The sequence below is a fragment of the Paraburkholderia sp. GAS82 genome (assembly GCF_050436285.1).
In the GTDB taxonomy this organism is placed as follows: Bacteria; Pseudomonadota; Gammaproteobacteria; order Burkholderiales; family Burkholderiaceae; genus Paraburkholderia; species Paraburkholderia phenazinium_B.
On record NZ_JBNDLX010000003.1, the window covers coordinates 572,630 to 629,046 of the forward strand.

The 56,417-nt window shown below is 62.0% G+C and carries 56 protein-coding genes and 1 tRNA gene (2 of these 57 running past the window's edge); 18 read left to right on the top strand and 39 right to left on the bottom strand.

The window, feature by feature from the left end:
* Positions 1 to 162, top strand: the 3' portion of a protein-coding gene (locus tag P3T17_RS12930; protein WP_429286764.1) for a YfhL family 4Fe-4S dicluster ferredoxin. The gene continues 93 nt to the left of window position 1, outside the view; only the last 162 of its 255 coding nucleotides appear in the window; its start codon lies beyond the left edge, outside the window; the stop codon is at positions 160 to 162.
* A 64-nt stretch (positions 163 to 226) separates the two neighbouring features.
* Here P3T17_RS12930 and hisC read toward each other — a convergent pair whose 3' ends face one another.
* From hisC to P3T17_RS12970, 8 genes are all read right to left on the bottom strand, one after another.
* Positions 227 to 1,306, bottom strand: a complete 1,080-nt coding sequence (hisC, locus tag P3T17_RS12935) for a histidinol-phosphate transaminase (protein WP_429407216.1) — start codon at positions 1,304 to 1,306, stop codon at positions 227 to 229.
* Between the two features lie 14 nt (positions 1,307 to 1,320).
* Positions 1,321 to 1,923 (bottom strand): aminoacyl-tRNA hydrolase, encoded by a 603-nt coding sequence (gene pth, locus P3T17_RS12940; protein WP_122153316.1) that lies wholly within the window; start codon positions 1,921 to 1,923, stop codon positions 1,321 to 1,323.
* Between the two features lie 142 nt (positions 1,924 to 2,065).
* A complete protein-coding gene (locus P3T17_RS12945) occupies positions 2,066 to 2,692 on the bottom strand; it encodes a 50S ribosomal protein L25/general stress protein Ctc (RefSeq protein WP_074263291.1) in 627 nt (208 codons plus the stop codon).
* Between the two features lie 165 nt (positions 2,693 to 2,857).
* Entirely contained in the window at positions 2,858 to 3,814 is a 957-nt protein-coding gene (locus P3T17_RS12950; RefSeq protein WP_074263292.1) for a ribose-phosphate pyrophosphokinase, read from the bottom strand.
* Positions 3,815 to 3,859: 45 nt separating this feature from the next.
* A tRNA-Gln gene (locus tag P3T17_RS12955) sits at positions 3,860 to 3,936 on the bottom strand.
* 53 nt (positions 3,937 to 3,989) lie between these two features.
* A complete protein-coding gene (ispE, locus tag P3T17_RS12960) occupies positions 3,990 to 4,871 on the bottom strand; it encodes a 4-(cytidine 5'-diphospho)-2-C-methyl-D-erythritol kinase (RefSeq protein ID WP_429407055.1) in 882 nt (293 codons plus the stop codon).
* Positions 4,872 to 4,924: 53 nt separating this feature from the next.
* The gene (gene lolB, locus P3T17_RS12965) at positions 4,925 to 5,599 is read right to left on the bottom strand and encodes a lipoprotein insertase outer membrane protein LolB (RefSeq protein ID WP_429407057.1); all 675 of its coding nucleotides are present in this window, start codon (positions 5,597 to 5,599) and stop codon (positions 4,925 to 4,927) included.
* Positions 5,599 to 7,440, bottom strand: coding sequence for a tetratricopeptide repeat protein (locus P3T17_RS12970; protein WP_429407058.1), 1,842 nt, complete (start codon positions 7,438 to 7,440; stop codon positions 5,599 to 5,601). The genes lolB and P3T17_RS12970 overlap by 1 nt, the downstream gene beginning before the upstream one ends.
* 87 nt (positions 7,441 to 7,527) lie before the next feature.
* On the opposite strand from P3T17_RS12970, the gene mutM reads away from it, so the two are divergent.
* On the top strand, positions 7,528 to 8,358 hold the full coding sequence (gene mutM, locus P3T17_RS12975) for a bifunctional DNA-formamidopyrimidine glycosylase/DNA-(apurinic or apyrimidinic site) lyase (RefSeq protein ID WP_429407060.1): 831 nt from the start codon (positions 7,528 to 7,530) through the stop codon (positions 8,356 to 8,358).
* A gap of 7 nt (positions 8,359 to 8,365) precedes the next feature.
* A complete protein-coding gene (gene mutY, locus P3T17_RS12980; protein WP_429407062.1) occupies positions 8,366 to 9,496 on the top strand; it encodes an A/G-specific adenine glycosylase in 1,131 nt (376 codons plus the stop codon).
* A 17-nt stretch (positions 9,497 to 9,513) separates the two neighbouring features.
* Here the strand turns inward: mutY and P3T17_RS12985 are convergent, their stop codons facing one another.
* The 11 genes from P3T17_RS12985 to kdsD form a co-directional block, all read right to left on the bottom strand.
* Positions 9,514 to 10,146 (bottom strand): LON peptidase substrate-binding domain-containing protein, encoded by a 633-nt coding sequence (locus tag P3T17_RS12985; RefSeq protein ID WP_429407064.1) that lies wholly within the window; start codon positions 10,144 to 10,146, stop codon positions 9,514 to 9,516.
* Positions 10,147 to 10,187: 41 nt separating this feature from the next.
* Positions 10,188 to 11,081: an RNase adapter RapZ gene (gene rapZ / locus P3T17_RS12990; protein WP_429407066.1), complete on the bottom strand. Its 894-nt coding sequence runs from the start codon at positions 11,079 to 11,081 to the stop codon at positions 10,188 to 10,190.
* A gap of 82 nt (positions 11,082 to 11,163) precedes the next feature.
* A complete protein-coding gene (hprK, locus tag P3T17_RS12995) occupies positions 11,164 to 12,132 on the bottom strand; it encodes an HPr(Ser) kinase/phosphatase (RefSeq protein WP_074263299.1) in 969 nt (322 codons plus the stop codon).
* 143 nt (positions 12,133 to 12,275) lie between these two features.
* A complete protein-coding gene (locus P3T17_RS13000; protein ID WP_429407067.1) occupies positions 12,276 to 12,791 on the bottom strand; it encodes a PTS sugar transporter subunit IIA in 516 nt (171 codons plus the stop codon).
* Between the two features lie 234 nt (positions 12,792 to 13,025).
* A complete protein-coding gene (gene hpf, locus P3T17_RS13005; protein WP_074263301.1) occupies positions 13,026 to 13,385 on the bottom strand; it encodes a ribosome hibernation-promoting factor, HPF/YfiA family in 360 nt (119 codons plus the stop codon).
* Positions 13,386 to 13,556: 171 nt separating this feature from the next.
* A complete protein-coding gene (locus P3T17_RS13010; protein ID WP_429407069.1) occupies positions 13,557 to 15,080 on the bottom strand; it encodes an RNA polymerase factor sigma-54 in 1,524 nt (507 codons plus the stop codon).
* Positions 15,081 to 15,264: 184 nt separating this feature from the next.
* Positions 15,265 to 16,065 (bottom strand): LPS export ABC transporter ATP-binding protein, encoded by an 801-nt coding sequence (gene lptB / locus P3T17_RS13015; RefSeq protein ID WP_074263303.1) that lies wholly within the window; start codon positions 16,063 to 16,065, stop codon positions 15,265 to 15,267.
* Positions 16,062 to 16,733: a lipopolysaccharide transport periplasmic protein LptA gene (gene lptA / locus P3T17_RS13020; protein WP_074263304.1), complete on the bottom strand. Its 672-nt coding sequence runs from the start codon at positions 16,731 to 16,733 to the stop codon at positions 16,062 to 16,064. The genes lptB and lptA overlap by 4 nt, the downstream gene beginning before the upstream one ends.
* A 19-nt stretch (positions 16,734 to 16,752) precedes the next feature.
* Positions 16,753 to 17,361, bottom strand: a complete 609-nt coding sequence (gene lptC, locus P3T17_RS13025) for an LPS export ABC transporter periplasmic protein LptC (RefSeq protein WP_074263305.1) — start codon at positions 17,359 to 17,361, stop codon at positions 16,753 to 16,755.
* Entirely contained in the window at positions 17,358 to 17,921 is a 564-nt protein-coding gene (locus P3T17_RS13030) for a KdsC family phosphatase (protein WP_074263306.1), read from the bottom strand. The genes lptC and P3T17_RS13030 overlap by 4 nt, the downstream gene beginning before the upstream one ends.
* A complete protein-coding gene (kdsD, locus tag P3T17_RS13035; RefSeq protein ID WP_074263307.1) occupies positions 17,921 to 18,904 on the bottom strand; it encodes an arabinose 5-phosphate isomerase KdsD in 984 nt (327 codons plus the stop codon). Before kdsD ends, P3T17_RS13030 begins: the two co-directional genes overlap by 1 nt.
* 135 nt (positions 18,905 to 19,039) lie before the next feature.
* Between kdsD and P3T17_RS13040 the strand changes: the two genes are divergently transcribed.
* The 5 genes from P3T17_RS13040 to purU all read left to right on the top strand — a co-directional run bounded on the left by P3T17_RS13040 (position 19,040) and on the right by purU (position 24,175).
* Positions 19,040 to 21,031, top strand: a complete 1,992-nt coding sequence (locus tag P3T17_RS13040; RefSeq protein WP_074263308.1) for a monovalent cation:proton antiporter family protein — start codon at positions 19,040 to 19,042, stop codon at positions 21,029 to 21,031.
* Positions 21,032 to 21,117: 86 nt separating this feature from the next.
* Positions 21,118 to 21,684, top strand: coding sequence for an adenine phosphoribosyltransferase (locus P3T17_RS13045; RefSeq protein ID WP_074263309.1), 567 nt, complete (start codon positions 21,118 to 21,120; stop codon positions 21,682 to 21,684).
* A gap of 20 nt (positions 21,685 to 21,704) precedes the next feature.
* Positions 21,705 to 22,319 carry a LysE family translocator gene (locus tag P3T17_RS13050; protein WP_074263310.1) on the top strand — a complete coding sequence of 205 codons (615 nt, stop codon included), beginning with the start codon at positions 21,705 to 21,707 and terminating at the stop codon, positions 22,317 to 22,319.
* Between the two features lie 68 nt (positions 22,320 to 22,387).
* The gene (locus P3T17_RS13055) at positions 22,388 to 23,236 is read left to right on the top strand and encodes an NUDIX hydrolase (protein WP_074263311.1); all 849 of its coding nucleotides are present in this window, start codon (positions 22,388 to 22,390) and stop codon (positions 23,234 to 23,236) included.
* 69 nt (positions 23,237 to 23,305) lie between these two features.
* Positions 23,306 to 24,175, top strand: coding sequence for a formyltetrahydrofolate deformylase (gene purU, locus P3T17_RS13060; RefSeq protein ID WP_074263312.1), 870 nt, complete (start codon positions 23,306 to 23,308; stop codon positions 24,173 to 24,175).
* A gap of 151 nt (positions 24,176 to 24,326) precedes the next feature.
* On the opposite strand, the gene P3T17_RS13065 is transcribed toward purU, so the two are convergent.
* Positions 24,327 to 25,412, bottom strand: coding sequence for an AI-2E family transporter (locus P3T17_RS13065; RefSeq protein WP_429286771.1), 1,086 nt, complete (start codon positions 25,410 to 25,412; stop codon positions 24,327 to 24,329).
* A 35-nt stretch (positions 25,413 to 25,447) separates the two neighbouring features.
* On the bottom strand, positions 25,448 to 28,321 hold the full coding sequence (uvrA, locus tag P3T17_RS13070) for an excinuclease ABC subunit UvrA (protein WP_429407073.1): 2,874 nt from the start codon (positions 28,319 to 28,321) through the stop codon (positions 25,448 to 25,450).
* Positions 28,322 to 28,627: 306 nt separating this feature from the next.
* Between uvrA and P3T17_RS13075 the strand changes: the two genes are divergently transcribed.
* Complete coding sequence (locus tag P3T17_RS13075) at positions 28,628 to 29,821, top strand: MFS transporter (RefSeq protein WP_429407075.1); 1,194 nt, start codon at positions 28,628 to 28,630, stop codon at positions 29,819 to 29,821.
* A 115-nt stretch (positions 29,822 to 29,936) separates the two neighbouring features.
* Positions 29,937 to 30,467, top strand: a complete 531-nt coding sequence (locus tag P3T17_RS13080; RefSeq protein ID WP_429286773.1) for a single-stranded DNA-binding protein — start codon at positions 29,937 to 29,939, stop codon at positions 30,465 to 30,467.
* A 60-nt stretch (positions 30,468 to 30,527) separates the two neighbouring features.
* On the opposite strand, the gene P3T17_RS13085 is transcribed toward P3T17_RS13080, so the two are convergent.
* Positions 30,528 to 31,649, bottom strand: a complete 1,122-nt coding sequence (locus P3T17_RS13085; RefSeq protein WP_429407077.1) for an NADH:flavin oxidoreductase — start codon at positions 31,647 to 31,649, stop codon at positions 30,528 to 30,530.
* Between the two features lie 97 nt (positions 31,650 to 31,746).
* Between P3T17_RS13085 and P3T17_RS13090 the strand changes: the two genes are divergently transcribed.
* The gene (locus P3T17_RS13090; RefSeq protein ID WP_429286775.1) at positions 31,747 to 32,124 is read left to right on the top strand and encodes a winged helix-turn-helix transcriptional regulator; all 378 of its coding nucleotides are present in this window, start codon (positions 31,747 to 31,749) and stop codon (positions 32,122 to 32,124) included.
* An 81-nt stretch (positions 32,125 to 32,205) separates the two neighbouring features.
* Here the strand turns inward: P3T17_RS13090 and P3T17_RS13095 are convergent, their stop codons facing one another.
* The 8 genes from P3T17_RS13095 to P3T17_RS13130 all read right to left on the bottom strand — a co-directional run bounded on the left by P3T17_RS13095 (position 32,206) and on the right by P3T17_RS13130 (position 40,684).
* Positions 32,206 to 32,757, bottom strand: a complete 552-nt coding sequence (locus P3T17_RS13095; protein ID WP_429407079.1) for a hypothetical protein — start codon at positions 32,755 to 32,757, stop codon at positions 32,206 to 32,208.
* A gap of 2 nt (positions 32,758 to 32,759) precedes the next feature.
* The gene (locus tag P3T17_RS13100; RefSeq protein WP_429407081.1) at positions 32,760 to 33,650 is read right to left on the bottom strand and encodes an SPFH domain-containing protein; all 891 of its coding nucleotides are present in this window, start codon (positions 33,648 to 33,650) and stop codon (positions 32,760 to 32,762) included.
* 214 nt (positions 33,651 to 33,864) lie between these two features.
* A complete protein-coding gene (locus P3T17_RS13105) occupies positions 33,865 to 34,950 on the bottom strand; it encodes an ABC transporter ATP-binding protein (RefSeq protein WP_429407082.1) in 1,086 nt (361 codons plus the stop codon).
* 29 nt (positions 34,951 to 34,979) lie between these two features.
* Positions 34,980 to 35,987, bottom strand: a complete 1,008-nt coding sequence (locus P3T17_RS13110) for an ABC transporter ATP-binding protein (RefSeq protein ID WP_429407084.1) — start codon at positions 35,985 to 35,987, stop codon at positions 34,980 to 34,982.
* 1 nt (position 35,988) lies between these two features.
* Positions 35,989 to 36,888, bottom strand: coding sequence for an ABC transporter permease (locus tag P3T17_RS13115; protein ID WP_074263325.1), 900 nt, complete (start codon positions 36,886 to 36,888; stop codon positions 35,989 to 35,991).
* 59 nt (positions 36,889 to 36,947) lie between these two features.
* Complete coding sequence (locus tag P3T17_RS13120) at positions 36,948 to 37,886, bottom strand: ABC transporter permease subunit (protein WP_429407086.1); 939 nt, start codon at positions 37,884 to 37,886, stop codon at positions 36,948 to 36,950.
* Positions 37,887 to 37,930: 44 nt separating this feature from the next.
* Positions 37,931 to 39,547, bottom strand: coding sequence for a peptide ABC transporter substrate-binding protein (locus tag P3T17_RS13125; protein WP_074263327.1), 1,617 nt, complete (start codon positions 39,545 to 39,547; stop codon positions 37,931 to 37,933).
* 678 nt (positions 39,548 to 40,225) lie between these two features.
* Positions 40,226 to 40,684, bottom strand: coding sequence for an Lrp/AsnC family transcriptional regulator (locus tag P3T17_RS13130; RefSeq protein WP_074263328.1), 459 nt, complete (start codon positions 40,682 to 40,684; stop codon positions 40,226 to 40,228).
* Between the two features lie 290 nt (positions 40,685 to 40,974).
* Here P3T17_RS13130 and P3T17_RS13135 point away from each other — a divergent pair, with 290 nt between their 5' ends.
* Positions 40,975 to 42,048 (top strand): Leu/Phe/Val dehydrogenase, encoded by a 1,074-nt coding sequence (locus P3T17_RS13135; RefSeq protein WP_074263329.1) that lies wholly within the window; start codon positions 40,975 to 40,977, stop codon positions 42,046 to 42,048.
* Between the two features lie 130 nt (positions 42,049 to 42,178).
* Here P3T17_RS13135 and P3T17_RS13140 read toward each other — a convergent pair whose 3' ends face one another.
* Together P3T17_RS13140 and P3T17_RS13145 are read right to left on the bottom strand one after the other, a co-directional pair.
* A complete protein-coding gene (locus P3T17_RS13140) occupies positions 42,179 to 42,919 on the bottom strand; it encodes an LrgB family protein (RefSeq protein WP_429407088.1) in 741 nt (246 codons plus the stop codon).
* Positions 42,916 to 43,287 (bottom strand): CidA/LrgA family protein, encoded by a 372-nt coding sequence (locus tag P3T17_RS13145; protein WP_429407089.1) that lies wholly within the window; start codon positions 43,285 to 43,287, stop codon positions 42,916 to 42,918. The genes P3T17_RS13140 and P3T17_RS13145 overlap by 4 nt, the downstream gene beginning before the upstream one ends.
* Before the next feature lie 269 nt (positions 43,288 to 43,556).
* On the opposite strand from P3T17_RS13145, the gene P3T17_RS13150 reads away from it, so the two are divergent.
* On the top strand, positions 43,557 to 45,197 hold the full coding sequence (locus P3T17_RS13150) for a methyl-accepting chemotaxis protein (RefSeq protein WP_429407091.1): 1,641 nt from the start codon (positions 43,557 to 43,559) through the stop codon (positions 45,195 to 45,197).
* A 97-nt stretch (positions 45,198 to 45,294) separates the two neighbouring features.
* On the opposite strand, the gene P3T17_RS13155 is transcribed toward P3T17_RS13150, so the two are convergent.
* From P3T17_RS13155 to P3T17_RS13185, 7 genes are all read right to left on the bottom strand, one after another.
* Entirely contained in the window at positions 45,295 to 46,107 is an 813-nt protein-coding gene (locus P3T17_RS13155; protein WP_429407093.1) for a c-type cytochrome, read from the bottom strand.
* Positions 46,104 to 47,729, bottom strand: coding sequence for a b(o/a)3-type cytochrome-c oxidase subunit 1 (locus P3T17_RS13160; RefSeq protein WP_429407094.1), 1,626 nt, complete (start codon positions 47,727 to 47,729; stop codon positions 46,104 to 46,106). Before P3T17_RS13160 ends, P3T17_RS13155 begins: the two co-directional genes overlap by 4 nt.
* Entirely contained in the window at positions 47,716 to 48,294 is a 579-nt protein-coding gene (locus P3T17_RS13165; RefSeq protein ID WP_429407096.1) for a cytochrome C oxidase subunit II, read from the bottom strand. Before P3T17_RS13165 ends, P3T17_RS13160 begins: the two co-directional genes overlap by 14 nt.
* A gap of 2 nt (positions 48,295 to 48,296) precedes the next feature.
* The gene (locus P3T17_RS13170) at positions 48,297 to 48,473 is read right to left on the bottom strand and encodes a hypothetical protein (RefSeq protein WP_167379371.1); all 177 of its coding nucleotides are present in this window, start codon (positions 48,471 to 48,473) and stop codon (positions 48,297 to 48,299) included.
* Between the two features lie 73 nt (positions 48,474 to 48,546).
* A complete protein-coding gene (locus tag P3T17_RS13175; protein ID WP_429407097.1) occupies positions 48,547 to 49,920 on the bottom strand; it encodes a c-type cytochrome in 1,374 nt (457 codons plus the stop codon).
* Positions 49,917 to 50,633, bottom strand: coding sequence for a c-type cytochrome (locus P3T17_RS13180; protein WP_429407099.1), 717 nt, complete (start codon positions 50,631 to 50,633; stop codon positions 49,917 to 49,919). Before P3T17_RS13180 ends, P3T17_RS13175 begins: the two co-directional genes overlap by 4 nt.
* A gap of 343 nt (positions 50,634 to 50,976) precedes the next feature.
* Entirely contained in the window at positions 50,977 to 51,867 is an 891-nt protein-coding gene (locus P3T17_RS13185) for a LysR family transcriptional regulator (protein WP_429407100.1), read from the bottom strand.
* Positions 51,868 to 51,964: 97 nt separating this feature from the next.
* Here P3T17_RS13185 and P3T17_RS13190 point away from each other — a divergent pair, with 97 nt between their 5' ends.
* The 5 genes from P3T17_RS13190 to aqpZ all read left to right on the top strand — a co-directional run.
* Positions 51,965 to 53,302 carry an MFS transporter gene (locus P3T17_RS13190; RefSeq protein ID WP_429407102.1) on the top strand — a complete coding sequence of 446 codons (1,338 nt, stop codon included), beginning with the start codon at positions 51,965 to 51,967 and terminating at the stop codon, positions 53,300 to 53,302.
* A gap of 291 nt (positions 53,303 to 53,593) precedes the next feature.
* Positions 53,594 to 54,244 (top strand): response regulator, encoded by a 651-nt coding sequence (locus P3T17_RS13195; protein ID WP_429407104.1) that lies wholly within the window; start codon positions 53,594 to 53,596, stop codon positions 54,242 to 54,244.
* Between the two features lie 163 nt (positions 54,245 to 54,407).
* Positions 54,408 to 55,100 (top strand): response regulator transcription factor, encoded by a 693-nt coding sequence (locus tag P3T17_RS13200; protein ID WP_074263340.1) that lies wholly within the window; start codon positions 54,408 to 54,410, stop codon positions 55,098 to 55,100.
* A gap of 110 nt (positions 55,101 to 55,210) precedes the next feature.
* A complete protein-coding gene (locus tag P3T17_RS13205) occupies positions 55,211 to 55,855 on the top strand; it encodes a response regulator transcription factor (RefSeq protein WP_074263341.1) in 645 nt (214 codons plus the stop codon).
* A 243-nt stretch (positions 55,856 to 56,098) separates the two neighbouring features.
* On the top strand, positions 56,099 to 56,417 hold the 5' portion of the coding sequence (gene aqpZ / locus P3T17_RS13210) for an aquaporin Z (protein ID WP_429407105.1). Its footprint extends 425 nt past the window's final position; only the first 319 of its 744 coding nucleotides appear in the window; its start codon is at positions 56,099 to 56,101; its stop codon lies off the right edge, out of view.

Sequence of the window (56,417 nt, forward strand, 5' to 3'; positions counted from 1 at the left end):
GTGATCGACCCGAAGAAATGCACCGAATGCGTCGGTCATTTCGACGAGCCGCAGTGTATCCAGGTGTGCCCGGTGGAGTGCATTCCGCGCGACCCGGAACACCTGGAAACGCCCGAAGGCCTGCTGGCGAAGTATCACGCGCTGCAGGCCGCCAAGGCCTGAGCAGTCTGCTTTGGCGAGGCGTGTGAGTCTCGCCTCACTCTTCATCCTTCACGTTCCCGCGTGCTTAGCCTGCGTGCGCGCGAAACACATCCTTCAGCGCTTCCAGCAAAATATCGCATTCCGCATCAGTGCCGATCGAGATACGTAAATGCTGATCGATGCGCGGCGCCTTGAAATGGCGCACAAAAATCTCCTTCTCCCTTAGCCGTAAGGCAAGTGTCGCCGCGTCATAGCCTTCGTGGCGGGCGAACACAAAATTCGCCCCCGACGGCACGACACTGAAACCAAGTCCTGTCAGGCCCGCAGACAGACGCTCGCGGCTCGCGATAACTTTCGCGCAACTGTCGCGGAACCACACATCGTCCTGATAGGCGGCGATTGCTGCGACCTGTGCAAGCCGGTCGAGCGGATAGGAGTTGAAGCTGTCCTTGACGCGCGTCAGCGCTTCGATCAGCGCCACATTGCCGAACGCAAAACCCACGCGCATGCCGGCCAGCGAGCGCGACTTCGAGACGGTCTGCGTCACCAGCAGATTCGGATAGCGGTCGATCAGCGAGATCGCCGACTGCGCGCCGAAGTCCACATATGCTTCGTCGATCACCACAACCGAGTCGGTATGCCGTGCCACCAGCCGCTCGATTTCGCCGAGCGGCAAAGGGTGGCCAGTCGGCGCGTTCGGATTCGGCAACAGAACACCGCCGTTGGGCAAATCGTAGTCGTCGACGCGGATGGCGAACGCGTCATCCACGGGAACGGTCCGGTAATCGACCTCGAACAGGCCGGCGTACGTCGGATAAAAGCTGTACGTGATGTCCGGGAACAGGATCGGCTTGTCGTGCTTGAGCAGCGCCTGGAAGGTCAGCGCGAGAACTTCGTCCGAACCGTTGCCGGCGAACACCTGTTCGGCGCGGATGCCGTGGTGCGCCGCGACCGTCTCGCGCAGCTTGCGTGCGGTCGGGTCGGGATAGCGTCGCAGCGATTCCGCGCTGTCACCGAGTTCATGACGGATCGCGTCCAGCACGCGCGGCGACGGAGGATACGGGTTCTCGTTGGTGTTCAGCTTGACCGGATGGGCGAGCGCGGGCTGTTCGCCCGGCACATACGGCGTCAGACGGTGGACGATGTCACTCCAGTAACGGCTCAAACTTGCCTCCATATTCAGCTGCTGCGATGCAACTGCATTACCGCCCGGTCGAGTTCGCCTTTGACAACGAGCGGCATCTGGACGAGCGCGCGTTCGATCGATGCGTCAATCACATCCTGCTCTTCGCGGCGCGGCGGCTTCAGCACATAGTTGGCTACGTCCGGCTTGGCGCCGGCACGCGCACTTTCCGGAATCAGATCGCGCGGATGGCCAATGCCGATACGCAGCCGCCAATATTGTTGCGACGAGAGATGCGCGGAGATGTCCTTCAGGCCGTTATGACCGCCGCTGCCGCCACCGAGCTTCAGCTTGACGGTGCCGGGCGGCAGATCGAGTTCGTCGTGCGCAACCAGAATCTCATCGGGCAGGATTTTGAAGAAATGCGCGAGCGCGACGACCGATTGCCCCGAGCGGTTCATATACGTCTGCGGCTCGAGCAGATGGACCTCCTCGCCATGCAGACGGGCCTTCGCGTAGAAGCCGTGAAAGCGCCGCTCGTCACGCAAGGTGGTGCCGGCTTCGCGCGCCAGTTGATCGACCAGCCAGAAACCGGCGTTGTGACGCGTCGCGGTGTATTCGGCGCCCGGGTTGCCGAGCCCCACGATCAGCTTGATCATGATTGATTCATGATGGGTTAAGGGCCGGCGGCGTACCACGCGACCTGAAAAAAACGAAAAAAAACCCGCCGGGGCGAACCGCGGCGGGTCATATCGTCCGTTCCATTGAAACGGATCGAGAGGATTGCTCGCTCTATGCAGCTTAAGCGGCCGGCGTTTCGCCTTCGCCAGCAGCAGGAGCAGCAGCGTCGCCTTCAGCGACAGCGCCAGCCGGGATCGTCGCGGATGCGATCACCGGGTTTTCAGCTTCGATGTGTGCAATCAGCGCGACACCAGCCGGCAGGACGATGTCCTTGGCGTGCATCGTTTGACCTGCTTCGATCTTCGCGAGGTCGACTTCGAGGAACTCAGGCAGTGCCGACGGCAGGCACTCGATTTCGATTTCGTTCAGAACGTGCGAGATCACCGCGCTCGACAGCTTGACTGCCGGGTTCGATTCCTGGTTCATGAAGTGCAGCGGCACCTTGGTGTGCAGCTTCTTCGTTGCGTCGACGCGCTGGAAGTCCACGTGCAGCACGAGCTGACGGAACGGATGGTATTGCACGTCGCGCAGCAGAACCTGTTGCGCCTTACCGCCGACTTCCAGATCGAGAATCGACGAATGGAAAACTTCTTTCTTCAGGGCGTGCCACAACGCGTTGTGATCGAGTTCGATCATTTGCGGTTCAGCACCAGCGCCATAAACGATTGCCGGCGTCTTGCCGGTAATACGCAGGCGGCGGCTCGCACCCGTACCTTGCTGTGAACGCTCGAAAGCGACTACTTTCATTTTGAATCTCCAATGCACTGCCCGCGACCAGGCAGTAAAAACGGGGCCTTCATGCCAGATTGGCCGAGGCCCCAGACTCGACGGCACGAACCTTCGTTCGCCCATGCCGATTGTGCAAAAGCGCAGCGTGCGATTTGTAACCGCGCGTCGCGCCTTCGCAAATACTTAACTTTCCGCAAACAGCGACATCACCGAATCGCCGCGGCGGATCCGCGAGAACGTTTCGGCCAACAGACCTGCGCTCGTCAGCGAACGGATCTTGGCGCACGAGCGGGCTTCTTCGCCGAGCGGGATCGTGTCCGTGACGACCAGTTCGTCGAGCGCGGATGCAGCAATACGCTCGCCGGCACCGCCCGACAGAACCGGGTGGGTTGCATACGCGAACACCTTGATTGCGCCGCGCTGCTTCAATACCTGTGCAGCCTTGCAGAGCGTGCCCGCGGTGTCGACCATGTCGTCCATGATCACGCAGGTACGGCCTTCGACTTCACCGATGATGTTCATCACCTCAGCGATATTCGCCTTCGGGCGGCGCTTGTCGATGATCGCGAGATCGCAGTTCAGTTGCTTGGCCAGTGCACGGGCACGGACCACACCGCCGACGTCCGGCGACACGACCAGCAGGTTCTCGTGATTTTGCTTGCGCAGATCGCCGAGCAGCACGGGCGTCGCGTAGATGTTGTCGACGGGGATGTCGAAAAAACCTTGAATCTGGTCAGCGTGCAGATCCATCGTGATGATCCGCTCGACGCCAGCGATTTCCAGCATGTTCGCCACCACCTTGGCCGAGATCGCGACGCGTGCCGAACGCGGGCGACGATCCTGGCGGGCATAGCCGAAGTAGGGGATAGCAGCGGTGATCCGGCCAGCGGATGCGCGCTTGAGCGCATCGACCATGATCATCAGTTCCATCAGGTTGTCGTTCGCCGGCGCGCACGTGGATTGCAGGACGAAGACATCCTTGCCGCGCACGTTTTCCTGAATCTCGACCTGGATCTCGCCGTCCGAAAAACGGCTGACCATCGCTTTGCCGAGGGGAATACCGAGGATTTTTACGACTTCGTGTGCAAGCGCGGGATTCGCGTTGCCAGTAAAAACCATCAGGCCGTCATGGCTGCTCATCATGCACCTGCTTCTGGCTGGGGGGCGAGGAACTGCGAGAATTTTTGGCAGGGGAGGAAGGACTCGAACCCTCGAATGCCGGAATCAAAATCCGGTGCCTTAACCAACTTGGCGACTCCCCTACACTAACTTTGAGCTTCCCCGAGCGTGTAGGACCGCTCGACGATGCAAAACTTTATGACGCGAAGCCGAATAGTGGATGTGTATCCAAGCTTGCTGTTACCGCGCTGTTCCATTCGCCTGGCAGTTTGGCTTGCACCGCTTCTGCTTCATCGCGACTTTGGAACGCTGCAAAAACGCTTGCACCTGATCCAGTCATCCGCGCGGGTGCGACGTTGTCAAACCATCCCAACACCTGCGCAACTTCTGCGTATTTTCCCACGACAACTTGCTGCATGTCATTCCGGCCAAAACTGTCGGGCCATCCCGTACTGCAAGTTTGTTGTGCAAGAAAGTCCGTAATTGTGAGGGGTTTTGAGTCCCTTGTCAACGATTTCTCGGAGAAAATCGCTGCAGTTGGAACGTGAACCCTTGGTGTCACAACGAGGAAATATCGCGGCGGCAATTGTACAACCTCCAATGCCTCTCCGACACCCTCTGCAAACGCATTTTTTCCGAACACAAAGAACGGCACATCGGCACCCAGCTTCAGTGCAATTGCCTGCAGTTCTTCGCGCGGCAGAGCGAGCTTCCACAGACGGTTCAGCGCCAGCAGCGTGGTGGCCGCGTCCGAACTGCCGCCGCCGAGGCCGGCGCCCATCGGCAGCCGTTTCTCGATCGCAATGTCGACGCCTTCCTGCGTGCCCGTATGGCTTTTCAGCAGTACCGCGGCTCGCACCGTCAGATCCTGTTCCGGCGGCACACCGGAGATGTCGCTGCTACGCGTGACGAGACCGTCGGACCGTCGCGTGAAATGCAGCGTGTCGCCCCAGTCGAGCAACTGGAACACGGTCTGCAGCGAGTGATAGCCATCCGGCCGCCGGCCGGTGATGTGCAGGAAGAGATTGAGCTTCGCTGGCGCAAGGCAGTCGCGCAGCGAATCGTTTGTTTCGGTCATGAGTAAAGACGAATTGCAGCAGGCGAGTCGTACGGGTAGTGCGCTTCGCCAGGTTACTGGTCGAGTACCAGCTTGATTTCGAGTGGCGGTTCCTGGCGGCTCAGATTGACGCGCTTGAGGCCAGTGGCCGGCGCATCGGCATACGCGACGTAGTTGATGGTCCAGCCGTCCTGAACGATTTCCTTCAGATGTGCGGGATCCTGCGGATCCTGCTCAGTTCTGGCTCGCGAAGTGGGCGCGGCCGATGGCTGCAACCAGTAGCGCAGGCCTTCGACGGGCAACGCAAAGCCGAGCGCATTCTGCATCAGCGTGGACACGTTGTCGGCGGTGAGCGGCTGGCGATTCGGCAGTTCGAGCGAGGCAGAGGCTGGCGACGATGTGACAATCGCGAGTGTCTGACCGAGCGGGTTACGCAACTGCAGCGTGACCGTGTCGCCGGCTTCCTGCCAGTCGAAGTTGCCGTAAGCATTGCGTTGCGCGCCGTTCTGATCGACGTACTGGACGGCGAAGCGGCCGTGATAGGCGCGGCTTGTTTGAGCCGTGACCGAGGTCGTGGCGTTAGACGTCGACGGTTGCCGCGGTGTCACCGAGGCGCACCCGGTCAACCCGGACACCGTGACGACAGCCGCCGCTGCGAACCCCAGCGCCGCGCGGCGTGGCGCCTGGAAATAATGGAACCAGCCAGCAAGCCAGCGCGCGGAACGGATAGAGCGGTTCGAAATGAGCATCAGAGATCGTTCACCTGAAAACGTGCGAGCGTTTTGAGGAGCGTATCGTTGTCCGGTTCCAGCTTGCGGGCTTCACGCCAGGCGTCGCGCGCCTGATCCTGGGCGCCGGTCTTCCACAGTACTTCGCCAAGATGCGCGCCGATTTCTGCATTGGGCTGCAGATTGTAGGCCTTGCGCAGCAGCGTGAGCGCATCCGACGTATCGCCGAGGCGATACTTGACCCAGCCCACGCTGTCCATGATGAACGCATCGTTCGGCGCTAGCGACGCGGCCTTCTGGATCAGCTTGTCCGCTTCCTGCAGGCGCACGCCGCGGTCCGCCAGTGAATAGCCGAGGGCGTTGTAGGCCTGCGGATTGTCCGGCTGCGTGTCGATCAGCCTGCGCAACTGCGCTTCCATGATGTCGTAGTGGCCGTTCTTCTCAGCCGCCATCGCATAGTCGTAGGTCAGATCGGGGTCGTCGGGGAAGTCGGCGGTGGCTTGCGCCAGGCGCGCTTCCGCTTCCGGATAACGCTTCGAGTCGAACAGGATGGCGGCATCGGTGCGGTCGATCAAGGCCTGATCGCGCGGGTCAGGCGCTCGCAGGCCCGCCAGCAGCTTGCGGGCGTCGTCCGGCTTGTTCTGCTTTTCGAGCAACTGGGCGCGCGTGATCTGCGCCGGAATGTACTGCTGGCTCGTCGGCGCAATCTTGTTCAACCAGTCGCCTGCCGCTGCGTCATTCTTCTGCTCGAGCGAGATCTGCGCGAGATAGATGTAGGCCTGGCCCGGATCGGCGCCCGTCGTCTTCTCCGCTTTCTGCGCGTACTGCTGCAGATAGGTCTGCGCGGTCGGATAGTCCTTTTTCTGGATCGCGATCAGCGCGAGCGCCATCATCGGCGTCAGATCGTTCGCGTTGTCCTTGTGCATCTCCACGAACTGCGCCTGCGCGTCGTCGAGACGGTCGCTGGCCAGATACATCTGGGCCAGCGCGAGCCGGGCATCATGCGATTTCGGATTTTGCTGGACGTACTTCTCGAGCGACGCGATGCCTTCCTTGCGCTCTTCCGGACCCATCTGCGAGAGCGTGAGTGCAGCGGGCAGATAGTCGGGCTTCAAGGCGAGCGCCTGCTCGAGCGACTTGCGTGCGCCCGGCGCGTCGTTCGCCACGATCTGCTGACGGGCGATAGCCAGTTGCGCTTCGGGCCGGTTCATGTCGTTCTTCAGCAGATCCTGCAGCACATGCAGGCCGCCGATACGATTCGGACCGCGCGAGAGCAGCAGTTGCAGCGAGAGGATCGCGCTGCCGCGATTCGCTTCCGGCACCTTTGCCAGTTCGCGTGTGAGCAGCGGCTCTGCGTCGTCAGGCTTGCCCGACAGAACGAGCAGCGAAGCATCGAGTTGCGCCGCGCGTTCCGATGAGGGCGCATACTGCTGCCACAATTGCGCGGCCGCGAGGGCGTCCGAAGGACTCTGCGCTGCCAGCGCGATCTCCGTGGCGCGTTGCGCCATGCGCGGATCGTGCGTGTCGCGCGCAAGCGCAAGGTACGTTTGATAGGCCGGCGCCGGCTGGTCGCGCTGCAAGGCGACTTCCGCCGCGAGCACCTGGAACACGATCTGGCTCGACAGGGCAATATCGGGCAGATTTTTCTGGTCTTCAGGCGTTTGCGCACCGAGCGCATCCGGGATGGACACGGAGTTGTCGTCCGAATCGGACGAGGGATCCTGCGCGTGCCCCGGCAAGGCGGCGAGCGCCCACACGGCAAGCGCCGCCGCACCTAACAGGCGTCGGGCGGAGACAGCGTGCGGCACGCGGGAGGCGCGCGACGGGCGCTTCGAAAACAGCTTCACGAAGGACAAGTTCATGGAAATCCGTTCAATGTTTCGGACGATTGTAACGCGCTCGCTACAATAAGCGCACAACCACTCACGCAAGTTGCAGACCAGTTAGACATGCCAGAGTTGCCAGAAGTTGAGGTTACCCGACGCGGAATCGAGCCATACGTCTCCGGACGCCGGGTCGAGCGCGTCGACGTTCGCACCCCCGCGCTGCGCTGGCCGATTCCGGCAGACCTTGCGAGAACCTTGCGGGGCCACGTGGTGCATAAGGTCGAACGGCGCGGCAAGTACCTGCTGTTCGAAATCGACGACGGCTGGTTCATTGTGCACCTGGGCATGACTGGCACGCTGCGCGTGCTACGCAACCTGCCGCATCTGCCGGCTGCTGCGAAACACGACCATATCGACTGGATTTTCGACGAGTTCATTCTCCGCTATCGCGACCCGCGACGCTTTGGGGCCGTCCTTTGGCACTCGCGCGAAGACGGCGATGTGCTCGAGCATCCGCTGCTGGCCGGCCTCGGGGTCGAACCGTTTTCGCCTGCTTTTTCTGGCGCGCTGATGCACCGGGAGACGCGCGGCCGCAAGGTCTCCGTCAAGCAGGCGCTGCTGGCGGGGGAGATCGTGGTGGGGGTGGGCAATATTTACGCGTCCGAAAGCCTGTTTCGCGCCGGTATCCGGCCCACCACGCCCGCTGGCCGTGTTTCGCCGGTCCGCTACGGGTTGCTCGCGGATGCGGTGAGAGTCACGCTTGCTGCCGCGATCGAAAAAGGCGGCAGCACGCTGCGCGATTTCGTCGGCAGTGACGGTGAAAGCGGTTATTTCCAGCTCGATTATTTCGTCTATGATCGCGCGGGGCTGCCATGCCGCGTGTGCGGTACGCCGATCAAACAGATCGTGCAAGGGCAGCGCTCGACTTACTTTTGTCCTACCTGCCAGCGCTAATTTTCCGATGCCCTCCCGCTTAACGCCGTCCGCGACGGCCACCGTGCCTGTTTTACCCATCGAGCCTGCTCTCGCTGATTTCTCTGCACGTCTGATCGGCTGGCAGCGTCAGCACGGCCGCCACGACCTGCCTTGGCAGAATACACGCGACCCCTATCGCATCTGGCTGTCGGAAATCATGTTGCAGCAGACCCAGGTGTCAACCGTGATTCCGTATTACGCGCGTTTTCTGGCGCGCTTCCCGGACGTCGCCGCGCTCGCCGCAGCGCCGATCGACGACGTGATGGCGCTGTGGGCCGGTCTCGGCTATTACTCGCGTGCCCGTAACCTGCATCGGTGCGCGCAGGCGGTGGTCGAACTGCACGGTGGGGCGTTTCCGGCTTCGGTGGAGGAGTTGGCCGAATTGCCGGGGATCGGCCGCTCGACCGCGGCGGCGATCGCGTCGTTTGCGTTCGGCGCGCGGGCCACGATTCTCGACGGCAACGTGAAGCGTGTGCTGGCCCGCGTGTTTGGCGTCGAAGGTTTCCCAGGCGAAAAGAAGGTCGAAAATGCCATGTGGACGCTGGCTGAATCATTGCTGCCGTCCAACGCCAGCAATGATGATGTGAGCGCCTATACACAGGGCTTGATGGATCTCGGCGCGACCCTGTGTATGCGCGGCAAGCCTGACTGCGAGCGCTGTCCGTTCGCGCCCGACTGCGTGGCAAATGTCACCGGCCGGCAGCGTCAACTGCCGGCCGCGCGGCCTAAAAAGGCTGTGCCGACGCGACGTACCTGGATGCTCGTGTTGTGCGACGGCGATACGGTGATGCTGGAAAAGCGGCCTCCGTCGGGTATCTGGGGTGGGCTGTGGAGCCTGCCGGAAGCGGCTGATGAAGCGGCGTTGGCGAAGCGGGCACGCGAATTCGGCGGCGACGGTGCGGTCTCGCCGCTTGCGCCGCTTACACACACGTTCACGCATTTCCGGCTGGATATCGAGCCGCGCATCGCGGAACTGGGTCGTGTCGCAGGTGGCAAGACGGCGCTAGTGCTAGGTGATGCGGAAACCGTGTGGGTGGCGCTGCGCGACATCGACGCGTACGGCGTGCCGGCGCCGGTGCGCAAGCTGCTGGATGGCCTGCACGGGTCTTTGCTGTAGATAGCTTGCAGGAGCCCTCACAACAACTGATGCTGCTGCATGTAGTGATGAACCACATCGATGCGCGCCCCGGCATCCGGCAGCTCCATCAGCTTTTGCCGCGCCCGCAGGGCAATAGGCAACACTTCCGAGAGCCGGTTTGACACCCACGTCGGGTCTTCGAGTTTGAACGGTTCCGCGAAAGGCAGGCTATCCGGATCGCGCTCGCGGATTGTTGCGATGATCCGCTCCAGTACTTCCGCGCAAGCGCCAAATTTGGCCAGCAACTCGTTGCCTTCGAGCGGTACGTCGTCCGGCAGCGGCTCCGCCATGCCCACCAGGAGACCGCTCGCTTCCACGCGATGCGATAGCAGCCGGAAGCGCCGCGTGCCACGCGCGCGGATCAGCAGCATGCCGAAGGTTTCGACATCGCACTCCCCGATCTCCGCCAGACAGCCGACCGCTTCAGGCACGGAGGGCTCGTCTGGAAGCGCCACTTCACCACCGCTTTTTAGCAGACATACGCCGAACGGAGTCTTTTCGCGCAGACACTCGCGCGCCATGTCCAGATAGCGCGCTTCGAAAATCTTCAGGGGCAGCAGCCCATCGGGAAACAGCACCGTGTGCAGCGGAAACAGCGGCACATCGGCAAGCACAGAAGTAGAGGACATGGCGCGCAACGCTTCGGGTTAAGGCCGCGCGATGCGGCCGGTTAAGCCACTAACTTCGATGATTCGCCGACGTCGACCGGCGCATCGCGGTGCCGCACGATCACATTGGCCTGCCTGGCAAGACGCGCGGCGAGCGTCTCGGCAATGAAAACGGAGCGGTGCTGACCGCCCGTGCAGCCGATTGCCACAGTCAGATAGCTGCGGTTATCGTCGCGAAAGTGCGGCAGCCACTTCGCGAGGAACGTCTCGATATCGCCCATCATTTCGTGCACGACGGGCAGGGCACCGAGGAAATCGATGACCGGTTTGTCGAGTCCCGTAAGCGGGCGTAATTGATGATCGTAGTACGGGTTGGGCAGCGTGCGCACGTCGAATACGAAATCCGCGTCGAGGGGCACGCCGCGCTTGAAACCAAACGACTCGAACATCAGCACGAGGCCACTGTGCTCCTGTTCGATAAAACGTTTGACCCATGCGCGCAACACGTTCGCGCGCAGGTTGCTGGTATCGATCTGGTGGCCGAACTCAGCCAGGTTTCCGACCAGTTCGCGCTCGCGCTCGATCGCTTCTTCGAGCGACGTCAGCAAACCCACATCTGCATCGTGCGAGGCCGAACCGGAGAGCGGATGGCGGCGGCGTGTTTCGGAAAAGCGTTGAATCAGCGATTGCGTGCTGGCGTTCAGAAACAGCACACGCACATCGTGTTCGCGCGACAGGTCGCGAATCATCGCGGGCATGTCGTCGAGCGAGGCGCTGGAACGCGCGTCGATTGCAACGGCGAGACGGTCGTAACCATCTGCCGCGAGGTAGGAGGCGAGTTGCGGCAGAAAGCGCGGCGGCAGATTGTCGACGCAATAGTAGCCAGCGTCTTCAAGCGCGTTCAGTGCAACGGATTTGCCGGAGCCGGAAATACCGGTGATCAGAATAATGCGCATGAGGTCGTCAAATCTGTACGTTTCATCATAGCATCTGGTCCCCGCGTGCGTGCCCCGTTGCCGCCGGACACACCGGGCGGTTTCAGATCAGCTTGCCGGGAAACTGGCTGTCCGGGTCCTGCATGGCGAGGCGCTGGCGATCCATGAAGTCGCGCAGCGTGTCGATGCCGCGCAGTTGCAGGATTGTGTTGCGCACGGCGGCTTCCACCAGCACCGCGAGGTTGCGGCCGGCCGCAACCTGAATGGTGACTTTGCTGATAGGCAGACCAAGCACGTCGACGGTCTGGCTTTCCAGTGGCAGACGCTGAAATTCGCCATCCGGACGGCGCACGAGCTGAACGATCAGCTTCAGCTTCATTTTGCGCCGTACGGCGGTTTCACCAAAAATAGTCTTGATATCGAGCAACCCGAGGCCGCGCACTTCCAGCAGGTTTTGCAGCAGCGGCGGGCAACGGCCTTCGACGAAATCTGGCCCAAGGCGCACGAAATCTACCGCATCATCGGCGACAAGGCCGTGACCGCGGCTGATCAGCTCGAGGCCGAGTTCGCTCTTGCCGAGACCTGAGTCGCCGGTGAGCAGCACGCCCATGCCGAGAATATCCAGAAAGACGCCGTGCAACGTGGCGCGCGGCGCCAGGATGCGCGACATGTACAGACGCAGGCTATCGATTACCGCTGCGGCCGACATTGGCGTAGTGAACAGCGGCGTGGATGAACGTGTGCAGCGCAGAACCAGCTCCGGCGGCGCGGCGACCCCGCCCGCCACCACCAGAAACGGCGGCTCGAGGGCGATCAGCTCGGCCATGTGGCGCGAGCGGTCTTCTTCGGATTGGCGCTGGTAATAGTCGACTTCGGCGTCGCCGAGCACCTGGATCCGGTTCGGGTGGATCAGGTTCAAGTGGCCGACAAGGTCGGCGCTCGAGGTGGCATTGGCGACCGTTTCCGCCGAGAAGCCACGCTCCCAGCCTTCATGCCCCGTCAGCCAGCTGAGTTTCAGCATGGCGGCGTTGTCGTCGAAAATGCTTTGGGCGTTGATGCTGGACGTATCCATGAGTCCGTGACTCCAGTGTGGGCCTGTGCCCCGCATGCGCCGGCTGCGTCAGCGCAGCCGGATTAGCCGGCGCGAGCCGGATTCGACACGGGGACCCAGCCGCTCGCAGGCGGGGGACCGACGTGCGGATGGGCGCCGATGCATCAAGGTTGCCACTGAGTGAGCAGTCGATGCAATGCTTCGCGGTTTTCTTCCGTATGCAGCCGTTCGCGCGTCTCGCGATCGGACAGCAGCTGGGCGATTTCCGAGAGAATTTCGAGGTGTTGCTGGGTGGCTTGCTCGGGTACCAGCAGGAAGATCAGCAGCGATACCGGCTGACCGTCCGGCGATTCGAAGGGGATGGCCTCGGCGAGGCGCACGAAAGCGGCGAGCGGCTGCTTCAAGCCTTTGATCCGGCCGTGCGGAATCGCGACGCCTTCGCCAAGACCGGTCGACCCGAGGCGCTCGCGCGCGAACAGATTGTCAGTGACCGTGCTGCGAGCGATGCCGTTCTGGTTTTCGAAAATCAGGCCTGCTTGCTCGAAGACGCGTTTCTTGCTGGTGACCGATAGTCCGACGACGACGTTTTCGAGGGGAAGAAATTTGGCTAAACGATTCATGTTGGCAGGCGGAAACGTGGCCTGGATACTCCTCGCTGTGGCGTTTGAGTGGCGTTCCATTCTCGACTGATGCTCACGGCGATGTGCTTGGAAGCCCAAAAAACGCAGGACTCCCGCTGAATAACCCCGATGACCCCTATGGTAACCGGCCCATTATAGAACAGCGCGACCATGGATGGTGCGGCGCGCCAATGCCTGTTCGTCGTGCGATGTGTTCTAGCCAACGAAAAACCGCCCGTTGCCGGGCGGTTTAGCTAGGTCGGGAAAAATCCCTCTAATCCTTCACGGTCCTGCTTATTGCGGCGGCACGTCCAGTTGCGGCGCCAGCTCTTGATACTTGATCGCGTCGTGTTGATGACCCTGCAGGCGATCTTTGTGACGAATGACTTGCCGGTCGAGCTTGTCGATCATCAGATCGATCGCGGCGTACAGGTCGCCGTCACAGCTCTCGACAAAGATGTCCTTACCCTTCAGATGCAGGTTGATTTCAACCTTTTGCCTCTTTACCTTTTCCTTGTGGTTGTCGACCGAGAGGACCACACTGCCATCGATCACCTGATCGAAATGTCTTAGCACCCTATCCAGTTTGGTGATCACGTATTCTCGCAACGCTGGCGTTACTTCGAGATGGTGTCCACTGATCTGCAAGTTCATAGTGCTTCTCCATGCTAGTGGCCGCTTGGTCCGCACGATGGGGCAGGTACCGGTCGATCGCTCGCCTCGCCTGTGTCGTCCCCCGTGACTGACTACTGGCAGGTCGCATCGGCCGGCCTGTCCGCCAACGGGCGGAGCGGCCGGAAAATGCCCGCCACACTACGCGGCGAGCTAAAGAGACTTGCGCAGGTTGACTGCGGGGATTCTGAGGGCTTCGCGGTATTTCGCTACGGTGCGCCGTGCGACCACGAATCCTTGCTCCGCCAGCAGTTCGGCTATGCGGCTGTCTGAAAGAGGAGATTTGGTGTTTTCCGCTCCTATCAGTTGCTTGATGAGCGCGCGAATGGCCGTTGAAGAGGCAGCGCCGCCCGTGTCCGTCGAAACGTGTGATCCGAAGAAGTACTTAAATTCAAGCGTCCCGAATGGGGTCAGCATGTATTTACCGGTTGTCACACGCGAGACAGTTGACTCGTGTAGGCCCAGCGTATCAGCAATTTCCCGCAAAACCAAGGGCCGCATGGCAATTTCGCCATGCACAAAAAAGCTCTTTTGACGCTCGACAATAGCCTGCGCCACTCGCAGGATCGTCTCGAAGCGCTGCTGGATATTTTTGATCAGCCAGCGGGCTTCCTGGAGTTGCTGACGCAGCGATCCACTGCCCGGATCGCCGCGGTTGTTCCGCAGAATGTTTGCGTACAGATGATTGATACGCAGTTTCGGCACGACCTCCGGGTTCAGCTCGGCCTGCCAGCTTTGACCGATCTTGCGCACCATGATGTCGGGCACGACGTAGTCGGCCTCGGCCTTGCCGTAGGCGGCGCCGGGGAACGGTTCGAGCGAGCGGATCAGCACGTGTGCATCGCGCAGATCGTCGTCGCTTGCCTTCAGATGTTTGCGCAGACGCGTGAAATCGCGCGCGGCAAGCAGTTCAAGATGGTGAGCCACGATCTCGAGGGCGAGCGTGCGGGTGGCCGAGCCGTCGAGGCGCAGCAATTGCAGCTTCAGGCACTCGGAAGCGGACCGTGCGCCCACGCCGGCCGGATCGAAGCTATGCAGCAGCGCGAGTGCGGCGTTCAGTTCGTCCAGGTCGACTTCGAGTTCTTCCGGCAGATCAGCCTGCACTTCTTCCAGCGTCGCGGTCAGGTAGCCGTCGTCGTCCAGAGACTCGATCAGAAACGTGATCAGCGCCCGGTCACGCTGGCTTGCCTGGGTGACGCGCAGTTGCGCCATCAGGTGATCGCGCAGCGAGGTGCTCGATTCGTGAATCTGCAGCGGCGGCAGGTCGTCGTCGTCGGAGGCGGTACCGGAACGGCCGTAGTCCTCCAGATTCCACTGGGACGAATCGCCGTTGCTGTCGGACGCGAGACCGTTGTACTCGTCGACACCCTGCGGTTCGCCGCTTTCGCCACCTTCACTGCTGCTGGAGGACGAGGAGGAGGACGACGACGAGCCGTTGCCCATCTGCTCCGGCGCGGCGTTGTTGGGCGCCTGGGCGATCAGCGAGCCGTCTGCGGCGACGCGCAGGGGGCTCGCGATCCAGTCGTCCTCGTTTTCGAGCAGAGGATTCTGGGAGATCGCCATCGCGACCTCCTGCTGCAGCTCAAGCGTAGACAGCTGCAGCAGCCGGATGGACTGTTGCAGTTGAGGTGTCAGCGCAAGATGCTGCGACAGGCGGAGTTGTAGGCTGGCTTTCATGGCAAGTTGAGATTCATTGTAAAGAGTTTGCCACGACCGCGATACCTTGCGGCATTCGCGATAACGCGTGCGCCCGGACTGGGTCTGCAGGGGCGCGGGCGGCCTGCCGCGTCAAAAATACGGGGAGGCCGCCGCAGCAAGGGGCCGGCGGCGGGGGACGCCGCCGTTCATGCCCCTCGGATACTTACATGCGGAAGTGCTCGCCCAGATAGACGCGCCGCACGTTTTCGTTTTCGATGATGTCGCCAGGCGCACCGGCGGCCAGCACGCTGCCGTCGCTGATGATGTAGGCGTGGTCGCAGATGCCGAGCGTTTCGCGCACGTTATGGTCCGTAATCAGGACGCCGATGTTGCGCTGCTTCAAGAACTTGACGATCTTCTGGATTTCCAGCACTGCGATCGGATCGACGCCGGCGAACGGTTCGTCGAGCAGAATAAAACTTGGATTAGTCGCCAGCGCGCGTGCAATTTCCACGCGGCGGCGCTCGCCGCCCGACAGCGACAGCGCCGGATTGCCCCGCAGATGCGCAATCTGCAGCTCATCAAGCAGTGCTTCGGTGCGGGTGGTGATGGTGTCCTTGTTGAGCCGCTTGCCGCTTTCGTCAAGCTGCAGTTCCAGCACCGCGCGGATGTTCTCTTCGACGGTGAGCTTGCGAAATACCGACGCTTCCTGCGGCAGATACGACAGTCCGAGCGAGGCGCGCTTATGGATAGGTAGCAGGCTGATCGATTTGCCGTCCAGATCGATTTCACCGGCGTCGAGCGGCACAAGGCCCACGATCATGTAGAACGAGGTTGTCTTGCCGGCGCCGTTCGGGCCGAGCAATCCGACCACTTCACCGCTCTTGACGTCGAGCGACACGTCCTTGACGACCGTGCGCGAGCCATAGCGCTTCTTCAGATTGCGAACCACCAGCGAGCTGCTGGTCCCCGCCGGCTTGCGGTGGGGAAGGGAAGGTGAATTGACGGAGTTTACTGAGCTCACTGGGGCGGGGTTCCCTGGATCTTGTTGGACGGCACGAGCGTAGCGGAGGCGCCGGTCAGCGGCGCGGCGCCGCCGTTGCGCGGCGCCAGCATCGCGCGCACACGGCCGCTCGGGTTGCCCGGGCCGGCGACGTCCTTACCCGCCTTGGCGGTGTAGAAGTCGTTCTGGCCGTCATAGGTGATGACGCTGCCGTGGACCGTGTCCATCAGCGTCGAGAGGCCCTGCAGACGGTTCACCGTGGCGTCGGTCGTCAACGTGGTGAGGTCCTGCTTGCCGTCGTAGTCGATGCGGATGGCCGTGCCTTCGACATACTCGTCGAGGCCTTCGCGCTTCTGGCGGAAATACGACAGGTTGCCGCCGCTCGAAGTACCGGTGGCGTACTGATAACCCTGCGGATCCTGGGTCACCTCGACACGATCGGCCTTGATGACGATCGTGCCTTTGGTGGCCACCACATGACCGGTGAAGATGTTGACCTGCTTCAGGTCGTCATACGTCATGTTGTCCGCTTCAATATTGAGCGGCTTGTCCTTGTCGGCGCGTTCGGCGTGCGCCGGCGGCGCAAAGCCGATGAAGGGCAACGCGAGCAGCAGCGCGGCAAGTCCGGCCCGGCACGCAGACAAGGTGCGCGCGCGGCCGGTATCAAAACGGTGGAACGATTCGTTCATGCAGTCACGCTGGAATGGATTACCCGGGTTGCTTCAGGGAGCCGCCGGACGCGTCGGACGCGGCGATCGCGCCACGGACATTGCCGAACAGCTGCATGACCCGGGTGACGTTGTTGTAGTTCATGCCGCTGGCCGTCATGACTGACAGGCCGCGCTGAAGTTTAACCGGCTTTTCGGTCTCGATCACATCGTCGTTGACCAGTACCCGAAAATGCTGGGAATCAGCCTGCATCGCCGGGTCGCCGTCGCCGGCTGCACGCAGGATGCGGGCGTGGTCATACAGATCGACGATCGAGGCATCGCCGTTCACCGTGCCGGTGTCGCCGGTCGCCGTGACAATCGGCTTGCCCGGCTGGAAGGCGCGGATAGCCGGCTTGATCAGATCGCTCAGTTCATTGTCTTCGTAATGGACGAGGTTCGTGGCCGTCAGCCGGTACTGCGTGGCGCCCGACTGATCCAGTTCGGACACCGAGAAATTATCGGCAAAGTAATCGGGCGTATGTTCTTTCGGCTTGACCTCGCCTTCGTGCGGCGGCGGCGCGGTGGCCTGCAGCAGCCACCACGTGATACCGGCGAGCGCAGCCATCGCGATGAGCGGGATCAGCGAAGTGAAGCGGAACTGGTTCATCCGACGAGGCCCTGCTGCTCACCGCCACTGCACGCCTTGGCAAGCAGTTCGTCGTACTTGTTTTGCGCCCGCAGCAGGGTGTCGCACACTTCGCGCACGGCGCCGTGACCGCCGCGCGCCTCGCTGACCCAGTGGGCCCGCGCGATTACTTCCGGATGCGAATTGGCGGGCGCCGCAGCGAAGCCGACCTTCAGCATCACGCCGAGATCGACCCAGTCGTCGCCCATATAGCCGCATTCCTCAGGAGTGCGGCCAGTCTGCCTGAGCAGATCGGCAAACGCTTCCGGCTTGTTTTCGATGCCCTGGTACAGATGCGTGATTTTCAGTTCCTTGGCGCGTACGGCGACAATGCCCGACTTGCGGCCCGTAATGATCGCCGTCTCGATGCCGGCTTCGCGCAGCAGCTTCGCGCCGTGGCCGTCCATCGAATGGAACGACTTCATCGTGTCGCCCTCGGCGGTGAACATCAGGCCGCCGTCGGTCAGCACGCCGTCGACGTCGAAAATCATCAGCTTCACGCGGCGTGCGCGTTCGTTAGCGGAAAGGGGCGCGGCGGCCATCAGATCACCTTTTTGGAGAACAGGTCGTGCATGTTGAGCGCGCCGATGAGCTTGCCCGCTTCGTCAATGACCAGCATCTGATTGATCCGGTGGCGCTCCATCAGTTCCACCGCTTCGATGGCCAGTTGGTCCGGGCCAATGGTACGCGGGCCAGGTGTCATCACCGAGGCGATCGGCAGGTCGCGGAAGTCGCCACTGCGTTCGAGCACGCGGCGCAGGTCGCCGTCGGTGAAGATGCCTTTGACGCGCTGGTTTTCGTCGACGATCGCCGTCATGCCCATGCGCTTGGCCGTCAACTGGAACAACGCGTCGCGTACGGTAGACTCAGGCATCACCTTCGGCACCTGGTCGCCGGTGCGCATCACGTCGCGTACGTAAGTAAGCAGGCGCCGCCCTAAAGCGCCGCCGGGATGCGAGCGGGCGAAGTCGTCTGGGCCGAAGCCGCGTTCTTCCAGCACGGCAACCGCGAGCGCATCGCCGAGCGCGAGCGCGGCGGTGGTGCTGGCAGTGGGCGCGAGATTCATCGGACAAGCTTCCTTGGCGACCCCGGCGTTCAGATGCACGTCGGCTAGCTTGGCGAGGCTCGAGCCCGGCTTGCCGGTGATCGCGATCAGCCGGGAGCCGAGCCGCTTGATGATCGGCAGGATCGCCATCAGCTCTTCGGACTCGCCGGAATTGGACATGGCGACGAACACGTCGTCGGCCGTGACCATCCCAAGATCGCCATGGCTGGCCTCGGCCGGGTGTACAAAGAAGGCGGGCGTGCCGGTACTGGCGAAGGTTGCCGCCAGCTTGCGGGCCACGTGACCAGATTTGCCGATGCCGGAGACGACTACGCGCCCGCGGCAGCTAAGGATGAAGTCGATCGCCTCGACGAAGCCATCGTCGAGTTGATCGCGAAGCGCGCGCACGGCGTCCGCTTCGATGTCGAGCACGTTGCGAGCGCGAGCGAGCGCCCGGTCGCCATTGATTTTCGCTATCATTCGCGGAGTATAGCAAAGGCGTTTGTTCGCCGCGCCGGGACGGCTGTCTCCGGCCGCTGCCCTCACCGGCCCCTCAACCTTGTCGCGCGGTGCTTTGCGTGCGATGGTTATGTCGACGAACCAGGACGCTTTCAGATGATTTCCCCGCTCGAAATGACGCTGTTCCTGCTGCTGGCATCAGTGGCAGGCGTCGTCGTTTTCCGTTTCCTGAACCTGCCGCCCATGCTTGGCTATCTGACGGTGGGGATCGTCGTCGGGCCGCATGCGTTCGGTATCGTTCCGGATTCGCAAGGCGCGCAGAACCTGGCCGAGTTTGGCGTGGTGTTCCTGATGTTTTCGATCGGGCTGGAGTTTTCGCTCGCCAAGCTGCGTTCGATGCGCCGGCTGGTGTTTGGGCTCGGCCTGCTGCAGGTGATCGGCACGGTCGCGGTGGCCGTCGCGCTCGGCTTCGTGCTGGAGCGCTGGGTGCATATCACGTGGCAGGGCAGCGTGGCGCTGGGCGGGGCGCTCGCCATGTCGTCCACGGCGATCGTCAGCAAGATGCTGGCGGAACGGCTCGAGATCGAGACCGAGCACGGCCGCAATATCTTCGGTGTGCTGCTGTTCCAGGATCTGGCGGTGGTGCCGCTGCTGATTGTCATCTCGGCGCTCGGCGGCGATTCGAGAACCCTGATGACCGCGCTCGGGCTCGCAGCGGTGAAGATTGTCGTTGCGTTGTCCTTGCTGCTGATCGTCGGGCAGAAGTTCATGACGCGCTGGTTCAACGTGGTGGCGCGGCGCAGGTCGCAGGAACTGTTCATCCTGAACCTGCTGCTCGTGACGCTTGGGGCGGCGTTTATCACGGACAAGTTCGGCCTTTCGCTCGCATTGGGCGCGTTCATCGCCGGCATGCTGATCGCCGAGACGCCTTACCGGCATCAGGTGGAAGAAGACATCAAGCCGTTTCGCGACGTGCTGCTTGGGCTTTTCTTCGTCACCACCGGCATGCTGCTCAACCCGATGGTGATCTGGAAGCATCCGTTCATCGTGCTGGCCTTTCTGCTCGGGCCGTTGCTGCTGAAGCTGATCATGATTACCGCGTTGTCGCGGTTGTTCGGTGCGACACCGGGCGTGGCGATGCGCACCGGCATCGGCCTCGCTCAGGCCGGCGAATTCGGTTTCGTGCTGCTGAATCTGATTCTCGATAAACACCTGGTCGACGCGACGTTACTGCAGGCGATTCTCGCCGCGATGCTGCTGTCGATGCTGGCAGCGCCGTTTCTGATCCAGAACGCGGACCGCATCGTGCTGCGGCTGTCGTCGACTGAATGGATGATGCAGTCCTTGCAGATGACGCGCATCGCTACGCAAAGCCTGAAACAAAGCGGCCATACGATCATCTGCGGATACGGCCGGGCGGGGCAGAACCTCGCGCGCATGCTCGAACACGAAGGCCTGTCCTACGTCGCGCTCGACCTCGACCCGGACCGGGTCGCGGCGGCTGCGGCGGCCGGCGAATCGGTGGTGTTCGGCGATGCGGGGCGGCGCGAATCGCTGCTGGCTGCGGGTATCCATCGCGCGGCTGCGGTGGCGATCACCTACGCCAATACGCCGTCTGCGCTGCGGGTGCTGCACAACATCCACGAACTCGAGCCGACGCTGCCGGTCATCGTGCGCACGGTGGATGACGCCGACCTCGAGAAGCTGCTCGCCGCCGGGGCCACCGAAGTGATTCCGGAGATTGTCGAAGGCAGCCTGATGCTGGCGTCGCACACGCTCGTGCTGATGGGCGTGCCGATGCGGCGAGTGGTGCGGCGTGTCGAGGAGATGCGCGACGAGCGCTATAGTCTGCTGCGCGGCTATTTCCACGGCGCCGACGACGTGGGCGACGACGACAGTCACGAGCAGGTGCGACTACAATCGGTGCCGGTCGACGAGAACTCGGACGCCGTGGGCCGCACACTCGCGGAAGTGGGGCTGGTCGACATGGGCGTCGAAGTGACGGCGATCCGCCGCCATGGCATTCGCGGCGTGGAGCCCGATCCGTCCACCAAGCTGCGCGCGAGCGACATCGTCGTGTTGCGCGGCTTGCCCGAAGCGCTGGCCGAAGCCGAAGAACGGCTGTCGCGGCATCGCCGGGCGGCGTGAGCGCGTGAGTGGGCGCCAGGGTCGGGTCGCCGCGCGAGATTCTTAAGCCTTTTATCCGGATCCATGGGGATCCATCTGGAGTCATCATGTCCAACGCGCTTGCGAGCGCCCCGCTCGACGCGGCTGCGTTCGTCAAAAGCCAGATTCGCACCGTGTCCGACTGGCCGCAGGCCGGCGTGCAGTTTCGCGATATCACGCCGCTGCTGCAGCATCCTAAGACCTTTCGCGTACTGATCGACCTGTTCGTCCAGCGCTATATTGACGCGAAGCTCGACTACATCGCGGGCCTCGACGCGCGCGGTTTCATCATCGGGCCGGTGCTGGCATACGAGTTGAATGTGGGCTTCATTCCGATTCGCAAGGCCGGCAAGCTGCCGTACAAGACGGAGTCCGAGTCGTACGAGCTCGAATACGGGACGGCGACCGTCGAGATTCATGCGGACGCCTGCGGACAGGGTGACCGCGTTCTGATCGTCGACGATCTGATTGCGACTGGCGGCACCATGATGGCCGGCAAGAAGCTGCTGGAGCGGCTCGGCGCGGTGGTGATCGAAGGCGCGGCGATCATCGATCTGCCGGACCTGGGCGGGGCCGCGCTGTTGCGCTCGGCGGGGTTGCCGCTGTTTACGGTCACTGAGTTTGGCGGTCACTGAACAATCACGAGGGAAGACGCATGCCGAATTTTTTGCTGTTCCTCGCCACCTCGATGGCGATCACCTTCGCCCCCGGCCCCGACAACCTGCAAGTACTTGCGCGCGGCATCTCGCAGGGACGTGCCGCCGGGCTGGTCGCCGCGCTCGGTTTTGCGGCCGGCATCACGTTCCACACGACGCTCGCCACGCTCGGCGTAGCCGCGTTGCTGCGTTCCTCGCCAATGGCATTTCAGGCCATCAAGTACGCGGGCGCTGCCTACCTGATCTGGATCGGCATCAAGGCGCTGCGCAGCCAGGGGCTTGCGACGGCCCATGAGCGTCCGGCGCAGCCGCTGTGGTCGGTGTTTCGCCAAAGCGTGTTCGGCAACATGATGAACCCGAAGGTGACGCTGTTTTTCCTGGTGTTCCTGCCGCAGTTCATCGAGCCGCATGGCGTGCAGAGCGTGCCGGTGCAGATGCTTGAACTGGGTCTGGTGTTCATGCTGCAGACAGTGGTCGTGTTTTCGCTGTTCGGCGTGTGCGCCGGGATGATCGGCAGCTGGTTGAAGCGTCGTCCGCGCGTCGGCGTGTGGCTCGACCGTCTCGCTGGTGCGACCTTTATCGCAATCGGCATTCGCGTGGCGCTGCGCGATTAGGCTGCCTGCTGCGACCCGCTTCTGAACTGACCCGCGTGGCGCCGTCGCGCCGTGCCGTTGGAGCACTCATGACCTTGCCCTGTATCACCAAAGCGCGCCGGTTCGATGCGCAGGCGCATCGGCCGTTCTTGATGGAAGGCCAGCAGGTCGGCTGGATCCGCGCAACGGATGTGCCGTTGCTGGCCCGCTGGCCGGATGTTTTCGATGTCGACGCGGCGGGCGTGACGTTATCGTCGCGCTACTCCAGCCTCGATATGCGTAGTGCCGCACTGGGCGCTGTCATCGGCGCGCTCGCCGCGGATGGCAGGATTCCAGGCTGGCGCGATGAAACTTACGCGATCCGCAACCACTTCGACGCGCAGCCGCTTGCGTATATCGAGCGCGCGGCGTCGCGCTTTTTCGGCACGATGACCTACGCGGTGCATCTGAACGGCGTCGTAGAATACGCGGATGGCGCGCCGCAACTGTGGATCGCGCGCCGCAGCGACACCAAGGCGACCGATCCGGGCATGCTGGATAACGTGGTCGCAGGCGGGATAGGCTGGGGCTTCGGCGTGGAGGCGACGATTGTCAAGGAGTGCTGGGAAGAAGCCGGCATCCCCGAAGCGATCGCTGCGCGCGCCACGGCAGGGCGTACAGTGCATGTACTGCAATCGCTGCCGGAGGGTACCCAGGCCGAGCAGATCTTCGTCTACGACCTCGCGTTGCCCGCGGATTTCACGCCGCGCAATCAGGACGGCGAAGTGGGCGAACATCGGCTGGCGCGCATCGATGAGGTTGCGCGCTGGATCGAGGAAGACGCGATGACCGTGGATGCCAGCCTCGCTACGCTCGACTGCCTGCTGCGCCGCCGCTGGATCGACGCTGAGGACTGCGCGGGAATCGAAGCGCTGTTCGTGCCGCCGGCCGCTGCATAACGCGTGACGCACAGCGTCCTTGCATCACACTAAACGAATCACGGATTGAAGAAGGGAGTCACCCAGGTCATGTCGACCGATCACAGCTTTATTCTCAAACTGTCGTGCGCCGACCGGCCCGGCATCGTGCATGCGGTGTCCGGCTTTCTGTTCGAGCGCGGCAGCAACATTCTCGACTCCGCGCAGTTCGGCGACAGCCACACCGGCGAGTTCTTCATGCGGGTGCATTTCCAGCAGGTAGGCGGCGATCCGGGTCTGGAAGCGCTGCGTACCGCGTTCAGCACGCTCGCCGACGAGTTCGGCATGCACTGGGAGCTGCACGATGCGACCGTGAAGCCGCGCGTCGTGATCATGGTGTCGAAGATCGGTCATTGTCTGAACGACTTGCTGTTCCGCTACCGTACCGGCCAGCTCGGCATCGAGATTGCCGCGATCATCTCGAACCACAAGGACTTCTATCAACTCGCGGCAAGCTACGATGTGCCGTTCCACCACTTTCCGCTGCTGGCTTCGACGCCCGAGGGCAAGGCGGCTCAGGAAGCACGGGTGCTCGAAGTGATCGACGAGCATCAGGCCGATCTGGTGGTGCTTGCCCGCTATATGCAGATTCTGTCGCCGAAGCTGTGCGAGCGGCTCGCGGGGCGCGCGATCAATATCCACCATTCGTTCCTGCCGAGCTTCAAGGGCGCGAAGCCGTACTACCAGGCATTCGACCGCGGCGTGAAGCTGATCGGCGCAACCGCGCACTATGTGACGACCGATCTCGACGAAGGTCCGATCATCGAACAGGAAGTGGAGCGCGTCGACCACAGCATGACGCCGGATCAGTTGACGGCGATTGGCCGCGACGTCGAATGCGTGACGCTGGCGCGGGCAGTGCGGTGGCACGTCGAACATCGTATCGTGCTGAATGGCAGCAAGACGGTGGTGTTCCGTTGAGCGGGAACCGCTGCTACTGAATTCGCGGAGTCTGTGCCTCTTTGCAGAAAAACAAAGGCCGCCGGTCATTGCGACAGGCGGCCTTTTTCATGGGGCGCGGCGTTCGGGACGCGTACCGCTGCCGCTGTTCAGGCTCGCGGTATCAAACCCTTCAAACCATCCGCAGATAAATCAGCTCCCGCTTGATATACGCATAAAAGATAGGCGCGGCAATCACGCCCTGGAGGCCGAAAGCCGCTTCCATCACCAGCATCGCCACCAGCAGTTCCCACGTGCGCGCTTCGATCTGGCCGCCGACGATCCGCGCATTCAGGAAGTATTCGAGCTTGTGGATCAGGATCAGGAACACGAGCGACATGACCGCGGCCGGAAAGCTCACGGAGAGCGCGACTGCGACAATGATGGTGTTCGAGATCAGATTGCCGATCACGGGCAGCAAGCCGACGATAAACGTGACGAGCACCAGCGTCTTGGAGAGCGGTAGCCGGTCGTGGAAGATCGGCAGGATCACCAGCAGGAAGATGCCGGTGAACACGGAGTTGATCGCTGAAATCTTCACCTGCGCGAACACGATGCGACGGAAGGCGTCCGCAAACCGCATCACGCGAGTGACGAACGCGGTGGACAGCGGCAGCCGCTGAATCGGTTTCTGCGCTCCGACCGCGATGATCGCGCCGATGATCATGCCGATCAGGATATGCGTGAAAACCCGCGCCGCGTTCTTGCCGCCTTGCTGCAGCATGCCGGCGTGGGTATGCATCAATTCGGTGGCGCGCGCTTTCATCTGATCGGCGTCGACCGGCAGATAGTTGGCGACGAACTGCGGAATCCGTCCGCGCGCCTCGTCGATCAGCTGCATGGCCTGGTTGAGCAGCATCTGCACGCTCGGCACGTCGCCTTCGAAGTGGTCGATGATGCCGATCACGATCCCCGTCAGCACGCCGACGATCACCGTGGCCAGGATCACCACCGAAAGCCAGCGCGCGCGCTGGCTCGACATATGTCTTTCGATGCGAGGAGCGATTGTCTGGATGAGCTGAAACACGAGCAGCCCGGCCAGCAACGCGCCCAGCAGCCGCAGATTCAGGACTGCGATCATGCCGACCAGCATTAGCAGGTAACTGCCGATCTCGACGGCGGACAGTCTGGGCAGGCTCATGTCGCTCGTCAGCCTGACCGGGCGTGGGCGCAGATCCTGCACCTGCCCTTCTTCGGGCGCCTCGTTACGCTTGGTCATGGCTTATTTCCGTATCCAACCTAGGGTTTGCAGCATCATTTTTTGGCGGCGTCGCGTTTGAGCAGCGGCGCCAGATATCGACCGGTAAAACTTGCCTTCGACTTCGCCACCTGCTCCGGCGTGCCTTGAGCGATGATCTGACCGCCGCCGGCACCGCCTTCCGGACCGAGATCGATGACCCAGTCCGCAGTTTTGATTACATCGAGATTATGCTCGATGATCACCACGGTATTACCCTGGTCTCGCAAACGGTGAATTACTTCGAGCAACAGAGCAATATCGTGGAAGTGCAAACCGGTCGTCGGCTCGTCGAGGATGTATAGAGTGCGACCGGTGTCGCGCTTGCTCAGTTCCAGCGAAAGTTTGACACGCTGCGCTTCACCCCCCGACAGCGTAGTGGCCGACTGCCCCAGGCGAATGTACCCAAGACCCACGTCCAGCAACGTTTTCAGCTTGCGCGCCACCACCGGAACGGCCTTGAAAAACTCGTAGGCGTTTTCAACCGTCAGTTCCAGCACTTCGCTGATGTTTTTGCCTTTGTACTGCACATCAAGCGTTTCTCGGTTGTAGCGCTTGCCGTGACACACGTCGCACGGCACGTAGACGTCGGGCAGAAAGTGCATTTCCACCTTCAGCACGCCGTCGCCCTGGCAGGACTCACAACGGCCGCCCTTGACGTTGAACGAGAAGCGGCCCGGATCGTAGCCGCGTTCCTTCGAAGCCGGCACGCCCGCGAACAACTCGCGGATCGGCGTGAAAAGGCCCGTATAGGTGGCCGGATTCGAGCGCGGCGTACGGCCGATCGGCGACTGATCGACGTTGATGACCTTGTCGAAGTGTTCGAGACCTTCAATCGATTCGTACGGTGCCGGTTCGGCCGATGAGCCGTACAGGTGATGCGAGACCGCGTGGTACAGCGTGTCGTTGATCAGCGTGGACTTGCCCGAGCCGGAGACGCCGGTGATGCAGGTCAGGAGACCCACCGGCAGGTCGAGCGTCACGTGCCGCAGGTTGTTGCCGTAAGCCTCGACGATGCGCAGACGCCGCTCGTCCGGCTCCCTGCGCTCGTCCGGATAGTCGATGGTGCGCGCGCCGGATAGATACTGACCCGTGATCGATGCAGCGTCCGCCTGCACCTCATCGGGCGTGCCTTCAGAAATGATCGTGCCGCCGTGTTCGCCGGCGCCCGGTCCCATGTCGACGACGTAGTCGGCCATGCGGATCATGTCCTCGTCGTGCTCCACGACGATTACCGAGTTGCCGAGATCGCGCAGATGCTTTAGCGTCGAGATCAGACGGTCGTTGTCGCGCTGATGCAGGCCGATGGACGGCTCGTCCAGCACGTACATGACGCCAGTCAGGCCCGAGCCGATCTGCGAGGCGAGCCGGATGCGCTGCGCTTCGCCGCCCGAAAGCGTTTCAGCGCTGCGCTCCAGCGACAGATAGTCGAGCCCCACGTTATTCAGGAACATCAGCCGCGCGACGATTTCCTTGACCACCTTGTCGGCAATCTCGCGCTTTGAACCCTCGAGACGCAGTGTCTGGAAATAGCCGAGCGCATCGCGCAACGGCCAGCCGCTGATTTCGAAGATGCCGCGCGCGTCGCCGTCCGCGCCGATGCGCACGAAGCGCGCTTCGCGCCGCAGGCGGGTGCCTTCGCAGGCGGGGCAGGCCTGGTTGTTCTGGTACTTCGCGAGTTCTTCGCGCACTGCGACCGAATCGGTCTCGCGGTAACGGCGTTCGAGGTTCGGGATGATCCCTTCGAATACATGCTCGCGAATCGACGCACGGCCGCGTTCGTTGATGTACGAGAACGGAATGGTCTGCTTGCCCGAGCCGAACAGCAGGATCTTGCGAACCTTTTCCGGCAGATCTTCGAAGGCTTCGTCGATATCGAACTCGTAGAACGCGGCGAGGCTTTGCAGCATCTGGAAGTAAAACTGATTGCGCCGGTCCCAGCCCTTCACGGCACCCGCCGCGAGCGACAGCGACGGATGCGCGACCACCCGCTTCGGATCGAAGAAAGTGATCTGGCCGAGGCCGTCGCACTCCGGACACGCGCCCATCGGGTTGTTGAACGAGAAGAGACGCGGCTCGAGTTCCTGCAGCGAATACGAGCAGATCGGGCAGGCGAACTTGGAGCTGAACAGATGCTCCTTGTCCGTGTCCATTTCGAGCGCGATGGCGCGGCCGTCGGCGAGACGTAGCGCCGTTTCGAACGATTCCGCGAGGCGCTGCTTCATGTCGGCGCGCACTTTCAGACGGTCGACGACGACGTCGATCGTATGCTTGTCGTTCTTCTTCAGCTTGGGCAGCGAGTCTACTTCGTAGATCTTTGCGACTTCCTCATTGGCCGTGCCGCCGCCCGAACGCACGCGAAAGCGGATAAAGCCCTGCGCCTGCATTTCCTCGAACAGCTCGACGTGTTCGCCTTTACGATTCGCCACCACCGGAGCCAGGATCATCAGCTTGGTGTCTTCCGGCAGCGCGAGTGCTGCATCGACCATCTGCGAGACGCTTTGCGCCTGCAGCGGAATCTCGTGATCCGGACAATACGGCGTGCCGACTCGCGCGAACAGCAGACGCAGGTAGTCGTGAATTTCGGTGACGGTGCCGACCGTGGAGCGCGGATTGTGCGACGTAGCCTTCTGCTCGATCGAAATGGCCGGCGACAGACCTTCGATCAGGTCGACGTCGGGCTTTTCCATCAGCTGCAAAAATTGCCGTGCATAGGCGGAGAGACTTTCGACGTAGCGCCGCTGTCCTTCCGCATAGAGCGTGTCGAACGCAAGCGACGATTTTCCCGAGCCCGACAGGCCGGTAATCACGATGAGCTTGTGACGTGGCAGGTCGAGACTGACGTTCTTCAGGTTGTGGGTGCGAGCCCCACGGATACGGATTTGTTCCACGCGTTGATCCATTACCTGGCCATTGACTGGCGGAAAGAGGAAGAGGCTAAACCTGCTACTATAACGACTTTTCGAGACCGCTGTTACGGCTACCTGACAGCGCCCAACAGGCGCGCGGCAAGCTGTAAGACGGTGGTTTAGAGCCGTGCGAAAAGGTTGCAGATGGGGCCTTTTTGCGCGACTGCAAGACGCCTGCGGGTCTTTGCCGCAGTCCGCCGGTCGCTCACGGCAGTCCGCCGAGGGTATGCTGCTCCACGGTGAGTCGCCCGGCCCCGGGCCGTCCAGATTATTCAAAACACGTTCCCGATGTCCAATCCGTCCGCTACATCTTCACGCATGAGCGCGCCTGAGTTGCGCGCGACCGTGTCGCTCGCAGGCATCTTTGCGCTGCGCATGCTCGGCCTCTTCATGATCATGCCGGTGTTCTCGATCTACGCGAAAACCATCCCCGGCGGCGACAACGTCCTGCTGGTGGGGATTGCGCTGGGTGCCTACGGGGTGACGCAATCGCTGCTGTACATCTTCTATGGCTGGATTTCCGACAAGGTCGGGCGCAAGCCGGTGATCGCCACGGGGCTCGCGATTTTCGCGCTCGGCAGCTTTGTCGCGGCGGGGGCGCACGACATGACGTGGATCATCGTCGGTCGCGTCATTCAGGGGATGGGCGCGGTGTCGTCCGCGGTGCTCGCTTTTATCGCCGACCTCACGTCCGAGGAACATCGCACCAAGGCGATGGCAATGGTGGGTGGCAGCATTGGCGTTTCATTCGCGGTGGCGATTGTCGGTGCGCCAATCGTGTTCCAGTGGGTCGGCATGAGCGGGCTGTTCTCGCTGGTCGGCATTTTCTCGATCCTCGCTATCGGCGTAGTGATCTGGATCGTGCCGAATGCGCCGATGCCTGTGCACGTGCGCGCGCCGTTCTCTGAAGTGCTGCATAACGTCGAACTGCTGCGTTTGAATTTCGGCGTGCTGGTGCTGCATGCGACGCAAACGGCGCTGTTTCTGGTGGTGCCGCGGATTCTCGAAGCGGGCGGTTTGCCCGTGGCGTCGCATTGGAAGGTTTATTTGCCGGTGATGGGGCTGTCGTTTGTCATGATGGTTCCGGCCATCATCGCGGCGGAAACGCGCGGCAAAATGAAGACCGTGCTCGTGGGCGCGATTGGTCTTATCCTGATCGGACAGTTGTTACTAGGCGTCGCACCCCATACCATTCTGAGTGTGGCCGGGATACTGTTTATCTACTTTCTCGGCTTCAATATTCTTGAGGCGTCGCAGCCGTCGCTGGTGTCGAAACTGGCGCCGGGATCGCGCAAGGGCGCGGCTACCGGCGTGTACAACACCACGCAGTCTATCGGCTTGGCGATCGGCGGCGTGGTCGGCGGCGTGCTGCTGAAGGCGGATGGGCAGAGCGCGGTGTTCTTCGCCTGCTCGGGGCTGGTATTTTGCTGGCTTATAATCGCGGCAAATATGAAGCCGCCAGCGCCGCGCAAGAAGGCTTGATGGTAAGTACTCACCGGTGGTCGGCGAGGCGCAGTTTGGGTCTCGGGCCGGCCGGTTCAGAGATGGTAAATGTGCGTTGCCGCGCCACCTGCAACGGAATCAACAGGAGAAACTCATGGCATCCGTGAACAAGGTAATTCTCGTCGGCAACCTCGGAGCCGATCCGGAAGTTCGCTATCTTCCGAGCGGCGACGCAGTGGCGAACATCCGCCTTGCGACGACGGACAGGTACAAGGACAAGACGTCGGGCGAAATGAAGGAAGCCACCGAGTGGCACCGGGTTTCGTTTTTCGGGCGTCTGGCCGAGATCGTGAACGAGTATCTGAAGAAGGGCTCGTCGGTTTATATCGAAGGGCGCATTCGCACACGTAAGTGGCAGGCGCAGGATGGGACGGACCGGTACTCCACCGAGATCGTGGCTGAGCAGATGCAGATGCTGGGTGGCCGCGGCGGAGCGATGGGCGGCGGTGGCGATGAGGGTGGATATAGTCGCGAGCCGTCGGAGCGTAGTGGCGGCGGTGGTGGTGGTCGCGCGGCTTCGGGTGGCGGCGGTGGGGCGCGTGGTGGTAGTGGTGGCGGTGCTAGCCGTCCGAGCGCGCCGGCCGGTGGCGGGTTCGATGAGATGGATGACGATATTCCGTTCTGACCTCCCGCACCCAAAAAATGTAAAGATCAACCCCGCCTTTGAGCGGGGTTTTTCTTGAACTCAGTAAAGCTCCCCCAACGCCGCCGGACTAAAGTCCTTCAACTGACCGGTCTCACCCGAACGAATCTTCGTCACCCATTCCGGATCGCTGAGTATTGCGCGGCCAATGGCGACCAGATCGAACTCGTCGCGCTCCATGCGTTCGAGCAGATTGTCCAGACCCGCGGGGCTCGAACTCTCGCCACCGAAGGTGCCGAGGAAATCACCTGAAAGACCAACCGACCCCACGCTGATCGTCGCCGCGCCCGTCACTTTCTTCGCCCATCCCGCAAAATTCAGGCCGTTTTCCCCGTCGATTTCCGGAAACTCCGCTTCCCAGAAGCGCCGCTGCGAACAGTGCAGGATATCGGCGCCAGCTTCTACGAGGGGCACAAGCCAGTCGGCCATTTCATCCGGCGTATGCGCGAGTCGAGCGGCGTAGTCCTGCTGCTTCCATTGACTCAAACGAAGGATGATCGGGTGGTCCGCTCCGACGGCAGCCCGCACGCTCTTGATCACCTCGACCGCGAAGCGCGACCGTTCACGAATCGAGTTCCCGCCAAAAGCGTCCGAGCGCCGATTGGTACTGTCCCAGAAGAACTGGTCGAGCAGATAACCATGCGCGCCGTGAATCTCCACGGTGTCGAACCCGAGCCGCTTCGATTCCGCTGCGGCACGTGCAAAAGCGGCAACCGTATCTGCGATGTCTTCATCGCTCATCGTCTTGCCACGCTGCTTTTCAGGTGCCACAAGGCCCGAAGGACTCTCGACCGGCGAGGCAGGCCGCCATTCAGTGAACGGATTAGCAACGGACCCCACGTGCCAGATCTGCGGCGCCATCTTGCCGCCCGCTTCGTGGACGGCGTCGATCACCTTCTTCCAGCCAGCAAGCGATGCTTCTCCGTGGAAGAACGGAATATTCGGATCGTTGCGCGACGACGGGCGATCGATTACCGTCCCCTCGGAGATGATAAGACCGACCTCACCCAATGCGCGCCGCCGGTAGTAATCCGCCACGTTAGCGCCGGGCACACCATCTGGCGAGAAGGAGCGCGTCATGGGCGCCATCACAATGCGGTTTTTCAGGTTGAGCGTTTTCAGTTGAAACGGTCTGAACAACACGTCGAGTTGCGAACTAGTCATCGATGCACCTCATGAACGAAAAAACCGATGGTATATGTTTTATACTAGGTGTCAATGAGTCACCACATTGCTACCAGGTAGCATTCAGGAAACCGCCATGTCGGAATGTCAACCAGAGGTGTTGTCTCTTGCCAGTTGCCCAAGTCGTTTGCTACTCGATCAGATCGCTGACAAGTGGTCGGTTCTGATCCTTGCGTCGCTACGCCCCGGGCCGATGCGATTCAACGCGATCAAGCGCCGCATTGAAGGGATCACGCAGAAAGCCTTGGCGCAGTGTTTGCGTCGGCTCGAGCGAAACGGAATTGTCGAAAGAAGAGTGATTGCGACTTCGCCAATCTCCGTCGAATACGAAATCACGGCGCTGGGGCGGTCGCTCGATGGCCCATTCCAGGCGCTTTATATATGGACGTACGAGCATCTCCCTGAGGTCGAGAGTGCGAGAGCTCGCTACGATCAACGTGAGACTGCGGGCTAATGTCTGCTGCGTGAGCTTGGGCGGGGCCGACCCGCCAGAATAGCCTGCAGCGTCGGCCCAGGATTGAGAGAGCGGAGAGAATCAGACCATGCGATCAAGCAACGCTGCCTCTCGACTCCGCAACGTCAACTGAAGGGCCGTCAATCCTTCTTCAACTTCATCAAGATGCTCCAGTATCCATAGACCATTGCGTCCATCGAGCATCGCATGGAGCAGCGAACACTGCCCTACGAGCCGCTCGTCACAGCCAATCAACACTTTCAATGTTTCGGCTTCCTGACGATAGCGCTGCGTCATGCGATCGTTCTCCGGAACCGGCTGGGATTGCAGCCTGCCACTGACCGTGCCGATGTTTCCCGCCAGCCGTTCGAGCTTCTGCGCAGCCGCCATATTCGACGGATTCGGGAACGGCTTCTCGCGGGTGGGTGTGCCGATAAACTCGCGTCGATAATCGGACTCAGCGCGTTCGACATTGGAACGCGCCATCCCCAGCAGCCATCCTGCCTTGCTACGCACCAGTTGATCGTCAGCGCGAAGCTGATTTTCGGTGCGGTAGAAGTTGTAGCCCCAGCCGTGAAACAGATTGATCGCAGCCTGGCGGAGCGCCCCTTCGTCGTAGAATTTTGAGTCCATGACTAGCCCTTTCCGGAGAACCCGGCTTCATGGCCGAGCGGATAAATTCCGGTGGCGGGCGCGCCGATCTGGAAGGGCAATCCCGCCGCCGCATTCGGCGCAGACACCAGGCCCTTTTCCGCCATGCGCAGCGCAAGGTAGTAACGAACCGCTTCGATCGGCGAGAGGCCAATAGCCTGCAGCGAGATGAGTTCGCGCATCCGCTCGTCCTTGGGCACGATCAGGACCTTGAGGTCATTCAGCATGATGCCAAACGTTCTCAGGAAATCGGAGAGATGCGTCTTGACCGACTCACGGATCTCGTTGATATGCTCGTTGATGTTTTCCATCTTCGTCACCTGGACGATCTGGTTGATCGCCTGCTCGATTGCGGGACCGGCATAATCGGCGACCTCTTGCGTATCGATAAGGTTGCCGTTGAACGGCAGGTGCGTAATAAGATCGAGCGCTGCCTCCTTGGTATCGATGTGAATATGGTAATCAACCTGATACGCCATCTCAGCCATCTCGGCGCTGGTCGCGATGCCCTGGCTGCGAATCAGCAGTTTAGCGCGGTTGATGTAGATGACTTCGAACACCCACGGCGAGGAACCACCAAAAAACCCTTGGGCGATGGAGCCCAGCAGCGGCTTGTCAGGTGTGGTGAGAGCGTACTGACCCGTCTCGTACACGTTGAGCACTGCGCCCCGTGATTTCAGCACGCAGAAGTGGTTGCTTTCGACGGTTAGCAGTGAGCCAGAAACAATGCTTTCGTCCACAATCTTGACCGCCACGCCCTTGGTGCCGAGCAGGTCGGTGCCGTCGCGCTGAAGGGATGTGATGACCTGCCGTGTTATCGCAATGTCTTGCTCCTCATCTTGATCTCGTTCGTTGAACTGCGAGAGTGTTCGCAACGGTTCGGATAATGGAGCCGGCTAGCCGTCGGGAACGGTCGGTTCATATCCGTCTACTGCACGTAAAGATACCGCACCAGGTGGAAAAACACCGGCGCAGCAAAACAGATCGAATCGCGTTGACCGCGCTGTCGGTGATTACGGTCTGGCAGCGGATTAGAAAGGGAGTGACGGAGGCGCGAGGTTAAGCCGCCCAGCGCGCTCCTGCTAACCTTCAAATAACCGGCGGCGCTTCACGGAGATCCGCTCCCACGCGAATGCACGCCACCCTGCGATCCGCCGTCCCACGCGAGATCGACTGCGGCACCTCTCCGGCGCAAGCTGCGATCGCCTCGGGACAGCGCGTGCGGAACGCACATCCAGAGGGCAGGTTGAGCGGCGATGGCATCTCTCCAGTCAGCACCGCATGTTTGCGTGTGCGCTCGATCGCAGGATCCGGCCGCGGCACCGCCGACAACAACGCCCGCGTATAAGGATGCTGCGGCGACCCATACACCTCCTGCCGCGTGCCCAGCTCCATCACGCGCCCGAGGTACATGACCAGCACGCGCTGGCTGATCGCCTTCACGACAGCCAGATCATGCGCGACAAACAGCAGCGACAGCGACAACTCCCGCTGCAAATCGCGCAGCAGATTGACGATCTGCGCCTGAATCGAAACATCCAGCGCCGACACGGGTTCATCGCAAATCACCAGTTGCGGCTCACCCACCAGTGCCCGCGCAATCCCGATCCGCTGACACTGTCCACCAGAAAACTCATGCGCATAGCGCGACAGATGATGCGCGCCAAGACCCACGCGCTCCAGCATCGTTACCACGCGCGCATGAGTCTCATCACGCCCCAGACCGGGTCGTTGCACCTTTAACGGCTCGGTGACGATCTGCTCGATGGTCATCCGTGGATCCAGCGAGGCCAGCGGGTCCTGAAACACCATCTGCACGTCCTTGCGCAGCCGCTCCATCGCAACGGCCGGACGGCGTCCGTCGGTCACCGTCTCCGTATCGCGCCAGCGCACGCTGCCTTCCGTCACGGGCGTGAGACCGATAATCGCTCGCGCCAGTGTCGACTTGCCGCAGCCCGACTCGCCTACGAGTCCCAGCGTCTCACCGCGTCGTACGTCGAACGACACGCCATCCACCGCGCGCAAGGTCGCTTTCGACGACCAAGGATACGCGCCGCGCGGCACCCGGAAGTGCACCTTGAGATCGCGCACCGTCAGCACTGGCTCGCCCGCCACGTTCACGCGTGCTTCATCCGCCGCGCCGCCCAGCGGTTTTCCCGAAGTCCCGTCACCCATACCCACCGTCCTTTGCGTCACCGTGTTACTCACCTCACCACCTCCATCATCTCGCCGACCGGGCGCAGGCAAGCACGCCAGCCGTCCGTCCGGTCGACGATGGCCTCCAGTTCGGGCTGCGTCGTATGACAGCGGTCCTTTGCCAGCGCACAGCGTGGCGCAAACGCGCAGCCTTCGATGGCCTCGCCCGGCGCTGGGGGATTACCTGCAATCGTGCGCAACGGGGCATCGATGTCGTGTGTGCCGTCGGTGTCGTCGAGTCGCGGCAGCGCATCGAGCAGCCCGCGCGTGTACGGATGAGTCGGGTTCTCGAACAACGCTTGCGCACTCGCGCGCTCCACGGTGCGGCCTGCGTACATCACCATCACGTCGTCCGCGAGTCCTGCCACCACGCCCATGTCGTGCGTGATCAGAATAATCGCCGTACCCAGGTCGCGATTCAGCTCGCGCAGCAGTTCGATGATCTGCGCCTGCACCGTCACGTCGAGCGCGGTGGTTGGTTCGTCGGCAATCAGGATTTCGGGTTCGGTCAGCAGCGCGGTTGCGATGGTCACGCGCTGGCGCATGCCACCTGAAAACTCATGCGGATATCGATCGATACGTCGCGCCGCATCCGGAATCCACACGCGCTGCAGTGCCTCGATGGCCTGGCGGCGCGCATCGCGCCGCGACACGCCGCGGTGCAATTGCAGCGCTTCGGTCATCTGACGCTCGACCGTGAGAAACGGGTTGAGCGACGTCATCGGATCCTGAAACACCATGCCAATGCGATCGCCGCGAATCTGGTTCAGTTCGCGCTGACTCAGCGCCAGCAGATTGCGGCCTGCGTACAGCGCTTCGCCGGAGGTCTGGCCATTGCCGGGGAGCAGCCCGAGCAGCGCCATCACTGTCTGACTTTTACCCGAGCCCGATTCGCCGACAATCCCCAGCGTCTTGCCCTTTTCGAGCGTGAACGATACGCGTTGCACCGCGTCCACGGGCGAGGCGTCGCGCCGTGTGAAGCGTACCCCCAGGTCTTTTACTTCGAGCAACGCCATCTCAACGCTCCTTGGTATCGAGCGCGTCGCGCAGCCCGTCGCCTACAAAATTCACGCAATACAGCGTGACGCACAGCATCACCGCCGGGCACAGCAGCAACCACGGCATCGACTCCAGTTTCTGCGCGCCGTCGTTGATCAGCACTCCCCAGCTTGTCATCGGTTCCTGCACGCCCAGGCCGAGAAACGACAGTACGGATTCGGTCAGCACGATGCCAGGCACCGTGACCGTCGCGTACACCACCACCACGCCGAGCAGGTTCGGCACGATGTGCCGCAGGATGATCCCCGGTGTGCTCACGCCGGTCGCGCGCGCTGCGTCGATGAACTCACGGGTCCGCAGCGATAGCGTCTGACCGCGCACCACGCGCGCCATATCGAGCCACGAGAACGCGCTGATCGTCAGCACCACCAGGTAGAACGCGCGGCCCAGCAGCGTCATCATTAGGATCGCGATCAGCATGTAGGGGATTGCGTACATCATGTCGACGATACGCATCATCACCGCATCGGTCCGTCCGCCGATATAGCCGGCCGTTGCACCCCACGCGACGCCGATCAGTCCCGACACCAGCGTGCCAAGCAGCCCGACTTCGAGCGACACGCGTCCGCCGGCAAGCGTGCGCACCAGCAGGTCGCGGCCGAGTTCGTCGGTGCCGAACCAGTGCTGGCCCAGCAGCGTGGGCGGCATGCTGATAGCGCCCCAGTCGTTGGCGGCGGGATCGTTGGAGAGGAGCAACGGACCCACAAAGCAGGCAATGATGATGATCCCAAGGATCACCAGGCTGGCGAGCGCCGCGCGGTTGCGCAGAAACTGCCTGAAGGCAAGCTCAAGCGGACTGCGCGAGCGTCGCGGGGCGGCGGTAGCTGTAGTCGCAGCGGTGGAAGGGGAGGTGTTCATGATGTCTCTATCGTAGATCGTAGTTCGATGATCAAGGCGTGGGATCCGTTGCCGGCATCTCAGTAGCGGATGCGCGGGTCGAGCCACGCGTACGCCAGATCGACGAGCAGGTTGAACACGACGGCCGCCACGGTCGTAAGCACCACGAGTCCGAGCACGAGCGTGTAATCGCGGTTGATGGCGCCGTCCACCACCAGTTGTCCGAGGCCAGGCAGCGCGAACACCGACTCCGTGACCACCGCGGCAGTAATCGAAGAGATGCAGATCGAGCCCAGCAGCGACACCACCGGCATCAAGGCGGGCTTGAGTGCGTGCCGCAGCACGATCACATGACCAGGCATGCCCTTCGCGCGCGCGGTGCGAATGAAATTCCCCGACAGCACTTCGATCATGCTGCCGCGCATCACCCGCGCAATCGACGAAACGTTGATGATCACCAGCAGCGCCATCGGCAGCACCCGATAGCGCCAGCCACCGTCGCCCCAGCCGCCGGCGGGCAGCCAGCCGTGGCCATCCGAGCGCTTGAGCAGAATTGCAAACACCCACACCAGCACGGGGCCGAGCACGAACGGCGGAATCACGTTGCCGACGTTGCCAAGCAGCATCACGATGCGATCGGTGATGCCGTCGCGGCGCACCGCAGCGGCTGTGCCAAGCAACACGCCGATCACGAGAGCGATCGGCACCGAGAGGCCGCCCACGCCGAGGCTGACCGGCAGCGCCTTGCTGACGAGGTCATTGACCGACCAGTCGACGTAGCGCACCGACGGCCCGAGATCGCCATGCAGCAGTGCGTCCAGATATAGCAGGTACTGCTTCCAGAGCGGCTGGTCGAGGTGATATTTCGCGTTCAGATTCGCGAGGGTAGCTGCGGACAGGTGTTTTTCAGTGTCGAACGGACCGCCCGGCGTCGCGTGCAACATCAGATAGCACACCGTAATCACGGCAAGAACGGTTGGAATGACCCATAGGGTACGGCGCAGCGCGTAGGCGAGCATGGCGGATTCCGTTACTTCAATATTCGGTGGTCAGTGAGCGGGGCTTAGTGCGCCAGCAGGTACATGTCCTGCGAGGCACGCTGATCCACATAGTTGGTCGGCAGATAGCCGCCCACGTACGGTTTCACGAGCCGGTCAGCCGAGTACTGGAACAGCGGGATCAGCGGCGTTTGGCTCATGGCCAGATTGTGCGCCTGAGTGAGCAGGGCGGTGCGTTTCTGGTCGTCGAGTTGCAGGTTGCCCTGATCGATGAGTGCGTCGACCTTTGGGTCGCAGAACTGCTGGTCGTTCTGCACGTCGTTGCAGCGCAACTGATCGAAGTACGACATCGCGTCGTTATAGTCGACGAACCAGCCATCGCGCGAGGCCTGTACCTTGCCGGCATGGCGTTCGCTCAGCAGTACCTTGTATTCGACGTTCTCCAGCTTCGCGTTCACGCCGAGCTTGGTGCGCCATTCGGAGGTTGAGAAGAGTGCCACCTTCTTATGGAGATCGCTGGTGTTGTACGTCAGGGTGAAGGTCAGGGGCTTCGCATCCGAATAGCCCGCTGCCTTCAACAGGCCGCGCGCGTAGTCGACACGCTTGGCCATCGGCCAGCTCGCCCAGTCTGGTGTGTAGACAGCAGCGCCCTTGGTGCCTTTGGCGATGAGGCCGTACATCGGCACTTCGCCTGCCTGAGTGAGTTTCGACGTCAGCAGGTCGCGGTCAATCACCATCGAAAGCGCCTGGCGCACGCGCGGGTCGCGGAATGCCGGGTCGGTGTTGTTCAGGCTGTAGAAGTAGGTTGCAAGCTGCAAACCGGTCTGCAGTTCCTTGCCGAACTGCTTGCTGACCTGGGCATAGACACCCGAAGGGATCGAATACGTGTAATCGATCTGGCCGGACTGATACATGCGCATCGCCGTCTCGTCGCTTTCCACCGGCACGTAGGTGACCTTCGAGATCACCACTTGCGGCGCGTTCCAGTACTTGGCGTTCTTGACGATCACGATGCGGTTATTCGGCTCCCAGTCGCTCAGCGTGTACGGACCGTTGCTCACCATGTTGCCAGGGCGCGTCCAGCTATCGCCGAATTTATCCACCGTTGCTTTGTTCACTGGTGCCATGGCCGGCATGGCGGTGAGTTCGGTAAAGAAAGCGACCGGCACTTCGGTCTTGACCTCAAGCGTATACGGGTCGACAACTCGCGCAGCGAGCGACGTAAGCGGCGCCTTGCCAGCGAGGATCGCTTTTGCGTTCTTGATGAACTCCGGCAGGATCGTATATTTCGAGCCCGTCTTCGGATCGAGCACACGCTGCCACGCGTAGACGAAATCTGTCGCGGTGACCGGATCGCCATTGCTCCATTTCGCGTCGTGACGCAGCTTGAAGACCCAGGTGTCGGGCGCAGTACGCGTCCATGACAGTGCGACGCCCGGCACGACTGCGCCGGAAGCGCCGATACGGGTGAGGCCTTCGAACAGATCGAGCCCGATGGTGTCGCCTGTCCACGATTCGATATGCGCTGGGTCGAGCGATTCGACTTCGGCCGGTACCTGACGCGTGAGTTCCTGCTTGGCGGCAAGTGTGGTGCCCGGTGGCACCGTGACCGCCGACGCTGCGCCGGCAAAAGTGAGCGTGATCGCTGAGAGCACCGCAGTAAGGGATTGCGACAGTTTCATAGGCTGGTTCGAAGAAGGAGGTTCAAGAGAAGTCCCCGCCCCGCGCAACAAGGCGGCAGGGGGCGCAGAGCAATGCGTGATGTCGCGGCACGACGAGGCTTAGCCGAAGAGGCCGCGCGACAGGACGTCCCGGCCCATGTGCGGGCGGGGACATCGGATGAGGAATGGGGTGTCGGAAGACAGGCGGTGCCACCGTCCGGCGGCTAATGTCACTTGCATACGTTTCACTTACGATTCTTCCTGTCGTTGTAGCCACAACCATGGACGACTTGCATATCGGCGCACGAGCCGTGCGCCAGCAGTCATGCGCGTTGTCCGGCAAGCGTTTTGCCGTTGACGCGCAACATTCGTTATCGAAAGTCCCATCAGCGTGCGATGCCGATTGTGTCGGCGGCACGCTGGTTTGAGGCGACGGCAGCCTAAGCAGAAGGCATGCCAAAAACATGGCTCGATTCCGTCCATCCGTCCGGTGTCTGGCCTGGCATGATGTAACTGGCTGATTGGATTACAAAATGCCAGCCGTGCATGGTTTTCATGATTACCGGCACGGTCGAAACGGTATCGCGCTTATATCACGCCGAAAGAAAACGTGATTTTGGATACGCCCAAAGTAGAGGAAACCACCTACCGCCTCCTGGTGCAGCACGCACCAGTTCGGAATCGATTTTGGGCGGGCCTCTATGGCTCCACGGAGACCGAGCGTTTGAGACAGCGCAAGGCAAAGATCGAGCGGCTGTTCTGAAAGCCAGGCAGCCGGTAGAGCTTGCGTCGCAGGAACGACTCGTACCCTTCGGTGCCTGCCACCGCCACCTTGATCAGATAGTCGTATTCGCCCGACACCAGAAACGCTTCGACCACCTCAGGCAGGTCAGCGAGCGCCTCGCCGAAGCGCTCCAGCGTGCGTTCGTCGTGCTTCTCGAGGGTGACTTCGATGATGACCGTATCGGGCAGCCCAAGCGCCTTCTGGTTGAGCAGCGCGGCATAACCTTCGATCACGCCCGACTCTTCTAGCGCTCGCACCCGGTTCCAGCACGGCGTGGCCGACAGGCCGACGCGTTCGGCCAGTTTGGCGTTGGACAGACGTCCGTCGCTGCGCAGTTCGCGCAGGATTCGCTGATCGATCGCGTCGAGCTTCATGTCGTCCTCTGATGCACTCTCCACATCGCGTCGCGTGGGGAGACGATTCGTCTTTAGTAAAAAGGAAATATAGGTATTACTTCTGCCATAGGCCGCATCATGCCAGATAAACGGAAGAAATCCCCGGATTTGGACGCATACACTCTTGCCGTCGAGGCGCGCTCAAATCACGAATACCAGCGCCTCGCCCGTACTCCGCATGCCACCGCGATCCGGACCGCATGCGGCCAGGCGCGAAGCCATCGCTTCGCGCGGATGCTGAACTCTCCGCCCACAAGGAAGGAATACTGATGGACCGACTGACGACCACTGCCGCCGGCAACCTTTTTGGACTGCACGGTGAACCCGCTCACGAACGCATCGTGCTCGCCACCGACGCCGCCTCCGGACTGCAAGCTATCGTTGCTGTCTACAGCACGGCGCGCGGCCCTGCGTTCGGCGGCTGCCGCTTCTGGCAGTACGCGTCGGAGCACGAGGCGTACAACGACGCACTGCGTCTGTCGCAAGGCATGGCGTTCAAGAACGCGCTGGCCGATCTGCCGTTCGGCGGCGGCAAGGCCGTGATCCTGCGCCGTCCGGAAGTGCTCGACCGCGCGGCATTGTTCAAGGCGTTCGGACGGCTGGTGCAATCGCTGGAAGGCATCTATATCACCGCCGAAGACGTCGGCACGACCGCCGACGATATGCGTGCCGTGCAGAGTGAGACCGGCTTCGTGAGTGGTATCCCGCGCGATAACGACGTCTACGGTGGCAACCCGTCGCCGCGCACTGCCTATGGCGTGTTCACAGGCTTGCAGGCGGCCGTGCAAGCGGCGCTTGGGCGCAAGACGCTCGACGGCGTTTCGGTTGCGGTACAGGGCCTCGGCTCGGTAGGTTGGGATCTGTGCGAACGTCTGCATCAAGCGGGCGCGCTGCTGATCGTGTCGGATATCGACGCCGCTAAAACCGCCCGTGCGCAGCAACTCTTCAATGCGCGCGTGGTGGATACGGCAGAAATCGTCAACGTCGAAGCCGATGTGTTCGCTCCGTGTGCGCTGGGCGGCTCGATTTCGGAATCGGTCGCGAAGCAGTGCCGTTTCAAGGTGGTGGCGGGTGGCGCGAACAATCAGTTGATCTCGCTGGCGGAAGGCGATGTGCTGCATCAGCGCGGCATCTTCTACGCGCCGGACTTCCTCGTGAACGCAGGCGGCATCATTAGTTGCGTGCGGGAATATCAGGGCTCGGGTGAAGAGCAGGCGGTGCTCGCCGAAGTCGCGCAGATCGGTCCGCGGGTCTTCGAACTGGCGGAGCGCGTGCGCGCCACCGGTGTTGCTCCGGCACGCGCCGCAGTGGCGTGGGCGCGCGAAAAGATGGTGGCCTGCTAAGGCGGCGGCGCAAACACTCGCCACCGCATTGATGTAATGACGTGCTGGAGTGGGTCCGCTAGCGGTTCAGATACTCCAGCACGTCGTGCGCGAAGCAACTTCACGCACGACGACGAAACGCCGCCTTGGCTCAACGCATGAGCCAAGGCGCAATCGCCGGCAGCAGCACCGGCACGACAAACGCCGTGAATACTCCGTTCAGGCCCATTCCAAGTCCCGCGAACGCCCCCATCTCTTCGCTCACCTGAAAGGCACGCGCAGTGCCGATCCCATGCGAGGCCACGCCGAGCGCAAAGCCGCGCACTTCGGGTTCTGTCACGCGCAGCAGGTTCAGGATCGAGCGTGCGAAGACCGCGCCGAACACACCGGTCGTAATCACCAGCACGGCAGTCAGCGACGGAATACCGCCGATCTCGGCCGCCACGGCCATCGCGATCGGCGTCGTCACCGATTTAGGCGCGAGCGACGCGATGGTCTGATGCGAAGCGCCGAACAACGCCGCCACGCCCACTGCCGACGCAATCGCCGTCAATGAACCCGCCACCAGACCGCCGATCAAGGGCCACGCCGCGCGCCTCAGCTTCGGCCATTGCCGGTAAAGCGGCAGCGCCAGCGCGACCGTTGCCGGCCCGAGCAGGAAATGGACGAACTGCGCTCCTTCGAAGTAGGTCGCGTAGGGTGTGCCGGTGATTTCGAGCAGCATCACGAGCAACGCCACCGCGATCAGCACCGGATTGACGAGCGGGTTGAAGCGCGACTTCGCATACAGGGCCTGGGCAACCAGATAGGCGAGCAGCGTGATGGTCAGCCCGAGCAGCGGACTCGCGGCGAGATAGACCCAGATGGCGCCGAGTTTGGGAATCGCGCTCATTGCGCACGCTCCTGCGCAGCCGGTTCGTTGCGCTGCCGCCGCAGCAACGCTCGAGTGACGAGCGCAGTGACGGCAATCGCCAGGGTCGTGCTGACGACGAGCGAGACCACCACGGCCAGCGCATCGCCGCGAACCTTGCCGGCCGACACCATGATGCCGACACCTGCCGGGATGAACAGCAGCGAAAGATGACGCAGCAGTTCCAGCGCGGTCGGCTCGATCGCGTCTGCGACTTGCGGGCGCAGCATGAGAAAGCCGAATAGCAACAGCATGCCGATCACCGGCCCCGGCACCGGCAGCTTGAACAGATAAGAAACGCCTTCACCGAGGCATTGGAACACCAGCAAGGTCGCAAGGGCGCGGAGCATGAGCACGGTCCGGTAGGGCGTCGGCATCCAGCCGGCGCGAGGTTTGCAAGGCTACCAGTATCCAGGATTGCGTGTCGTGAAGAGAATCGGTAAGGGTAATTGTCTGACGAACCATAAAGTTTTCGGCAAAACGGCCGTAGTCCATCCTGTGGGGCGTTCGCTTAAATTTTAATCAAGTTGCGGACCTGGCCGAGGGGGCTTGGGCGCAGCACGCCTGACCGGAGCTTCTCGCTAACCGCCGGCAGGTCGCCCAATGGAGATTTGCCCAAATGCTTAACAAGCTGTCAATCCGCACCTGCCTGACCTTGATGGTCGCCTTCTTCGGCGTCGTACTGCTAATCGGGGCGGCGGCGGGTCTGCTGTCGTTGCGTGCCAGTAACGACTCGCTGCAGCAGATGTACACGGTAGATACGCCAGCCGTCGCTGATCTCGAGGGCAGCGCCGGCCAGTTGCTGCGTCTGCGCCTTGCGCTGGCTACCTACGCCTCGCTCTCCGACCTGAACGATCAGGATGGCGCGTCGGCGGTCCTGCAGCGCTTCGACCAGTATCTGAAGATCTCAAACGACCGCCTTGCTCACTATGTCAGCCGCGCCGGTTCGGGTGACGAAGAGCAACGTCTCATCAAGGACATGCAGGACAAGCGCGACATCTTTCTGCACGAAGGCGTCGAACCGGCGATGGCCGCGCTCAAGTCGGGCGACAAGACATCTTTCCAGCAACTGCAGGCGCACAAACTGCCCTCGCTCTACAACGCCTATGAAAAGGCGATGCTCACGCTGGAGCAACTGCAACTGAACCACGGCGCGCAACGCTATCAGGATGCGCAGGACCGCTTCTTTGCAATCAGCGTTGCGGTTGCGGTGGGCATGGTGCTGGCGCTGGTGTTTTCGTGGCTTGCGCGAGTCGTGCTGGTGCGGGCGATCGTGCACCCGGTGGATGCGACCATCGGGCAGTTTCAGCGGATTGCCGAGGGCGACCTGACGGGCCGCATCGAAGTCATCAGCGACAACGAAATGGGCAAGCTCGCAGCAGCCCTGCGCAAGATGCAGGATTCGCTGATCTCGACGGTCAATATCGTTCGTCAGGGTACCGAATCGATCGATACGGGCGTCAGCGAAATCGCTGCCGGCAACACCGACCTGTCGCAGCGTACGGAAGAGCAGGCGGCGTCGCTCGAAGAGACCGCGGCGAGCATCGAGGAGCTGACCTCCACCGTCAAACAGACCGCCGAGAACGCCAAGCAGGCGAGCTCGCTGGCGCAGGGCGCTTCGACGCTGGCGGCGCAGGGCGGCGAGTTGACCCAGCAGGTGGTGGGCACCATGAATCACATGGTGGACGATTCGCGCCGGATCGCCGACATCGTCGGAGTGATCGAAGGCATTGCATTCCAGACCAATATCCTCGCGCTCAATGCAGCGGTCGAAGCGGCGCGCGCGGGCGAGCAAGGCCGCGGCTTCGCGGTGGTGGCGAGCGAAGTGCGCTCGCTCGCGCAGCGCAGCGCCGGTGCTGCCAAAGAGATCAAGACGATGATCGACGACTCGACCGCGCGCGTGCAGACGGGGGCGCAACTGGTCGAGCGTTCGGGTACGACGATGACGGAAATCGTCGGCGCGATTGCTCGCGTGAGCGCGATCATGGGCGAGATTGCCGCTGCGGCGACGGAGCAGAGCACCGGCATCGATCAGGTCAATCTCGCCGTCGCGCAGATGGATGAAGTCACGCAGCAGAACGCGGCGCTGGTGGAGCAGGCTGCGGCGGCTGCCAGTTCGCTGGAAGATCAGGCGCGCCGTTTGACGTCTGCGGTCGCGGTGTTCCGTACTGGATCGGGCTCCGGCGCTGCGTCCCTGCGGTCACCGGCAACGGGCCGCGCGCACACGGGCGTCGGCCGCACCGAGCCGGTCGCGGCGTAGAGCGGTCGCTGCTGCCCGTCGACTGAAAGACCGGTAGCGGCGTAGCGTGTGATGAGCGGCGCAACTGTGCCGCTGACTGCGCGCGGCCGCCGGGATGTCAAGGCTGCGCTGCATAGTACTTCGCCAGCCCGTCGATTTCCTCCGGCGTCAGATGCCGCGCGACGTTGCGCATCTGTTCGTTGATGTCGTTATGCCGTTCTCCGCTCGCAAAGCGTTGCATTTGCGCGGTCAGATAGATCGACGATTGTCCACCTAGCCATGGCGCAGCGCCTTTGCGGTCGAGTTGCCCGTGGCATGCTGCGCACGGTGCGATATTGCGGATCGGGTCGCCTTGCATGGCGAGCCTGACCGCGCTGGCATCCTGAGCAGTGTCGGTAGCGCCGGGTTCTGCCGGTGCGGCACGCTGCAGCGAGGCGTAATAGGCCGCCAGATCGTGCAGATCCTGATCGCTGCGATTGTGGATGATCGGCTGCATGATCGCGTTGGCGCGCAGTCCGTTCTGATAGTCGCGCAACTCCTTGTAGATCACATCGGCGTATTGGCCAGCCAACGCAGGAGCCGTCACCTGTACGGTGCCGAGCACGCCGTGGCACATCGAGCAGTTCTGCGTGGCGAGGGTCGCGCCGCGTCCAATCGAAACCGCGTCTGGATTGGCATAGCGCGCCGGCGGCAACACCACCACGTCGCTTGGCGCGGGCCCCGCGATGTTCGCTCCGCCACCGTACCAGCTCGACGGTGCGCCTGCCGCGCTGCAGATGGTCGCCCACAAGCCGTGTCCGGTGAAATCGCTGTTGGCTGACGGCAGCCAGATAAAGCCGATCAGGATCGAAATCACTGCAAGCACGAGCGTTCCGCCTACGCTCGTCACGAACCATGGATTGCGCAAGCTGAAGACCCGTTCGTGATTCATCGCTGCGCTCCGACGACGACCGCCGGCACGGAAGTCTGTTGCAGCCGCAGTAACTGGAAGACCGGCACGCTGTAGTTGACGATTGTCAGCGCGATCATCAACGAAACCCATAGGCCGAAGCTGTTCAGTGCGGCGGGCACGTGATCGACCGGATGGATGGCGAGACTAAAGCGAAATTCCTTGGGCTGTGTGAGGGGTCCGAACTGCGATTTCGCAAGGATGTAGATGAACAGCACGCCGGAGATCACCAGCACGAAACCGCCGATCGCCGACATCGCCACCCACACTGCCTGCTGCTCGAGACCTGGCGCGTTGTAGTCGTAGTAGGCCATGCGTCGCGGCGCGCCGAGCAGGCCGACGTAGTGCCACGGCAGCGTCACGACCATCATGCCGATGAACCACAGCCATAGTTGGGTCCGCACGAGACCCAGCGAACACAGCGCGCGTCCGGTGAGCTGAGGCCACAATTCGTAGGCGATCGCGAAGTACATGATGACGATGGCGCCGCCGAAGATCAGATGGAAGTGACCGGTGACCCATTGCGTGTTGTGGATCGTCGAGTTCAACTGGTAGCTCATGTTGATGAGGCCACCCGCGCCGCCCAGCCCCAGCATCACGAACGAGAACGCGAGCACCAGCATCATTGGATTGCGCCACGGCAGCGCGGTCAGCCAGCCGAACGCGCCCTTGCCGCCGCGCAGGCGGCCGGCGATCTCAACCGACGCGCAGATCGTGAACACGGTGAGCAAGGTCGGTACCGACACCATCCCGGTGAACACCGCGTGCAGGAATTTGAAGCCCGCGCCGACCTGCGGATCGGCGAACAGATGGTGAATGCCGATCGGCATCGCGAAGATCAGGAACAGGATGAACGAGACGCGCGCCATCGAATCGCTGTAGAGCCGTCCGCCGATCGCGCCAGGCACCATCGTGTAGTACGCGATATACGCGGGGATAAGCCAGAAGTAGACGATCGCATGCAGCGTCCACGAGAACAGGACGCGGGAGAGACCGGCGTCGATGGTGGTCTTCCAGCCGAATGCGACCGGCAGAATCTGCAGCAGGATTTCAAGCGCGGCGCCGATCGCTGTCCATGCCCACAGATACGCGCCTGCCACGTTCGCGAACATCGCCAGCGGCACCGGCTTGACGGGATTGGCGCGCTTCCAGACGCGCAGGTTCACATGCATCAGCGCGACCCAGATCCATGAGCCCACCACCACCAGCACCACGCCGATGTAATAGAGCGGACTGCCTATCATGGGTGGGTAGAAGGTGAACAGCACCGACGCCTGCCCCATCGACACCGGCACCATGGCGACCACTGCTCCCACCGCCAGCACAAAGAACGCGGCCCACGCCCATTTGAGTCCTACCAGTGGCTGGCGCAATGCGAGCTCGACGATCGCATAACCGAAACCCATCGCCACGAGAGTCGGCAATACATAGGCCATCACCGTGCCGTGCGCGGTGACCGAGCGGTAGTACAGCTCAGGATTGCCGACCCACGGCAGCAACGGACTTCTGACCAGCATCTGCCACGAGCCGAGAAAGAGCGCGATCAGAAACGCGATGAAGGCGAGCCAGAAGTGCGCGAGAACGAGTCGCTTAGCGAGAAACACAGCTCAGCCTCCTTGATTGCTTGGCCCTTGCGAAGAAGGTGTCCTTGTCGATCACCTTCACGTGCGCCCACATCGTTTGATGGCCGAAGCCGCAGAATTCGTGGCACGGCATCAGATGATCGCCTGGCTGTGCGAAGCTGGTTTCCAGCGTCGAGATGTAGCCCGGCACGACCATCGTGTTGATGTTCGTGTCCGTGACGAGCAGGCCGTGCACGACATCCGCGCTGGTGGTGCGGAAGGTGACCGGTGTACCGGCCGGCACCAGCAGGCACTGCGGCGTAAATGAGTACTGCTGGGCAATAAAGCGCACCACGACCGAGCCGTCGGCTTCGACTGCGGAGCCGAGATTGTCGTCGACGAATTCGCCGCTTAACTGCAGGCGCGTCGGGTCCACGGTCTCGACGCGCGAGGGCGGCATCATGGCCCAATGCAGGCCGGAAAACACGATGATCACCAGCATCAACAGGATCAGCGCCGACGCGAAAATCGCCCAGCGCCGCTCGGCGCGCAGGGCGACGGCATGGGCGCCACCTGGATGGTCAGGAGAAGGAGTGGGCGTCGCCATGATCAGTGAACGACTCCACGCGGCAGGAAGACGAAGAGATAGAAGCCGACCCAGATCGCCATCACGATCAGCGTGGCGATCCCGGCCACGGCGATCGCGCCGTGCGGTCCGGCCGCCACCACGCGTTCGATGTCTTCATCGGAGGGCGGCGCTGCACTCGGATTCTCGTTGACGTCCATCTGAAGGATCTCCTTCGGGCAACGTTTTGTTTAGATCAGTTCATGCGCTCGCGCGGCGGGTGTGCCTCGCGGCTCAATGCAGTGGTGCCTTGCGCAGTTCGTTGACCTCGCGCTCCGTCACGGGCGAGCCATGATTGCCCCACGCAGTGCGAATGTAGGTGACGACAGCGGCGGCGTCCGTATCGCTCAACTCCTGGCCGAACGGCGGCATGCCGTACGGCTCGGGATTGCGTTGCGTGCCTGGCGGAAAGCCGCCGTTCAGCACGATGCGAATCGGGTTGACGGCCGAATTCATTTCAATCGACTGGTTGCTCGCGAGCGGCGGGTAATGTTGCAGCTGGCCCTCGCCGTTGTGGCCGTGACAGAGCGCGCACTTATCCATGTAGATCTGGCCGCCGAGTTCGAACGTTTTGGTGTTGGTGTGCGCCGGTGGCCCGGATTTGCGACCACGGTCGTTATCGGGCAACGTCTTCAGATACGCCGCCATCGCCTTGATGTCGTCGTCGGTCATGTACTGCAGGCTGTGATAGGTCACCTCGGCCATCGGACCGTAGACCGCGCCGCGATCGGAGATGCCGGCCTGCAGCAGATCGACGATGTCCTTCACGCTCCAGTCGCCGAGACCGCCGTCCTTATCGGACGTGAGCGACGGTGCGTACCAGTTCTGCACGGGAATCAGGCCACCGGCAAACTGGTCGCGCTGAGACGAACCGCCGAGCAGGTTGATCTTCGTGTGACACAGCGTGCAATGGCCGAGTCCTTCGACCAGATACGCGCCGCGGTTCCATTCCACCGAGTGGGTCGGATCCGGCTTGTACTCGCCTTCGCGAAAATACAGCGTGCGCCAGCCGAGCAGCAGCTTGCGCTGGTTGAAGGGGAATTTCAGCGACTGCGGATGGCTTGGCTCACGCACCGGCGGAACCGATTGCAGATAGGCGAAGATCGCATCGGAGTCCTCACGCGTGACCTTGGTGTATTGCGCGATCGGCATGGCGGGGTAGAGCAGCTTGCCGTCCGGTGTGATGCCCGTGCGCATCATGTGGAAGAACGCGTCCGGACTCCATGCGCCGATGCCGTACTGCGCGTCGGGGCTGATGTTCGGTGAGTAGAGCGTGCCGAACGGCGTTTCCATCGCGAGTCCGCCACCGAACATCTTGCCGCGCGGCGCGGTATGGCAGGCGATGCAATCACCGGCGCGCGCGAGGTACTCGCCGCGTTTGACGATGTCAGGGCGGGTATCGGCGCCTGTGTTGGCGGCGATTGCTGCGGTTGCTGGCGTGGCGCTCGTTGCGGTAGTACTTGCGGCAGCGGACGCGTTGCGCATCAACGACGAATGCGAGGCGCTCAGTGCGAAAACAACGGCGGTGGCGCCGATGACGGCGAGACGCGCAGACGCGCGGCGACTCGTCCCTGGAACCCGTGCGATATGTGCGGAGATCGGCTTCATTGCGGCTGACTCCCGCAGGCCAACGGCAACGTGCCGTTGCTCGACGAGGCCGGCCGTGGATCGTCCGGCCTCGGCTGACGGGCAAGCCAGCTCGACACCGCGGTGATGTCCTTGTCGGTCAGCTTGACGGCGATCGCATGCATGCAATCCGGCGCGACCGCATGGCGCGTACCGGAACGCCAGGTCCCCATCTGTCCGGCGATGTAGCTCGCGTGCAGACCGAGCAGTCCCGGGATGCCGGGTTGCGCGCCAGTCAGCCTCGCGCCGTGGCAGGCCGCGCATGCTGGCAGTTTGCGGGCCGGGTCGCCGTGCGTGACGAGCCGCTCGCCGTACTGCAGTACCGCAGGCGAGATGTTGCCGGTGTCGGCATTCGGGTAGGGCGGCTGCAGGTTGGCGAAGTACTCGCTGATCTTGTGCAGGTAGTCGTCGGGCAGGAAGGCGATCAGATAACCCATTGGCGGATAGGTCCGCCCGCCGTCGCGAAACGCGATCAACTGATTGAACAGATAGTCGGCAGGCTTGCCTGCGATGCGCGGGAAGTAGTCGTTGTCGCGCCCCTGTCCCTGCACACCGTGGCAGGAGGTGCAGGCGCGCACCCGCTGGTCCATTGCCGATGGCATGGGGGCGTCCGCGTCAGTGGCGGCGAGCGTCGTACAGGCCCACGTGGTGAAAGCCACAAACAGAATCGACGATTCGATAGTTCTTCGATGCACGCCAAGCCTCGGGGGACGTGTTGTTGACGTCTGGTTTTCATGCATGCAACCAGCCGATGCATGACAGCCCTTCAAACCTGCTCTAGACCGCGACAGCGAAACTGTGAATCGGAACGAATTGAGGTGAGTTTATGCGGAGTGCGAAACAACGGGGCCGGGCATTTACTTTTTCGAAATCCCGTTTGATTACCTGTTGGATCGTCTGCAGCTACCGTCAGCGCTTGCGGACAGGTAACTCATATAAAAGCTGATTAATCATAGGCGGCATCCTCAGCGCTTTCAACGTCGCTTTTTCTGTTGCTGCGAGGTGACCCCAATGAGGCAGTTGCGCGGGTCTGGTGCTTCAACTAAACAGCCGCACCAAAGCGGCGCGCGCGCTGCTGACGCGTTCGCTTTCTCCCGTACGTCCCGGCAGGAGGTGAAATTCGACCGCGGGGAGCGCCGGCAGGCCCACGCTCGGCGCACACGCGACAACCCCAGGACCGATCGACGATTCGTTCAGACATCCAATCCCGAGTCCGGCTTTCAATGCCAGTTGCAGACCCGCGACGCCCGACGCCGAATGGGAGATCAGGTAGGCGACGTTGAGATCGTCGAGCAGTTTGACGACAAAGCGCTGCAACTGACACGTGGACGGTAGCAGTACCAGCGGGAACGGTTGGCTCACGCGCGGATCGGCATCGGCTGCGACGGCCCACAACAGTTTCTCGCGCCGCACGACGACCCCTTGCGGGCGGCCGCCGCCTGCCGCGCCGCGCCGGTTAGCCGGTGTCACGAGACGCAACGACAGGCCGATATCGAATGTCGCGTCGTCTCCGGCGCGCTCGTCGATCACCGCGCTTGGCAATACGGTGACGTGCAGTTTCAGCCGCGGATATTGCTCCGAGAACGTTTTCAGAATACGGGCGATGTCGTGCGGGCGGTAGTAGTCGGTGATGGCGATGCGCAGCTCGCCGTCGAGCGAGTGACCTTGCAGGTCGTCGAACGCAGCTTCGCTCATGGCGAGAATGCGGCGCGCATGATCGAGCAGCCGCGCGCCGGCCTGGGTCGCGGCGACGCCCTGCTTGCTGCGCACGAACAGCGGTTGGCCCACGCGCTCCTCCAGTTTCTTCAACTGCTCGCTCACCGACGACTGCGACAGGAACACCCGCGCTGAACCCGCCGACACGCTGCCGGCCTCAGCCACGGCGACGAAAGTTCGCAGTTGGCCCAAATCGAAACCACGCCAGTTCATGATTCGGATTATCCGATGGAAGTGATCCGATTTTCCGGCTTTTCCGATGGTTCGTCCAGTCGTACGATGGCCGCAATTCTTCTTTGCGGGAGGCATCATGGGAAGCGGTTCCTTGGTTGCGGCACAGGCGTCCCGCGCACGCGGCGCAAATCACAGATGGAAGGTGCTGGGGGTGGGCTTTGCCGCCAATGCGAGCTTTTCGGCCGCGTTTTCCGGGATCCCGACGACCGCGGTGTTTCTGCGCTCGGGCTACCACATCGGCAATAGCGGTTTGGGACTGGTACTCGGCATGCTTGGGCTTGGCATTGCGCTCAGCGAGCTGCCGTGGGGGCTCCTGACCGACCGTTGGGGTGACCGGAAGGTTCTGTTGCTCGGCCTGGGAGCGACGGCGGTCGCGCTGGCAGGCATGGCGTTGTTCGTCGTGCCAGGCGGCGCACACGTGCCGGGTCTCACGATGCTGGCGCCCAGCCTGCTGCTGGTCGGGTTGTTGGGCGGGAGTGTCAATGGTTCGAGTGGCCGTGCGGTGATGGCATGGTTCCGTGACGGCGAGCGCGGACTGGCCATGAGCATCCGGCAGACCGCCGTGCCCGCAGGCGGCGGTGTGGGCGCGTTGATGTTGCCGGCGCTCGCGGCGCACTTCGGTTTCGCCAGCGTGTACGGAGTGTTGGCGCTGTTATGTGCGGTGACGGCAGCGTTCGCGTGGTACTGGCTGCATGAGCCATCGGTACATGAACATTCCGACAGTCGGCCTGGCGTTGCCGGGGCGGTGGTGTCGGACGCAGTGAGTACTTCGAGCGCAACTATGGTCAGCCCGTTGCGCGATGCGCGTGTGTGGCGGGTCGCACTGGGCATTGGCACGCTGTGCATGCCGCAGATCGCGGTAGTCACGTTTGGCACAGTGTTTCTGCACGACTTCACGCATGTCGGCGTGTTGCTGATCAGCGCGACGATGGCGGCCCTGCAAGGCGGCGCCGCGATCGCGCGTGTCTGGAGCGGTGGCTGGACCGACCGGCGCGGCAACCGCCGAGCCTATATGCGCGCGTGCTGCCTGATAACGGCTGGGTTATTCGCGGTGCTGGCGCTCGCGACCGTGGTGGCCGGCGCGCATTTCGCGGCGTCGACGGCGGTTCTCATCGTACTGATCCTGCTGGGTGGCGTGAGCGCTTCGGCCTGGCATGGCGTTGCCTTCACCGAACTCGCGACACTGGCCGGCACGCGTCGCGCCGGCACTGCGCTCGCAATGGGCAATACGTTTGCGTTTTCGACCTTGTTCCTGACACCGTTGGTCATTCCACTGTTGCTCTCCGTTGGTTCCTGGCCGCTGGTGTGGGCACTCGCCAGTGCGTGTGCGTTGATCGCGTTGCCAGTGTTCCCGCGTGCGGTGGTTGCCGGCGCTCGCGCCGCGACGTCTGCGCAGGTGCGGTGCGAGCCGTAAGCGGTTCAGGTTTGGGTTCAGATTCGGGTTTAACGCAAGAGGTTTTTTTACTCCTGCAGATAAAGTTTTGCATTCCTCGCTTTAGGAACTGCGGTCGAAATTGTGAATTGATTCGGAAAGCTCCGATTCAAATCGTGTTCATCAGATGGTTTTATGGAGGCGCATTCCACGCCGCTTCGACGCCGTGTGCCGAGTCGGACCGAGCCGACTCGAGCCAGGTCAGGGTCGCGCCTGACAGCGTTTTGTCGAAGCGAACGATGCGCATACACATACAACAATCGAGAGAACATCATGGTGAACATTCGTGTCATCCTGGCGGACGATCATCCGTTCGTTTTGCTTGGGGTCCGGTCCGCGGTTTCTGCGCATCGCGACATCACGATCGTCGGCGAGGCGACGAGCCCAGCCAGCTTGATCGACCTGCTGCGCAACGTCCCTTGTGACGTGCTCGTCACCGATCTGAACATGCCCGAGTCCAGCGGCGCGATGGCGGACGGCTTGAGTCTCATCCAGCGCATTCGCCATGACTGGCCAGCGCTTGGTTTGGTGGTGCTGACCAACCTGACGAACGCGGCCGTTCTTCGTTCGGCCGCATCCGATCATGCGGTGAGCATACTCAACAAAACCGAGCCGATGGATGAACTGGTGACGGCGATGCGTTCCGCCAGCACGGGTCGCCCGTACATCGGCCGGGCTATCCTCGAAGCGTTCAACGAACTTCCAATTGAATCGAACGCCGCGCCGCGGACGCGTCATTTGTCGACGCGAGAGTCGGAAGTGATCGGAATGTTCGTACAAGGCAAGTCGGTATCTGAAATCGCTCTCGCGCTTGGACGCGATATTCGCTCCGTCCGCCGACAGAAACGCTTTGCCATGACGAAGCTCGGTGTCACCACTGATCCTGGTCTGTATGCGCTTGTCAAAGCCAAGGGTGGCGTCTGACGATTAAATCGGATTGCGAATTAAAACGGTTGTAGAAGCAACCATCGGTGAGCATTTCGGAGCAATCCGATGTTTGTGTCCTGGCAAATGTTTGATGCTCGCCTCTAGTCCAGTTGTTCCGTTAGAGAGCACTGGTAAACGAGAACTGGGGGAGCCAGACACCATGAACGCAAGCGTCGACATAAGCACACCCATTAGAGCCATCATCGCGGACGATCATCCGCTTGTCCTGCTGGCCGTCGAGAACCTGATGTCTGGCTTTCCCAACGTAGCGGTTGTCGGCAGGGCATCCGACACAGCTGAGCTGTTTAGCGAGGCCGATCGCCTGGAATGCGATCTCGCCGTGATGGACCTGTACATGCCGGGCAGCGTCGGAGGAGATGGCTTCGGCACCATCAGGCGGTTTCGCAAGCTCCACCCGAAGGTGGCGCTAGTCGTCCTGACCATGGAGACGGATGCGGATGCGCTGGAGCATGTGCTGTCGCTAGGTGTCGATGCAGTGATGAGCAAGCGCGACCGGGTCGATCTGATCCATGTGGCGATTGTCAGTGCGCTTGCTCACGAGCGTTATGTGGGGCCAGCGGTGCGCGCGCTGATCGCCGAAGCGACCGTGGAGCGGCGTCTGAACTTCGTGCGCGAACTCCTGTCACCGAGGGAACTGGAGGTGCTCAAGCAATACGCATCGGGCATAGGCGTGACGGAAATCGCCACGCGTCTTGGCCGCAGCGTCAAGACGATCAGCGCGCAGAAATGTACCGCCATGCGCAAACTCGCGCTACGCACCGACTCCGAGTTATTCAAGTTTTCCGTCGAGTATGGCGTGCTGTCCGACGATTTCCCGAAAGGCCGGCGCTGATCCGATACGGCGTCGCGCGCGCTGATTCTGCGCGGCGGTAAGAAAAATACCTGGCCACTCCGGGGGATGCACTGCGTGCACGGAGCGTCAGATAACAACACAACAAAACGATGAATCCGACTACTCGAGTCATTGTGGCCGACGACCATTGCTGCGTGCGCGCCGGCGTGCGACATCTGCTGGAAAGTGTGCCCCACCTGTCGATCGTCGGCGAGGCTTCCGACGCGCAAACGCTGGCTGAACTGGTCGACACGTGCCCCTGTGATGTCGTGGTGTCCGATATCGGCATGCCGGATATCGACGGTCTCAACAACGCCACGCCGATTCTGCGGCGCATCTTGCGGTATGCGCCGCATCCGCGCGTCGTGGTGCTGACCATGATCTGCAATCCTCCCACGTTGGCCGGTCTGTTGAATCTGGGTGTATCGGCCATCGTCGACAAGCGCGATATCGTCGATGCGCTGACGGAAGCGATCGACGCCGCAGTCGCAGGACGTAACTTTCTATCAGCTAGCGTGAAAGCCGTCTTCAGCCAGGCGGGAGCTTTCCCACATCCGCGTGCCGGTATTCTGAGTGCGCGGGAATGGGAGGTCTTGCGACTCTATATAGAAGGCATGCCTATCAGTGAGATCGCGCTGCGGTTCGAGCGCAGCGGCAAGACCATTAGCACGCAAAAGCGAAGTGCGATGCGCAAGCTTGGGCTCGAGTCCGATACGGCCCTGATCCAATACGCACACCAGATTGGTTTGACCTGAGGGCCTGTGAGAGAACTCCCCAGGCATTGTCGGGTAGTTCCGCTGATTTAGGAGTCGTCCGATTAGTAGATGTGCGTCGCTCTTCCATACTTTCGAGTGGCATGCGTCTCATGAGTGGTTGCAATGACCTCTCACGAAAAGATGATTCGGCATGCAAATTTGATTAGAGAATCTGCATGGCCGCGGGCCGGCGCCAAGTGCGCTCTTTCGCACCGTGTAACTCGGAGAGCGGGAGGAGAAGTAATGACCCTGGTTAAACGGTTAATGGTCGAAGGTGCGGGCACAGCATGGCTGGTGTTCGTGGGATGCGGCAGCATCGTTCTGAATACAGCAGCGCCGCAACCGGGCTACGGTGTACTTCAGGTGGCACTCGCTTTCGGGCTCGCGCTCACTACCGCGACTTACGCACTCGAGCGCTTGTCCGGTGCCCACTTCAACCCTGTCGTCACGGTCGGCCTGGCTGTTGCCAATCGCTTCCCGATTCGCGATCTGGTGCCATACATCGCCGCCCAGATCCTCGGCGCGATCGCTGGCGCCGCGCTACTTGCTTACGTGGCGAGCG

Bases quoted from the DNA above. Each gene is read 5' to 3' on its own strand.
- pth (WP_122153316.1), bottom strand. From the start codon at position 1,923: ATGATCAAGCTGATCGTGGGGCTCGGCAACCCGGGCGCCGAATACACC.
- P3T17_RS12945 (WP_074263291.1), bottom strand. From the start codon at position 2,692: ATGAAAGTAGTCGCTTTCGAGCGTTCACAGCAAGGTACGGGTGCGAGC.
- P3T17_RS12950 (WP_074263292.1), bottom strand. From the start codon at position 3,814: ATGAGCAGCCATGACGGCCTGATGGTTTTTACTGGCAACGCGAATCCC.
- ispE (WP_429407055.1), bottom strand. From the start codon at position 4,871: ATGACCGAAACAAACGATTCGCTGCGCGACTGCCTTGCGCCAGCGAAG.
- lolB (WP_429407057.1), bottom strand. From the start codon at position 5,599: ATGCTCATTTCGAACCGCTCTATCCGTTCCGCGCGCTGGCTTGCTGGC.
- P3T17_RS12970 (WP_429407058.1), bottom strand. From the start codon at position 7,440: ATGAACTTGTCCTTCGTGAAGCTGTTTTCGAAGCGCCCGTCGCGCGCC.
- mutM (WP_429407060.1), top strand. From the start codon at position 7,528: ATGCCAGAGTTGCCAGAAGTTGAGGTTACCCGACGCGGAATCGAGCCA.
- mutY (WP_429407062.1), top strand. From the start codon at position 8,366: ATGCCCTCCCGCTTAACGCCGTCCGCGACGGCCACCGTGCCTGTTTTA.
- P3T17_RS12985 (WP_429407064.1), bottom strand. From the start codon at position 10,146: ATGTCCTCTACTTCTGTGCTTGCCGATGTGCCGCTGTTTCCGCTGCAC.
- rapZ (WP_429407066.1), bottom strand. From the start codon at position 11,081: ATGCGCATTATTCTGATCACCGGTATTTCCGGCTCCGGCAAATCCGTT.
- hprK (WP_074263299.1), bottom strand. From the start codon at position 12,132: ATGGATACGTCCAGCATCAACGCCCAAAGCATTTTCGACGACAACGCC.
- P3T17_RS13000 (WP_429407067.1), bottom strand. From the start codon at position 12,791: ATGGAACGCCACTCAAACGCCACAGCGAGGAGTATCCAGGCCACGTTT.
- hpf (WP_074263301.1), bottom strand. From the start codon at position 13,385: ATGAACTTGCAGATCAGTGGACACCATCTCGAAGTAACGCCAGCGTTG.
- P3T17_RS13010 (WP_429407069.1), bottom strand. From the start codon at position 15,080: ATGAAAGCCAGCCTACAACTCCGCCTGTCGCAGCATCTTGCGCTGACA.
- lptA (WP_074263304.1), bottom strand. From the start codon at position 16,733: ATGAACGAATCGTTCCACCGTTTTGATACCGGCCGCGCGCGCACCTTG.
- lptC (WP_074263305.1), bottom strand. From the start codon at position 17,361: ATGAACCAGTTCCGCTTCACTTCGCTGATCCCGCTCATCGCGATGGCT.
- P3T17_RS13030 (WP_074263306.1), bottom strand. From the start codon at position 17,921: ATGGCCGCCGCGCCCCTTTCCGCTAACGAACGCGCACGCCGCGTGAAG.
- kdsD (WP_074263307.1), bottom strand. From the start codon at position 18,904: ATGATAGCGAAAATCAATGGCGACCGGGCGCTCGCTCGCGCTCGCAAC.
- P3T17_RS13040 (WP_074263308.1), top strand. From the start codon at position 19,040: ATGATTTCCCCGCTCGAAATGACGCTGTTCCTGCTGCTGGCATCAGTG.
- P3T17_RS13045 (WP_074263309.1), top strand. From the start codon at position 21,118: ATGTCCAACGCGCTTGCGAGCGCCCCGCTCGACGCGGCTGCGTTCGTC.
- P3T17_RS13050 (WP_074263310.1), top strand. From the start codon at position 21,705: ATGCCGAATTTTTTGCTGTTCCTCGCCACCTCGATGGCGATCACCTTC.
- P3T17_RS13055 (WP_074263311.1), top strand. From the start codon at position 22,388: ATGACCTTGCCCTGTATCACCAAAGCGCGCCGGTTCGATGCGCAGGCG.
- purU (WP_074263312.1), top strand. From the start codon at position 23,306: ATGTCGACCGATCACAGCTTTATTCTCAAACTGTCGTGCGCCGACCGG.
- P3T17_RS13065 (WP_429286771.1), bottom strand. From the start codon at position 25,412: ATGACCAAGCGTAACGAGGCGCCCGAAGAAGGGCAGGTGCAGGATCTG.
- P3T17_RS13075 (WP_429407075.1), top strand. From the start codon at position 28,628: ATGTCCAATCCGTCCGCTACATCTTCACGCATGAGCGCGCCTGAGTTG.
- P3T17_RS13080 (WP_429286773.1), top strand. From the start codon at position 29,937: ATGGCATCCGTGAACAAGGTAATTCTCGTCGGCAACCTCGGAGCCGAT.
- P3T17_RS13085 (WP_429407077.1), bottom strand. From the start codon at position 31,649: ATGACTAGTTCGCAACTCGACGTGTTGTTCAGACCGTTTCAACTGAAA.
- P3T17_RS13090 (WP_429286775.1), top strand. From the start codon at position 31,747: ATGTCGGAATGTCAACCAGAGGTGTTGTCTCTTGCCAGTTGCCCAAGT.
- P3T17_RS13095 (WP_429407079.1), bottom strand. From the start codon at position 32,757: ATGGACTCAAAATTCTACGACGAAGGGGCGCTCCGCCAGGCTGCGATC.
- P3T17_RS13105 (WP_429407082.1), bottom strand. From the start codon at position 34,950: ATGGGTGACGGGACTTCGGGAAAACCGCTGGGCGGCGCGGCGGATGAA.
- P3T17_RS13110 (WP_429407084.1), bottom strand. From the start codon at position 35,987: ATGGCGTTGCTCGAAGTAAAAGACCTGGGGGTACGCTTCACACGGCGC.
- P3T17_RS13115 (WP_074263325.1), bottom strand. From the start codon at position 36,888: ATGAACACCTCCCCTTCCACCGCTGCGACTACAGCTACCGCCGCCCCG.
- P3T17_RS13120 (WP_429407086.1), bottom strand. From the start codon at position 37,886: ATGCTCGCCTACGCGCTGCGCCGTACCCTATGGGTCATTCCAACCGTT.
- P3T17_RS13125 (WP_074263327.1), bottom strand. From the start codon at position 39,547: ATGAAACTGTCGCAATCCCTTACTGCGGTGCTCTCAGCGATCACGCTC.
- P3T17_RS13130 (WP_074263328.1), bottom strand. From the start codon at position 40,684: ATGAAGCTCGACGCGATCGATCAGCGAATCCTGCGCGAACTGCGCAGC.
- P3T17_RS13135 (WP_074263329.1), top strand. From the start codon at position 40,975: ATGGACCGACTGACGACCACTGCCGCCGGCAACCTTTTTGGACTGCAC.
- P3T17_RS13140 (WP_429407088.1), bottom strand. From the start codon at position 42,919: ATGAGCGCGATTCCCAAACTCGGCGCCATCTGGGTCTATCTCGCCGCG.
- P3T17_RS13145 (WP_429407089.1), bottom strand. From the start codon at position 43,287: ATGCTCCGCGCCCTTGCGACCTTGCTGGTGTTCCAATGCCTCGGTGAA.
- P3T17_RS13150 (WP_429407091.1), top strand. From the start codon at position 43,557: ATGCTTAACAAGCTGTCAATCCGCACCTGCCTGACCTTGATGGTCGCC.
- P3T17_RS13155 (WP_429407093.1), bottom strand. From the start codon at position 46,107: ATGAATCACGAACGGGTCTTCAGCTTGCGCAATCCATGGTTCGTGACG.
- P3T17_RS13165 (WP_429407096.1), bottom strand. From the start codon at position 48,294: ATGGCGACGCCCACTCCTTCTCCTGACCATCCAGGTGGCGCCCATGCC.
- P3T17_RS13170 (WP_167379371.1), bottom strand. From the start codon at position 48,473: ATGGACGTCAACGAGAATCCGAGTGCAGCGCCGCCCTCCGATGAAGAC.
- P3T17_RS13175 (WP_429407097.1), bottom strand. From the start codon at position 49,920: ATGAAGCCGATCTCCGCACATATCGCACGGGTTCCAGGGACGAGTCGC.
- P3T17_RS13185 (WP_429407100.1), bottom strand. From the start codon at position 51,867: ATGAACTGGCGTGGTTTCGATTTGGGCCAACTGCGAACTTTCGTCGCC.
- P3T17_RS13190 (WP_429407102.1), top strand. From the start codon at position 51,965: ATGGGAAGCGGTTCCTTGGTTGCGGCACAGGCGTCCCGCGCACGCGGC.
- P3T17_RS13195 (WP_429407104.1), top strand. From the start codon at position 53,594: ATGGTGAACATTCGTGTCATCCTGGCGGACGATCATCCGTTCGTTTTG.
- P3T17_RS13200 (WP_074263340.1), top strand. From the start codon at position 54,408: ATGAACGCAAGCGTCGACATAAGCACACCCATTAGAGCCATCATCGCG.
- P3T17_RS13205 (WP_074263341.1), top strand. From the start codon at position 55,211: ATGAATCCGACTACTCGAGTCATTGTGGCCGACGACCATTGCTGCGTG.